This is a genomic window from Microcoleus sp. S13C4, assembly GCF_036700865.1.
Classification (GTDB): domain Bacteria; phylum Cyanobacteriota; class Cyanobacteriia; order Cyanobacteriales; family Microcoleaceae; genus Microcoleus.
The window spans coordinates 57,672-115,342 of sequence record NZ_JAUBPS010000008.1 but is presented as its reverse complement, the minus strand read 5'-3'; the positions used below and the strand labels follow the sequence as shown (position 1 = coordinate 115,342).

45 protein-coding genes and 3 pseudogenes (1 of these 48 only partly in view) are annotated in these 57,671 nt (G+C 46.7%); 19 read left to right on the top strand and 29 right to left on the bottom strand.

Translation table 11 applies throughout. From position 1 onward, the window contains the following. Positions 1-451: the end of a threonine synthase gene (thrC, locus tag QT996_RS06090; protein ID WP_333045258.1), read on the top strand. The gene continues 848 nt to the left of window position 1, outside the view; the window shows 451 of its 1,299 coding nt (coding positions 849-1,299); its start codon lies off the left edge, out of view; it ends in the stop codon at positions 449-451. 135 nt (positions 452-586) lie between these two features. Further along, a complete protein-coding gene (locus tag QT996_RS06085) occupies positions 587-862 on the top strand; it encodes a MoaD/ThiS family protein (protein ID WP_006632924.1) in 276 nt (91 codons plus the stop codon). Positions 863-1,088: 226 nt separating this feature from the next. Here the strand turns inward: QT996_RS06085 and QT996_RS06080 are convergent, their stop codons facing one another. From QT996_RS06080 to QT996_RS06070, 3 genes are all read right to left on the bottom strand, one after another. Continuing rightward, complete coding sequence (locus QT996_RS06080) at positions 1,089-2,969, bottom strand: ribonuclease J (RefSeq protein ID WP_333045257.1); 1,881 nt, start codon at positions 2,967-2,969, stop codon at positions 1,089-1,091. A gap of 297 nt (positions 2,970-3,266) precedes the next feature. Continuing rightward, positions 3,267-4,160 (bottom strand): 4-hydroxy-tetrahydrodipicolinate synthase, encoded by an 894-nt coding sequence (gene dapA / locus QT996_RS06075; protein ID WP_333045256.1) that lies wholly within the window; start codon positions 4,158-4,160, stop codon positions 3,267-3,269. A gap of 107 nt (positions 4,161-4,267) precedes the next feature. Next, a complete protein-coding gene (locus QT996_RS06070) occupies positions 4,268-5,311 on the bottom strand; it encodes an aspartate-semialdehyde dehydrogenase (protein ID WP_333045255.1) in 1,044 nt (347 codons plus the stop codon). A 584-nt stretch (positions 5,312-5,895) separates the two neighbouring features. Here QT996_RS06070 and tig point away from each other — a divergent pair. The 3 genes from tig (at position 5,896) to clpX (ending at position 9,701) form a co-directional block, all read left to right on the top strand. Then, positions 5,896-7,311, top strand: coding sequence for a trigger factor (gene tig, locus QT996_RS06065; protein WP_333045254.1), 1,416 nt, complete (start codon positions 5,896-5,898; stop codon positions 7,309-7,311). Positions 7,312-7,658: 347 nt separating this feature from the next. Then, complete coding sequence (gene clpP, locus QT996_RS06060) at positions 7,659-8,348, top strand: ATP-dependent Clp endopeptidase proteolytic subunit ClpP (RefSeq protein WP_333045253.1); 690 nt, start codon at positions 7,659-7,661, stop codon at positions 8,346-8,348. A 9-nt stretch (positions 8,349-8,357) separates the two neighbouring features. Next, complete coding sequence (gene clpX, locus QT996_RS06055; protein WP_333045252.1) at positions 8,358-9,701, top strand: ATP-dependent protease ATP-binding subunit ClpX; 1,344 nt, start codon at positions 8,358-8,360, stop codon at positions 9,699-9,701. 172 nt (positions 9,702-9,873) lie between these two features. Here the strand turns inward: clpX and QT996_RS06050 are convergent, their stop codons facing one another. Both QT996_RS06050 and QT996_RS06045 read right to left on the bottom strand, forming a co-directional pair. Further along, positions 9,874-11,931 (bottom strand): DNA polymerase III subunit gamma/tau, encoded by a 2,058-nt coding sequence (locus QT996_RS06050; protein WP_333045251.1) that lies wholly within the window; start codon positions 11,929-11,931, stop codon positions 9,874-9,876. Positions 11,932-11,961: 30 nt separating this feature from the next. After that, a complete protein-coding gene (locus tag QT996_RS06045) occupies positions 11,962-12,126 on the bottom strand; it encodes a hypothetical protein (protein ID WP_333045249.1) in 165 nt (54 codons plus the stop codon). Between the two features lie 342 nt (positions 12,127-12,468). Between QT996_RS06045 and QT996_RS06040 the strand changes: the two genes are divergently transcribed. Beyond that, positions 12,469-13,380 (top strand): hypothetical protein, encoded by a 912-nt coding sequence (locus tag QT996_RS06040; RefSeq protein ID WP_333045248.1) that lies wholly within the window; start codon positions 12,469-12,471, stop codon positions 13,378-13,380. Between the two features lie 17 nt (positions 13,381-13,397). On the opposite strand, the pseudogene QT996_RS06035 reads toward QT996_RS06040, so the two are convergent. The 3 genes and pseudogenes from QT996_RS06035 to QT996_RS06025 all read right to left on the bottom strand — a co-directional run. Beyond that, positions 13,398-13,838, bottom strand: a pseudogene (locus QT996_RS06035) (ATP-binding cassette domain-containing protein); the annotation flags it as partial. Then, positions 13,807-14,202: a hypothetical protein gene (locus QT996_RS06030; RefSeq protein WP_333045247.1), complete on the bottom strand. Its 396-nt coding sequence runs from the start codon at positions 14,200-14,202 to the stop codon at positions 13,807-13,809. The pseudogene QT996_RS06035 and the gene QT996_RS06030, both read right to left, overlap by 32 nt. Positions 14,203-14,274: 72 nt before the next feature. After that, a complete protein-coding gene (locus QT996_RS06025) occupies positions 14,275-15,012 on the bottom strand; it encodes a phycocyanobilin:ferredoxin oxidoreductase (RefSeq protein WP_333045246.1) in 738 nt (245 codons plus the stop codon). A gap of 128 nt (positions 15,013-15,140) precedes the next feature. On the opposite strand from QT996_RS06025, the gene tatA reads away from it, so the two are divergent. Continuing rightward, a complete protein-coding gene (tatA, locus tag QT996_RS06020; RefSeq protein ID WP_333045245.1) occupies positions 15,141-15,332 on the top strand; it encodes a twin-arginine translocase TatA/TatE family subunit in 192 nt (63 codons plus the stop codon). Between the two features lie 61 nt (positions 15,333-15,393). Here the strand turns inward: tatA and panB are convergent, their stop codons facing one another. From panB to QT996_RS06000, 4 genes are all read right to left on the bottom strand, one after another. Further along, positions 15,394-16,170, bottom strand: coding sequence for a 3-methyl-2-oxobutanoate hydroxymethyltransferase (gene panB / locus QT996_RS06015; protein ID WP_333045243.1), 777 nt, complete (start codon positions 16,168-16,170; stop codon positions 15,394-15,396). 286 nt (positions 16,171-16,456) lie between these two features. Then, positions 16,457-18,130 (bottom strand): tetratricopeptide repeat protein, encoded by a 1,674-nt coding sequence (locus QT996_RS06010; protein ID WP_333045242.1) that lies wholly within the window; start codon positions 18,128-18,130, stop codon positions 16,457-16,459. 165 nt (positions 18,131-18,295) lie between these two features. Beyond that, positions 18,296-19,588 carry an ATP-binding protein gene (locus tag QT996_RS06005; RefSeq protein WP_333045241.1) on the bottom strand — a complete coding sequence of 431 codons (1,293 nt, stop codon included), beginning with the start codon at positions 19,586-19,588 and terminating at the stop codon, positions 18,296-18,298. A gap of 230 nt (positions 19,589-19,818) precedes the next feature. Then, on the bottom strand, positions 19,819-21,576 hold the full coding sequence (locus tag QT996_RS06000; RefSeq protein WP_333045239.1) for a serine/threonine-protein kinase: 1,758 nt from the start codon (positions 21,574-21,576) through the stop codon (positions 19,819-19,821). Positions 21,577-22,179: 603 nt separating this feature from the next. Here QT996_RS06000 and QT996_RS05995 point away from each other — a divergent pair. The 3 genes from QT996_RS05995 to QT996_RS05985 all read left to right on the top strand — a co-directional run bounded on the left by QT996_RS05995 (position 22,180) and on the right by QT996_RS05985 (position 24,538). Next, positions 22,180-23,610, top strand: a complete 1,431-nt coding sequence (locus tag QT996_RS05995) for a form I ribulose bisphosphate carboxylase large subunit (RefSeq protein ID WP_333045238.1) — start codon at positions 22,180-22,182, stop codon at positions 23,608-23,610. A gap of 136 nt (positions 23,611-23,746) precedes the next feature. After that, positions 23,747-24,157 (top strand): RuBisCO chaperone RbcX, encoded by a 411-nt coding sequence (gene rcbX / locus QT996_RS05990; RefSeq protein WP_333045236.1) that lies wholly within the window; start codon positions 23,747-23,749, stop codon positions 24,155-24,157. A gap of 45 nt (positions 24,158-24,202) precedes the next feature. Then, positions 24,203-24,538, top strand: coding sequence for a ribulose bisphosphate carboxylase small subunit (locus QT996_RS05985; protein WP_190745620.1), 336 nt, complete (start codon positions 24,203-24,205; stop codon positions 24,536-24,538). A gap of 80 nt (positions 24,539-24,618) precedes the next feature. Here the strand turns inward: QT996_RS05985 and QT996_RS05980 are convergent, their stop codons facing one another. The 3 genes from QT996_RS05980 to QT996_RS05970 form a co-directional block, all read right to left on the bottom strand. After that, on the bottom strand, positions 24,619-25,254 hold the full coding sequence (locus QT996_RS05980; protein WP_333045234.1) for a restriction endonuclease subunit R: 636 nt from the start codon (positions 25,252-25,254) through the stop codon (positions 24,619-24,621). A gap of 333 nt (positions 25,255-25,587) precedes the next feature. After that, positions 25,588-25,827, bottom strand: a complete 240-nt coding sequence (locus QT996_RS05975) for a hypothetical protein (RefSeq protein ID WP_333045233.1) — start codon at positions 25,825-25,827, stop codon at positions 25,588-25,590. 10 nt (positions 25,828-25,837) lie between these two features. Then, on the bottom strand, positions 25,838-27,061 hold the full coding sequence (locus QT996_RS05970; RefSeq protein ID WP_333045232.1) for a hypothetical protein: 1,224 nt from the start codon (positions 27,059-27,061) through the stop codon (positions 25,838-25,840). Positions 27,062-27,276: 215 nt separating this feature from the next. Here QT996_RS05970 and QT996_RS05965 point away from each other — a divergent pair, with 215 nt between their 5' ends. Then, positions 27,277-27,546 (top strand): hypothetical protein, encoded by a 270-nt coding sequence (locus QT996_RS05965; RefSeq protein ID WP_333045231.1) that lies wholly within the window; start codon positions 27,277-27,279, stop codon positions 27,544-27,546. Positions 27,547-27,770: 224 nt separating this feature from the next. Here QT996_RS05965 and QT996_RS05960 read toward each other — a convergent pair whose 3' ends face one another. Beyond that, positions 27,771-28,145 carry a hypothetical protein gene (locus QT996_RS05960; protein WP_333045230.1) on the bottom strand — a complete coding sequence of 125 codons (375 nt, stop codon included), beginning with the start codon at positions 28,143-28,145 and terminating at the stop codon, positions 27,771-27,773. Between the two features lie 369 nt (positions 28,146-28,514). Here QT996_RS05960 and QT996_RS05955 point away from each other — a divergent pair, with 369 nt between their 5' ends. From QT996_RS05955 to QT996_RS05945, 3 genes and pseudogenes are all read left to right on the top strand, one after another. Further along, a complete protein-coding gene (locus QT996_RS05955; protein ID WP_445304540.1) occupies positions 28,515-28,655 on the top strand; it encodes a hypothetical protein in 141 nt (46 codons plus the stop codon). A 136-nt stretch (positions 28,656-28,791) separates the two neighbouring features. After that, positions 28,792-30,030, top strand: a pseudogene (locus tag QT996_RS05950) (ISAs1 family transposase). 19 nt (positions 30,031-30,049) lie between these two features. Further along, a pseudogene (locus tag QT996_RS05945) lies at positions 30,050-30,499 on the top strand (Uma2 family endonuclease); the annotation flags it as partial. A gap of 7 nt (positions 30,500-30,506) precedes the next feature. Here the strand turns inward: QT996_RS05945 and ruvC are convergent. From ruvC to QT996_RS05920, 5 genes are all read right to left on the bottom strand, one after another. Beyond that, the gene (ruvC, locus tag QT996_RS05940) at positions 30,507-31,040 is read right to left on the bottom strand and encodes a crossover junction endodeoxyribonuclease RuvC (RefSeq protein ID WP_172187982.1); all 534 of its coding nucleotides are present in this window, start codon (positions 31,038-31,040) and stop codon (positions 30,507-30,509) included. Between the two features lie 95 nt (positions 31,041-31,135). After that, on the bottom strand, positions 31,136-32,251 hold the full coding sequence (gene bchI, locus QT996_RS05935; RefSeq protein ID WP_333045226.1) for a magnesium chelatase ATPase subunit I: 1,116 nt from the start codon (positions 32,249-32,251) through the stop codon (positions 31,136-31,138). Positions 32,252-32,377: 126 nt separating this feature from the next. Continuing rightward, entirely contained in the window at positions 32,378-32,683 is a 306-nt protein-coding gene (locus QT996_RS05930; RefSeq protein WP_333045225.1) for a DUF4926 domain-containing protein, read from the bottom strand. Between the two features lie 8 nt (positions 32,684-32,691). Continuing rightward, entirely contained in the window at positions 32,692-33,033 is a 342-nt protein-coding gene (locus QT996_RS05925) for a DUF6883 domain-containing protein (protein ID WP_333045224.1), read from the bottom strand. 116 nt (positions 33,034-33,149) lie between these two features. Continuing rightward, positions 33,150-35,672 carry an EAL domain-containing protein gene (locus QT996_RS05920; RefSeq protein WP_333045223.1) on the bottom strand — a complete coding sequence of 841 codons (2,523 nt, stop codon included), beginning with the start codon at positions 35,670-35,672 and terminating at the stop codon, positions 33,150-33,152. Between the two features lie 302 nt (positions 35,673-35,974). Here QT996_RS05920 and dapB point away from each other — a divergent pair, with 302 nt between their 5' ends. Further along, complete coding sequence (gene dapB, locus QT996_RS05915; protein ID WP_333045270.1) at positions 35,975-36,802, top strand: 4-hydroxy-tetrahydrodipicolinate reductase; 828 nt, start codon at positions 35,975-35,977, stop codon at positions 36,800-36,802. Here dapB and QT996_RS05910 read toward each other — a convergent pair. After that, positions 36,778-37,059: a hypothetical protein gene (locus QT996_RS05910; protein WP_333045222.1), complete on the bottom strand. Its 282-nt coding sequence runs from the start codon at positions 37,057-37,059 to the stop codon at positions 36,778-36,780. The genes dapB and QT996_RS05910 overlap by 25 nt on opposite strands. On the opposite strand from QT996_RS05910, the gene QT996_RS05905 reads away from it, so the two are divergent. After that, positions 37,040-37,642 (top strand): phosphate ABC transporter permease, encoded by a 603-nt coding sequence (locus tag QT996_RS05905; protein ID WP_333045221.1) that lies wholly within the window; start codon positions 37,040-37,042, stop codon positions 37,640-37,642. The genes QT996_RS05910 and QT996_RS05905 overlap by 20 nt on opposite strands. 94 nt (positions 37,643-37,736) lie before the next feature. Here QT996_RS05905 and QT996_RS05900 read toward each other — a convergent pair whose 3' ends face one another. Next, entirely contained in the window at positions 37,737-40,841 is a 3,105-nt protein-coding gene (locus QT996_RS05900) for an efflux RND transporter permease subunit (RefSeq protein ID WP_333045219.1), read from the bottom strand. Here QT996_RS05900 and QT996_RS05895 point away from each other — a divergent pair. Next, positions 40,816-40,968, top strand: a complete 153-nt coding sequence (locus tag QT996_RS05895) for a hypothetical protein (RefSeq protein ID WP_333045218.1) — start codon at positions 40,816-40,818, stop codon at positions 40,966-40,968. The genes QT996_RS05900 and QT996_RS05895 overlap by 26 nt on opposite strands. Positions 40,969-41,250: 282 nt before the next feature. Here QT996_RS05895 and QT996_RS05890 read toward each other — a convergent pair whose 3' ends face one another. The 3 genes from QT996_RS05890 to QT996_RS05880 form a co-directional block, all read right to left on the bottom strand. Continuing rightward, positions 41,251-44,388 (bottom strand): efflux RND transporter permease subunit, encoded by a 3,138-nt coding sequence (locus tag QT996_RS05890; RefSeq protein WP_333045217.1) that lies wholly within the window; start codon positions 44,386-44,388, stop codon positions 41,251-41,253. A gap of 232 nt (positions 44,389-44,620) precedes the next feature. After that, positions 44,621-46,606 carry an efflux RND transporter periplasmic adaptor subunit gene (locus QT996_RS05885; protein ID WP_333045215.1) on the bottom strand — a complete coding sequence of 662 codons (1,986 nt, stop codon included), beginning with the start codon at positions 46,604-46,606 and terminating at the stop codon, positions 44,621-44,623. 299 nt (positions 46,607-46,905) lie between these two features. Then, complete coding sequence (locus QT996_RS05880; protein ID WP_333045214.1) at positions 46,906-47,355, bottom strand: hypothetical protein; 450 nt, start codon at positions 47,353-47,355, stop codon at positions 46,906-46,908. 421 nt (positions 47,356-47,776) lie between these two features. Between QT996_RS05880 and QT996_RS05875 the strand changes: the two genes are divergently transcribed. Continuing rightward, positions 47,777-48,973, top strand: a complete 1,197-nt coding sequence (locus QT996_RS05875; protein WP_333045212.1) for a sensor histidine kinase — start codon at positions 47,777-47,779, stop codon at positions 48,971-48,973. A gap of 18 nt (positions 48,974-48,991) precedes the next feature. Further along, positions 48,992-49,630: a response regulator transcription factor gene (locus QT996_RS05870; protein WP_333045211.1), complete on the top strand. Its 639-nt coding sequence runs from the start codon at positions 48,992-48,994 to the stop codon at positions 49,628-49,630. Positions 49,631-49,748: 118 nt separating this feature from the next. Here the strand turns inward: QT996_RS05870 and QT996_RS05865 are convergent, their stop codons facing one another. From QT996_RS05865 to QT996_RS05855, 3 genes are all read right to left on the bottom strand, one after another. Then, entirely contained in the window at positions 49,749-50,372 is a 624-nt protein-coding gene (locus QT996_RS05865) for a precorrin-8X methylmutase (RefSeq protein WP_172191877.1), read from the bottom strand. 108 nt (positions 50,373-50,480) lie between these two features. Next, a complete protein-coding gene (locus QT996_RS05860) occupies positions 50,481-51,287 on the bottom strand; it encodes a TPM domain-containing protein (protein ID WP_333045209.1) in 807 nt (268 codons plus the stop codon). 245 nt (positions 51,288-51,532) lie between these two features. Further along, positions 51,533-57,004, bottom strand: a complete 5,472-nt coding sequence (locus QT996_RS05855) for a WD40 domain-containing protein (protein ID WP_333045208.1) — start codon at positions 57,002-57,004, stop codon at positions 51,533-51,535. Positions 57,005-57,671 lie beyond the last annotated feature (667 nt).

The following is a 57,671-nucleotide window of genomic DNA, read 5'->3' as shown; positions in this document are numbered from 1 at the left end:
TTCCCCCATCGCCCAAGCATTCCGCGAAGACCGCGATTTCGTCAAACCGGTGAAACCGAATACAATTGCTAAGTCGATCGCGATCGGCAATCCAGCCGATGGTATGTACGCCTTGGAAATCGCCCGCAAAACCAACGGCAACATTGAATCCGTCAGCGACACCGAAATCATCGAAGGCATGAAACTGCTAGCAGAAACAGAAGGCATCTTCACTGAAACCGCAGGCGGCACAACAATCGCAGTATTGAAGAAACTCGTAGAAGCAGGTAAAATCAATCCCGATGAAACCACCGTCGTTTACATCACCGGCAACGGTTTGAAAACGCAAGAAGCCGTTCAAGGCTACATCGGCGAACCCATCACCCTCGAACCGAAACTAGAAGCGTTCGAGCGCGCCCTAGAACGCGCCCGCACGCTCGAACGCTTAGAATGGCAACAAGTTTCGGTTTAACAGCTATTAGTCAGTAGGCGGTAGTCATTAGTCATTGGTTGTTAAGCTGTTGACTGATGATTACTGACTGATCACTGATGACTAATGACTGAGGACTAATAACTAATAAATGACTACTGACTAAGGACTAAAAAAATGACCGTCAAAGTTTTAATTCCCACTCCCCTGCAAAAATTTACCAACAATCAAGCCACTATCGAATGCGCCGGCGATAACATTTCCGAACTAATTGAATCGCTGGAAACAAATTGTCCCGGCATCAAAAAAAGCCTGTGCGACGAAAAGGGAGAACCCCGCAGATTTCTCAACTTCTACGTCAACAGCGAAGACATCCGCTTTTTGGATGGCTCAAAAACAGCCCTCCAAGATGGTGATGAAGTTAGCATTGTTCCAGCAGTTGCTGGTGGCTGATTTTGCAACCGCAGATGGTGGCAGATAAACGCAAAGGAACGCAGATAGAATTAATTACTATCTGCGTTCCTTTGCGTTTATCTGCGGTTAAAAAGTATTCCCTCACTTAGTGAGGAAATCTATTTATGAAATCAAATCTAGGCTTGTAGTTGCGTTTGGGTATCCAAGCGCAACTACAAACCTAAAACTCATTTCTTTGTTCGCAGTGCGTTAGGGAAGTATCGCACTAGGAAGCTGCCCTTGCAGCAGTCCGGGGACGGCGCCGTCCTGTCACCTGATTGGCAGGAGATGGCAAGGATGGCGATGGCAAGGATGGCGATGCCGATGATGGCGAGGATAATAGCTTAGGTGCTTCCAGGGAACCTGGAGATACTGCTGCTTTTTCTGATCGCACTGCTTCTTCAGGAATTTGCATCAGGAATACCAGCATTGGATTGCTTTGCAGTTCGCGGCGCATTACCCGCTGAATTGCTTTTTCTATTTGGGTTTGCACTCCTACCCAGTCAATGTCAACTTGTGAGTCTGAAGTGGCGGGTTTGACAAATTCTGACCAGCGATCGCTCAAAACTGTTTCAATGGTTTGAGTGATTAATTGGATCACCTCCGCGCGATCGGCTGAGGTCACTACACCTTTCAAGTGAACTTCTGGTTTGGCAACTAATTTGCCTTCCCAATTCAAAGCCGCCGCTACAGTTACAACGCCATCTCCGGCCAACTGCTGACGTTCCTTGAGGACGTTCGCTTTGACAACACCCGATCGAGAAGCATCTACCAATTCAATTCCTGAAGGCACTTTACCGCTCACTCGCATCGAATTTTCAGTTAATTCTACGACATCGCCGTTGTCAATAACCACCATATTGCTAGCGGGAATGCCCATGCTTTGAGCCGTCTTGGAGTGCTGGATCAGCATCCGGTGTTCCCCGTGCACTGGCAAGAAGAACTTAGGACGAGTCATGTTAATCATTAACTTTTGGTCTTCTTGACAACCGTGACCCGAAACGTGAATGCCTTTGTCGCGGCCGTAAACCACGTGTGCTCCCAGCATCATCAGTTTATCGATCGTGTTTACCACTGCGATCGTATTTCCCGGAATCGGATTAGCTGAGAAAATGACTGTATCGCCCTTTCTGATTTTCAGTTCGTGATGTTCGCCGTTCGCAATGCGAGTCATCGCCGCCATCGGTTCGCCTTGGGAACCTGTAGTTAAAATCAGCACCTTGTCTTCAGCCAAATTGCGGATTTCTTTCAGCGGTTTGAAAATACTATCTTCGCATTTGATGTAGCCGAGATTGCGGCAGTGAGCGATGACGTTAAGCATCGACCGGCCAACCACTCCGACATACCGATTGTTTTTCTTAGCCAAGTCCAAAACAATTTGCAATCGGTGTACCGACGAAGCAAAAGTCGTCAGCAGCACTCTTCCCGGTGCTTGAGCGATAATTCTGTCTAAATTCGGCGCCACAGAACTTTCCGAAGCGGTAAAACCGGGAACTTCCGAGTTAGTAGAATCGCTGATCAAGCACAGCACGCCTTTCTCGCCGTACTCCGCTAGCTTTTGCAAATCAAAATGCTCGCCGTCTACAGGAGTGTGGTCAATTTTAAAGTCTCCGGTGTGGATCACAATTCCCACAGGAGTGTGAATTGCCACCGTAAAACTGTCGGCCATCGAGTGAGTGTTGCGAATGTATTCGACTAAGAAATTCTTGCCAATTCTGACAGTATCCCTGGGTCGAACCGTTCTCAATTCAGTGCGGTGAGACACTCCGGCTTCTTCGAGTTTTCCGGCTAGCAAAGCCATCGCCAAACGCGGGCCGTAGATGACCGGAATTTCAAATTGTTTGAGGTGGTAAGGAATTCCCCCGATGTGGTCTTCGTGACCGTGAGTCACGATCATACCTTTAATTTTGTGGCTGTTTTCCCGCAGGTAAGTCATGTCTGGGAGGACAATATTTACCCCGTGCATTCCATCTGTCGGGAACGCTAAACCGGCATCTAAAAGAATGATTTCGTCGCCGTACTCGAACACACAAGTGTTTTTACCGATTTCGTGCAGCCCGCCGAGGGGAATAACTTTTAGAGCAGATGCAGTTGTATTTTTGATCATGCGTATCCTTTGTTAGTTATTTTTGTTATGGGTCTGTGGTCTTTGGTCTGTGGTCTGTCGTCTTTCGTCTACTGTTCGTTGGTAGGGCGATCTTTTTCCAAATATTTATGGAAAAATCCCTGGCGGGTTTTACTATCCCGTACAGTCAGTTGTCTTGGGCCTTCATTCTTCTATCTTCAGTCTTTAATCCTTGACTGTTAGCTATTTACTAACACTTAATTACTAATGACTGATGACTCAGAACTAATGACTGATAACAACCAATATTCAGTTGTCTGAAAACTCGTTCTCGCCTCTCTAGATAGCTGATACTGCTGCTAGCTGACTCAGTACGTCCTTTAACTTTTGAGTTACCTCAACGGGCGGATCGCACAGGGGCGGACGGGTGGAGCCTACATCCCAGCCTTGAAGTTTGAGAGCTGTCTTGACGAGAATGGGATTTGTGGTGAGAAAAAGAGCTTTAAACAGGTCAAAAAGTTGCAAGTGAATCTGGGTAGCGACTTGAACTTGACCGGCCTCGAAAGCTTTGATCATCTGTTGCAGTTGCTCTCCTACCAGATGGCTGGCTACGCTAACTACACCAGATCCTCCTACCGCCAACATTGGCAAAGTTAGGGAATCATCTCCAGAATAGATGGCAAATTCAGGGGATGTCAAGCAGCGAATTTGACTTGCTTGATCCAAGTTGCCACTTGCTTCTTTTACGGCCACAATGTTGGGGATTTCTGCCAATCGAGCCACCGTCTCCGGCAACATATTCTGACCAGTGCGACCGGGGATGTTATATAACATTATAGGCAATTCTGGAGCAGATTGCGCGATCGCCCGAAAATGATTATATAAACCTTCTTGCGGGGGTTTGTTGTAATAAGGAACCACCTGCAAACAGCCGTCTAACCCGAGTTTAGCTGCTTTTTGGGTAGCTGCGACTGCTTCTGAAGTAGAATTCGATCCGGCTCCTGCGATTACCAACGCCTTACCGACCACCGCCTTTTGTACCACCTGAAATAATTCGTACTCTTCATCCCAGGTCATAGTGGGAGACTCGCCAGTAGTGCCACACACTACCAAGCTATCTGTACCGCGATCGGCTAAATGAACTGCCAATTGTTCTGCTACCGCATAGTTAACGCTGCCGTCTTCCTTAAACGGCGTAATCATTGCAGTCAGAACCCGTCCAAACTTTACCACACTTTCTCCGATTTTAGACTGTTGATTTTTGATTTTAAATTTTTGATTTCAGATGAAAGGTTTATCTAAAATCCCCAATTTCACTTTACCAGTTGCCCGAATTTCCGCTAATTAGAAGCCACCGCCGCTTGGGTTCGCAACAAATTTTTTTCCACCAGCAACTCAGCTATCTGCACCGCATTTAAAGCCGCCCCTTTGCGAATTTGATCGCCCGACAGCCACATCTCCAACCCGCAGGGGTGAGAAATATCTTGGCGAATCCTGCCAACTAACACCTCATCCTTACCGCTGGCTTCTGCAGGCATCGGGAAATAATTAGCTTGCCAGTCTTCTACCAGCTTAACCCCGCTTGCCTGCTTTAAGATTTCCCTTGCCTCGATCGCGCTAAAAGGCTCTGCAAACTCTAGATTAATCGCTTCCGAATGAGCGCGGAGTACGGGAACCCGCACGCAAGTTGCCGTAATTTTAATCTCGTCCGTACCAAATATCTTCCGAGTTTCGTTTACCATTTTCATCTCTTCTTCACAATACCCCAAATCATTAATCGGGGTGTTGTGCGGAAACAAATTAAATGCTAAGGGGTAGGGAAATATATCTGTTTGGGGTGTTTCCCCCGCCAAAATTGCTCTTGCTTGAGCTTTCATTTCCTCCATTGCCCTTGCCCCCGCCCCGCTGGCAGACTGGTAAGTCGCTACCACGATGCGCTGTATAGGCCTAACTTTGTGAAGTGGCCAAACGGCAACTGCCATCAAAATAGTCGTGCAGTTGGGATTAGCAATTATACCTCGGTGAGCTGCGGCCGCTTGGGGATTGACTTCGGGAACCACTAGCGGTACGTTCGCATCCATGCGGAAAGCGCTAGAATTGTCAATGACCACTGCTCCGGCTGCCACCGCTTGCGCAGCCCATAACTTAGAAGTAGAGCCGCCTGCCGAAGCGAGCACCAAATCTACATTATCAAACGATCGCGCCGACACTGCTTCGACCGGCAGCATCTCACCGCCAAAAGGCAAAGTTGTGCCTGCTGAACGTTCCGAAGCCAGCAGCTTCAAGTTAGAAATCGGAAAACTCCTGCTGTGCAAGAGTTCTAGCAACTCGGCACCGACTGCGCCGGTAGCTCCTAAAATGGCAACTCGATAGGATTGAGACAAATTAGTTTCCTCCACAAATTAAAGTCTAAAAGATCGAAATCAAAAATTTAAATAACTGCAATTCTCAATATCAAACTTAATTAATGTTATGCCATATCAGGAGCATGAGAGGATAGCAATGGTGCAGTTAACCTAAAAGGGCGATCAAACTTCCCAATTGATCCGTGCGATCGTACCCCATGCCAGTTTAGCATCTTTTGCCGTTAGCGAAGCCCTCGAAGAGGATCGCCCGCGCCCAATCCGCATCCGGTTAAGTTTTGCGATATATCTGCATTTTCGCAGGCGCATCCATTGACTTTGACTGGCCGCAGAGGCCGGCAAGATTGACATCACAGGGCGATATGTGCTATGGTGCATCGGCAATTAGTGGACTTAACCTCCACATTCCTAGCAGCAAAAGCTAGTATCCTCAAACCAAAACTATTTGGCAAGAGCCAAAAAAGTAGCCGGCAATGACTTACAGTCTCATCCGGTAAAGGTGTTGTAGTTGTGCCGTTACGACTCAAAACGTACAAAATTAAAATGCAGGCAAAGTCAGATTTGTATGTATTTTATTACACTATTGTTAAATATCAAAAAAGCCGATGAAAGTAACCCAGGAAAAACTTCCAGCTAGCCAAATTGGTCTGGAAATCGAAGTACCGTCAGAAAAGTCAAAACAAGCTTACGAGCAAGTAATTAAACAATTTGCTCGCGAGGTTAATATTCCTGGGTTCCGCAAAGGCAAAGTTCCCCGTCAAGTTTTGCTACAGCGCCTAGGCCAGACTCGTTTGAAGGCGACGGCTTTGGAAAATTTGATTAATGATTCCCTGCAAAAAGCCCTCGAACAAGAAAAAATTGCTGCAATTGGCAGTTTTGAACTTCGCACCGAGTTTGAAGAATTACTAGCTAAGTTCGATCCAGAACAGCCTCTGATTTTTTCAGCGAAGGTTGACGTACAACCCGAAGTGAAACTGGGTCAGTACACAGGTTTGCAGCTTCAAGCAGAAGAAGCTAAGTATGATGAGGCTCAGGTAGATGAGGTACTGGCAAAATATCGATCGGACAAAGCTACTTTAATCCCCGTAGAAGGCCGGCCGGCTCAGTTGGGAGACACGGCTTTGGTTGATTTCTCTGGTAGATTTGCCGAAGCAGCAGAAGGCGAAACTCCTGCAGAAATTCCTGGCGGTCAAGCAGAAGACTTTCAAGTAGAATTATCGGAAAATCAGTTTGTATCGGGCTTTATCCAAGGCATGATCGGGATGAATCCGGGAGAAACTAGAGAAGTTTCCGTGCAGTTCCCAGATGAGTATAGCAGTGAAGAACTAGCAGGAAAACCGGCAGTATTTACGATTACTCTCAAAGAACTTAAGGAAAAAGAATTGCCGGAGTTGGACGACGACTTCGCGCAAGAAGTCAGCGAGTTTGAAACTTTAGCAGAACTGCGCGAATCGCTGGAAACTCGGTTTAAAGCCGACAAAGAAAACCAGACATCAGCTAATAAGGAAAAAGCTATATCAGCAGCCCTCGTGCAGCTAATAGAAGTGGAAATTCCCGAAACAATGGTCGATCGCGAAATCGATTATTTGTTGAATCAACAAGCCGTCCAATTGAAAAATTACGGCATAGATATCAACCAACTCTTTACCGAAGAAAATATGGGCCCGATGCGCGAACGCTCGCGCCCGGAAGCAGTCGAGCGCCTCAAGCAGAATTTAGCTCTGGCAGAAGTAGCCAAGCTGGAATCCTTATCTGTTGAACCAGCAGAAGTAGCAGCAGAAGTAGCAAAAATCAGAAAGCAGTTTCCTAAAGGAGATTTTGACCCCCAAAGGTTGCAGGAATTTGTAGCAGAAGACTTGCTCAAACAAAAAACCTTGAAATGGTTGGAAGAAAAAGGGACAATCGAACTCCTACCTGAAGGCTCTCTGACTCCAGCAGCAGAAGAATCAGAAGAATCGGACGCTGAAGATTCAGCAGAAGCAGCCACGAGCGTTGAAGTGGAAGTTGTAGGCGAAGAATAGAACTTAATGTGTTCAAATGCCCTAATTGGGGGCATGAAATCAACCGTGATTTTAACGGCGCACCTGATCCTTAACTACAAGCTCTGGGTGCGCCTGATCCTTACTAAAAGCTCGGGGTGTCCACTAGAAGCAGCGATGATTTACAAGTGAGTATTTTAACTCATTCACCCCGCGAGCCTTACGAGTCACTCCAGCGTTGCGCCGAACACAGAAAGCAATCTCAAAACTCAAAACTCCGCATTCCCCCGATATCCGTTCAGAAGAGGCATAATAGTTAAAAGCTGGCGGCTTAATTTAAAGCTTTCATCAGCAGCAGCAAATTGTCTAGAATCCTTGACTGGTGTCTTATGGTTGTATCTCAATCTTCCAATTACCTAATTACTAGCTATAACGATTTTGATGTCAGTTCCAGCCCCAGCAATGTAGTGCCGATGGTACTAGAACAGTCGGGAATGGGCGAGCGGGCTTTTGACATTTACTCGCGCTTGCTGCGGGAGCGAATTGTGTTTTTAGGAACTCCCGTAACCGACGAAGTTGCTGACTCAATAGTGGCTCAGCTATTGTATCTAGATGCCGAAGACCCAGAAAAAGATGTCCAAATGTACATTAATTCCCCCGGCGGCTCGGTAACGGCCGGCATGGCAATTTATGACACAATGCAGCAAATCCGCCCGGATGTGGTGACGATTTGTTACGGTTTGGCAGCGAGTATGGGCGCATTTCTACTGACAGCAGGAGCCCACGGTAAGCGGATGTCTCTTCCGAGTTCCCGAATTATGATTCACCAGCCGCTTGGAGGCGCTCAAGGTCAAGCAGTGGATATTGAGATTCAAGCCAAAGAAATCCTTTATCATAAGCGTAAGCTGAATCAACTGCTAGCGCACCACACAGGTCAACCGATCGACAAATTAGAGGCTGATACAGAGCGCGACTTTTTTATGTCAGCCGAGGAAGCCAAAAATTACGGTTTGGTCGATCGAGTTATCGAAAAGGAAAACCTTCCGACGGCGGGAGAGAATGTCACTGCACTGAATTAAGAGGCTGTTATGTCTAAGTACGACTCCCATCTAAAATGTTCGTTTTGTGGCAAGTCTCAAGAGCAAGTACGCAAGTTGATCGCAGGCCCAGGGGTGTATATCTGCGACGAATGCGTTGACTTGTGCAATGAAATTTTAGATGAGGAGTTGTTTGACTCCAGTGCAGTGCCGGCAGCGGCGGTGGCTCCGAAGCAGGAAACGACGCAAAAGCGCCGCGCTACCTCGGGCAAAAGTATGTCGATGAGCCAAATTCCGAAGCCGAGGGAAATTAAAAATTACCTCGACGAGAACGCGATCGGCCAAGATGAGGCGAAAAAGGTGTTGTCGGTGGCAGTTTACAACCATTACAAGCGCCTGAGCTTTATCCATGCAAAAAATAGCGGCAAGCACCCACCGGAAGAAGTAGAACTGCAAAAATCGAATATTTTGTTAATCGGGCCGACTGGTTGCGGCAAAACTCTGCTGGCTCAGACTTTGGCCGATATGCTAGACGTGCCGTTTGCGGTGGCTGACGCGACGACGCTCACGGAAGCGGGCTATGTCGGGGAAGATGTGGAAAATATTTTGCTGCGGCTGCTGCAAGTGGCAGATATGGACGTGGAAGAGGCGCAGCGCGGAATTATTTATATTGATGAAATTGACAAAATTGCTCGCAAGAGCGAAAATCCTTCGATTACGCGGGATGTGTCGGGTGAAGGCGTGCAACAGGCGCTGCTGAAAATGCTTGAAGGGACGATCGCCAATGTACCTCCTCAAGGCGGCCGCAAGCATCCCTATCAAGACTGCATCCAAATTGATACCAGCAATATCATGTTTATTTGCGGCGGCGCTTTTGTCGGTCTAGAGAAAGTGATAGAGCAGAGAACGGGTAAAAAGTCAATGGGTTTTATTCAGCCCGGAGAAGCTCAGCCGAAGGAAAAGCGGGCTGCTGATGTACTCAAGCAACTGGAACCGGATGATTTGGTGAAGTTTGGGATGATTCCTGAGTTTATTGGGCGGGTGCCGGTGGCGGCGGTGTTAGAGCCGCTGGATGAGGAAACGCTGATGGCGATTTTGACTGAGCCGCGCAATGCTTTGGTTAAGCAGTATCAAAAGCTGCTGAAGATGGATAATGTGCAGTTGGACTTTAAGCCGGATGCGATTCGGGCGATCGCCCAGGAAGCATACCGCCGCAAAACTGGAGCGCGCGCGCTGCGGGGAATTGTCGAAGAATTGATGTTGGATGTGATGTACGAGTTGCCGTCACGCAAGGATGTCGCCCGGTGTACGATTACTAAGGAAATGGTCGAGAAGCGATCGACCGCCGAGTTGTTGGTACTTCCGTCTTCCCTACCCAAGCCAGAGTCAGCTTAAAAGTTTCACATTGTCAATAAGTTTCCGGTAGCCTCGGAATTAATATTACCCACAATCAGGACACAGCAGTGGCGTTTCCCTACAATTAATCGGGGTAGGGAAACGGCACTGCCGTGTCCTCCGTTTATATCATGTCGGTGTTACCGGATTTGGTATTATTCCCAATTCCCATTTACCAATCTATAAAATCATCCTCACCTAACTCAGAAGATAACTCGGACAAATCCGGTTCAGATTCCAATCTAAAAGTTTCCGACTCCCAAATCTCCAAGTCATCCGACAAATCGACTACTTCTCCGTCAAACATATCAGCCAATTGCCTAGCCGTATTCGCGACATATTGAGCGTCATCACGCACCGCTATAGCCTGAGCGTTAAAGTTATTCTGAGAGTCTGTAGAACCGTTTGTGGGCGATCGCGATTCGGAAATTGCCGGCACATTAACGGCGGTATTTTCAGCCGCTAGCGGGTGTTTTTGTTCTTCTCTACCCTTGCCCAAAAAATCATCTGTAATCTCAGAAGCCGCCGAGTTCTGCACCTGTTGGCCCGCATCATCCGCAGGATGAGAATTCCTGGGATTTTCGCCAACACGTCCGTTAGAAGTAGGCACATCCTTGGCGCGAGAACTATTACTTTCAGCGGGATTTGTCAAGCCCACTTTTACTGTTACTCGACGGTTAAAAATTTGCAAAAAAGCTTCTTCAATATTAGCTACTTTGTCTTTAACCATATTGAGCAACGGCTGGGAACTAATCTTAACATGAGCTGTATTATTGCTAAAAATTACTAGCTGTCCATGTTGGCGAAGCAGCGATTGAGTTCCATGCGGTCGCACCCGCTCAAGTACCTGTTCCCACACTCGATTTAAATCGATTTCATCGGCTGAATTAGTCGGTGAATAATTTGTTGGATTCGTTTCAGCAGTTGGTACAGGTGCAGGAATCGCAGCAGGAGGTGTGCTTTCTATTCGATTAGCTACAGGCTGCGAAGTCGGTGGAGGATTTTGCGAATTGGCAGCGGGAGGCGCTTCGATATTAGATGTCTGGCTCCCCCCCTTAGCAAGGGGGGGTTGGGGGGGGTGAATTTGTGATGGAGCAATATTTTTAGCTGGTTCGGCTGTTGCTTGTGGCTGAGTTTTAATTGCTGAGGGCAGCAATCCCAACAGCGTTACTTCCAGCCACAAACGCGGCTGAGTAGTGTTTTTAATTTGCACTTCGTGGGTTTGCAAATGTTTCTGACCTGCTAAAATTAACTCGGCCTCCCAAGTGCGGGCAAAATCCCCCAGTTTTTCCCAAGTTGCAGATGTTAAAGCTACTAAATCTGACCGTTTCGGGGCAGCTTTGGCTATTAGCAAATCTCGGTAAAAGCTCGCGAGACTTTGCAGCACGATTAGCGGTTCTCGACCGCGATCCATGAGGTGGCGGGTCATGTCTATTAGTGCTGTAGCGTTATCTGTATCAATAGCTTGCAGCAACTCCATTAAGTCATTTTCGGGGACTGCCCCGACTAAATCCCAAACTTTTTCGACTGTTACTTCACCCGGGAATAAGCTTAGTTGGTCGAGCAAACTTTCGGCATCTCGCAGACCACCTTGGGCGATTTGAGCGACCATTTGTACTGCATCGCTGGCAATATTGATATTTTCTAATTGAGCAATTTTGTGCAAATGAGCAATCATTGCATCGAGGGGGATGCGGCGGAAGTCGAACTTTTGGCAACGAGAAATAATAGTTGGTAATACTCTTTGTGGGTCGGTTGTGGCGAGGACGAATACAACGCGATCGGGCGGTTCTTCTAATGTTTTTAATAAGGCATTAAATGCCTGGGTACTGAGCATATGAACTTCGTCTATTACATATACTTTATAGCGGCACTGTACGGGGGAAAATTGAGCTCGTTCGATCAAATCCCGAATGTTATCTACTCCCGTGTTGCTGGCGGCGTCAATTTCGATGACATCTAGCGTCGAACCTCGGGCAATTTCTTGGCAAACGTTGCATTTGCCACAGGGTGTCGGGGTAGGGGCAACCGTAGAAATACAGTTGAGGGATTTGGCGAAAATTCTGGCACTGGAGGTTTTACCGGTGCCTCTGGGGCCGGTGAATAGATATGCTGGTGCTATGCGCTCTTGTAGGATGGCGCTGGTGAGGGTTTGGGCGATCGCCTCTTGACCGACTAATTCGGCAAAAGTCTGAGGGCGATATTTGTGGTGCAGGGGTTCGTAGGTCACGATCGAATATTGGTGGTATTAGCTGTAATCTTAGCTAAGGAGACGTTGTTCGATCGCAAAGAGAGCTTGACTCTCACACCAAGCCGCCCGGTGGGCTGGCAGGGCGGGAGTGACCCAACAGTAGGAATTATCACTCTCCCAACGTCCGCCCCTCGATCGTCGGGGCGATCGGCTGTTCTCCTTGATTTTTTCCACTGCTGGCTCCCAGAGTTACTATTAATTTATGTGTATTTCTTTTTATTTTGCTAGAAACGGAGACCGCCGAACCAACATTTTTTAGCTATATTGGTATAATCTATTACAGACAATTCACCATTTCTATTGGCCAGTTCCAGCGCGCGATTTTCCGATATTTCGGAAACCTGCTTGCAGTTAAAGATAAAGTATTAATTAGAGGGTGCGTGTTCCAGTTGCAGAAATCCAGTTGTACCAAGATGATGGTGGAATGATGTCAATGTTGGTTGATCCAGTTGCACTACCAGCTCTACTCTGGAGTCCTGTATAAATATAGCGTCAAATTTTACCCTTTAAAAGCCCATGTCAACCCAAATAATCCTTGTAGAACCAAGGTTGGCAGTAGCCTCTCCCAAACCTAAAAAGGCTAAACCCGGAGATCCGTCCTCAGACCAACTCTTAATAGGAGGGGCGGGATTACTGTTGTTATTGCTTATCGGTTTAGCGGTGTTTACCAAGCTAAAACTCGACGATTTGAATAAAAAGCTCAAATTTGAGGAGTTTAGAAATCGAGAACTCCAGAAAAAATACAAAATGGCTCTGGAAACCATGTCAAAGATGGAAAAGAATCCCGACCTTATCCACTCGCGAGACTTTAATTTAGACTACCTGAGAATGCGGATGGCGGAAGAAGTCTTTCACTTTGCCATTGTGAACCAGATCAAGGTAAAAGTTAAAGAAAAAATTAGTATTGCCCTGCGTCCCACCCAGGGTGCAGTGGGAGATAAAAACGGGAATGCTGGCAGCGGCAGGCAAGTGGATTCGATGTTTGATATCGAATACGAAACTGGCGATCCGGCGGTAAAAATAGAAAAACGTGTGCTGTTTCGGATTCAAATTAAGCTGATGAAACTGCCGACTCAGGCAACATCAGCAACAATTAATCAAATTATTGACTGTTTGGAAACTTATCTGAGTCCTTCAGACGACCACGACAGTTGGCAGCCGACAATTCAAGGTCGCATCGTTCATATTGAGTGGGATCAAAAAGCCAAGCCGACGCCGATGTTGGTGCTGGAACAGTCGAATGAAGGGGTGAATGTTACCTTTAGGACTACGAGAACGCCTGCCGGCAGACCTGCAAATGTCAATGATAGCCAATTGGTAGGATCTAAGGGTCAAAAAAGTAGCAAAAGTAGTTCTAAAACTCCTGCCAAAGGTGGGACAAAAAGTCCTGCTAAGGTAGGAGGAAAGCGTCCCGTTTCTCGGAAATAAGTGTAGGTGGATTAATATTATTTTCCCGAAATAACGCCAGTTGCCACCGTTGTTGATGTGTCTTGTGCGAGGTAGCCGTATTCCATGTGAATAATGCGATCGGCTATGTCTAAAATGCGGTTGTCGTGGGTTGCAAGCAAAATAGTGCAGTGCTGTTCTTTTGCCAAACCTCGCATAATTTCTACCACCTCTCGACCTGATTTACTGTCTAGTGCTGCTGTGGGTTCGTCTGCTAATACTAATTTCGGCTGGCTGACTAATGCCCGGGCGATCGCAACTCTTTGTTTCTGTCCGCCCGAAAGACTGTCGGGGTAATAATCTATTCTTTCTCCCAAGCCTACAGCTTCCAGCATTTCCTCTATTTTATCATTAGTTTCTTGGGGAGAAAGATGACTGTGCAGTTCTAAAGACATTTGCACATTTTGCCTAGCACTCAAGCATTTGAGCAAATTGTGAGCGAGGATTGCTTGGAGCCGATCGCGTATCGAGAACTGCTACGATCTGTCCTTGAATAACTCGATCGCCCTCTTCCACCTGCAACAGTTCAATTCTTGCTCCCTCCGACGCAGAAGGGGCCGACAATTTGATAACTTCCCCCTGGGGAGTCAACCTATTCAAAGCTGTAACGCTGCTGCGGGTGGAGGCGGGAGTTGCAGCAGCCGTTGCAGCCGCCGCCTTTAACTCTTCGGCTTTTCTAAGTTGAGATACTTGCCAAAAACCGACTCCTGTGGTGACGACAGTGGCAGCGATCGCTAAACCGATGATTCCTCGTCCTGGGGGTTTTAAAAATGATTTATCCTTAACCCGTGATTCCTTTACCATGACTTATAAAGATAGGTGATTTCCTGATTAAGTTTTTTCCACCTACTCTGAAGTAGTGTAAAGTGATTTCCGCTATTTAGGAATATCAAAAAGTACCTCGGTCATGTAATGTTCGGCCCAATCTTTACCGAAAGCTTTTTCGAGTATGCGACGGGTTTTGTCGTTTTGCTGCTGCTGGGTGCAGTAGTAAATTTGAGCGTCGAGAATTGTCGATTCTTGGGCGGCAGAGACTGGTTGGGAAGCGACAGCCTGTTTGCAGTGAATTTCAACGTAGGATTCAACTATGTCCAGAAATCTGCTTTCTTCTTCGATCGACTCTGGTCGCACAAACAGGCAAAATTCTGAGAAAATATCCCCCCATTCGGGAATTTGGCGGGGACAAGAAAATTGCTTGATTGGCAAAATTTCCAGTTGGGTTCGGTAGGTTTCCGACAAAGTTCGATCGGGATTGAGGGGAGAAAGGTCTGCGATCGCGGCGCTAACTTGGCCTTTGCCTGCTACGATATCCGTACCGAACATGGGCAAAGCGTAATTCGGTCTGGGAAACATCACGCAGTGCAGGATATCCAGCATTGGCCCGACTTTAGCGAGTTCGAGGTGGATTTTGCGGAACTGGGGCGTTTGATAGCAGCGGTTTTCAATGATCAGTTTTTCTCCTTCCAAGCGGCCTTCTACGTATCCCAACTCAGCGGGCAGGTGGTAGGGTTCGAGGTCGAGATAACGGTGCCATACTGCTTCCATCCGATCGGCTAAATCGCGGATGAGATGGTGCTGTTGGTCGCGTAGGGAAGACTTGGATATTTCTAACATTCTTATTTATCGGGGGATAGCTTAATAAAACTTGATTCTACTGTTGCAGGATGCAGGAAAAAAGGTAGATACTTTAACAATATCAGTAGATTGACTTACGATCGAGCAAGTTTTACAGGAGTTTTTGTATGTTTGGTCTGGGATTGCCCGAAATGGGCATTATTGCGGTGGTGGCCATACTAATTTTCGGCCCCAAGAAGATTCCTGAGTTGGGAAATGCTTTGGGGAAAACGCTGCGGAGTTTTAAGGATGGCATCGGTCAATCTGAGGATGAAGCTGTTGAGAAGGATAAAGAGGAAGAGGGCCAGCCGAAAGTGTAAATTAGGTTTGTAGTGAGGATTTTAGTCCTCATTTTTAAGGGTTCAAGCCCTCACTACGAACCTATTCGGGAAATTTGCCTTCTCTAACTTCAAGGGAATAATCATTCACAGCTTGGGTAATTGTTTCTCGCAAATTGGCGTAAGCTTTGGCAAAAGGCGGCTGTTTTTCGGAAAGTCCCAACAAATCGGAAGTAACTAAAACTTGACCGTCGCAGTGCGGCCCGGCGCCGATACCAATGGTGGGAATAGTTAATTTTTGGGTAATTTGAGCGGCTAAGTCTGCGGGAATGTGTTCTAAGACGATCGCAAACGCACCGGCTTCTTGAAGTGCGATCGACTCTTGCAAAATCCTCTCTCCCGCTTCGACTGTTTTTCCTTGTTTTTTGTAGCCGAGTTGGTGTACCGACTGCGGAGTTAAACCGACGTGCCCCATCACCGGAATTCCGGCGGATGTTAGCTGCGAAACTGTGGCGGCCATTGCTGGATATCCACCTTCCAATTTTACAGCTTGAGCGCCGGTTTCTTTCAAAGCTCTCCCGGCCGAGTGCATGGCTTGCTGGGGACTTTCTTGGTAAGTCAAAAACGGCAAATCCACCACAATTAATCCTTGTTTAACTCCGCGACGCACAGCTTTAGCGTGGTGCAGCATTTCATCGAGGGTTATGGGTAGGGTTGTGTCGTAGCCTAAGACTGTCATGGCGAGGGAATCGCCGACTAGGATGATATCTACGCCTGCTAGATCGATGAGTTGGGCGATCGCATAATCATAAGCTGTCAGGGCAACAATTGACCGCCCTTGTTGTTTCCACTGAATTAATTGATGAGTAGTGACTGACATTTTAGTGCCAAAATATAATATTATCTCCTGCTATTACTTATAATATCAAATATAACAAATTATATACAATCCATATTGTAGGGTGTGTGAGGCGCGGCGATTAAGAATTGTCACAAATTGAGCAACTTGATTCAGCGTCTCACGCACCAGCAAAAACTCAATGCACGCCTGCAATGATGCGCCTCAGCACTATGTATAAGCTGCGAGCGAGCGACTAAATAATCTACAATCTAGGCTGCATATTGTACATTTTAACAATATTTGTAACTGAGAGCGATATTTTTATTTATTCCTGAAGTTCTGCTAATAAATGTTCCCCGAAAGGATGTTTTTGCAATTGCTCAAATGTCAAATGTCCTTTACTGATTCCTTCCCGCCACAGCTCAACATAGTTTTCCCAAACTGTGAGAACATTAGGATGATTTTCTGGCAATTTGCTGCGAAGAATTTCCACAGCTTGCAAACACAGCGGTTCTGCTTCCGAGTACCTGCCTTGGGAATAATAAAGTTTGGCTAAATTGTTGAGATCCCTGGCTAAACTGGGATGGTCTTCTGGGAGCGCTCGCCTGTCTATTTCCACTGCTTGCAAAAACAGCGGTTCCGCTTCCGAGTACCTGCCTTGGGATTGATAAAGTTTAGCTAAATTGTTGAGGTTAATGGCTAAACTGGGATGGTCTTCTGGGAGCGAGCGCATGACTATTTCTAATCCTTGTAAATACAGCGGTTCCGCTTCCGAGTACCGGGCTTGGGATTGATAAAGTCCGGCTAAATTGTTGAGGTCAGTAGCTAAATCCGGATGGTCTTCGGGGAGCGAGCGCCTGTCTATTTCTAATGCTTGTAAATACAGCGGTTCCGCTTCCGAGTACCGGGCTTGGGATTGATAAAGTCCGGCTAAATTGTTGAGGTAAATGGCTAAACTGGGATGGTCTTCAGGAAGCGATCGCCTACCTATTTCCACAGCTTGCAAATACAGCGGTTCCGCTTCCGAGTACCTTCCTTGGGAATAATAAAGTTCGGCTAAATTGTTGAGGTCAGTGGCTAAACAGGGATCATCTTCTGGGAGCGCTCGCCTGCCTATTTCCACAGCTTGCAAAAACAGCGGTTCCGCTTCCGAGTACCTTCCTTGGGATTTATAAAGTGCGGCGAGATAACTCAAACTACTGGATAATTCCAGTTCCACATCTAACTCTTGTTGAAGGGCGATCGCCTTTTTAAAACAGTCGATCGCCAATTCATACTCTTGCTGAAAATTTTCGCACTCTCCCGACTCGATCCTTCTGTAATAAATCCTCCCCATACTCGCATAAAGACTTGCCAAACTCGGGTCTTCGAGTCCTTTTTTCTGTTCGGTTCGCGCGATTAAATCCTGCAAATCTTCCAGCGGAATCAAACTCGGCGGTTCCCGATCGTCCTCTTCAACTAGGGATCGAAACGGTTCAAATTCAGTTTTGGGAACAGCCGCAGTTTTTTTCGTATCAAAGCGAAACACACCTTTTCGCCAACTCCAAAAATCAGGAGACTCATTACTAATCAGAATTTCAATTTGTCGCGTCACCCACAAGACAATCGAAAACGGAAACTCCCGCAAGGCTTCCCGCGTCCATTGCAAATAGCCAAAAAACACTTCTTGTTCCGATCGACTTTCGCCAAATTGTTTAAAAAACCGCAGTTTCTCCACACCCGTCACAGTGATCACGGCTTTTCCCCGCTGCTGCAAATATGCTTCTTGTTCGACTAAATTGGCGATCGCCGATCGTAAACTCGGTTCACCCCTCGCCAATTCTACGCGATAGTGGCGGATATCCGGTTCGAGTTCTGCTTCATAATCCGAAATCAGGCGATCGCGACAGTCGCTATCATCGCAAACTGCGATTAGCAAGTTGAGAATATCTTTACCCGCTTCAATTGACACGAGTAAATCATCATAATTATCTTGGTTTTGACTGTTGAGATTCGACATATAGTCACATCGTTACAGCATGGGCAGGGGCGGGTTTACAAGATAGTTAGTTTTCCCCAGAGATGGCTGGTCAAACCCGCCCCTACGAGAACGAAAATTATACAATAACAAATTTATTAGCTAGCGGTTTCAACCGCCGAGTTTATTTGTTGAGTATAAAAGAAATTATTCACGCGAAAAATCATCTCGCTGCTTTAACAATTCTAGCACGATCGGGTGAATGTCGTACCACAAAACAGCATTGCGATATTCCAAAACATATAACCCATGCAGCAAGTCCAAAAAGCCTTGTGCTTTCGGGTCAGCAGGTTTAAAATCTCTGTAAGTTGCTATCAACATCTCATAATCAGTTGTTCCTAAACGGGTATCAAAATCGATCCGCAATTTATTAATCGCTTCCTCAAACACCTCGGCATTAATTGTAATCGCAGCTTCTGGATTCCGTCGCACCAACCGCAAACAAATGCGGCAGCATTCGTTCGCAATTCTAATCAATTCTCGCAATACTCCACCGCTGTATGCAACAAGGCGATCGAGTGTTTCCGGTTCGATCAATTCGCTTCCCAAGCGTTTAGCTAAAATCTCTTTCAATCTCGCCGCCGGTTCCGCCATTGCAACAGCATCAGCATTCCGGCTTTCCCCGCGTTTAAACAGCTTTGTGACTGGCATGAACACGATTTGATCGTTAGTTTCCGTTTCCACGGTAGCGGCCAAAGAGACATCTCGCAGCGCGGAAATAGGAGTTGTTAAAATCATCCTAAAATTCGGCAAAAACAGCGCTTTGATATGTTCTTGATAAACTTGGCGAACGACACCTAAATCCAACTTGTCCAGGTCATCAATGACTACAATTACGTCTTTTTTCGCGCCTTCTCGAACTACGGCAGCAATCTCGTTAATTGTCGCCACCAAATCAGAAACTTTGCGAATAAATTCTTGTTTTATTTCTTCACGAATCGTTGCATCAGCTTTTAACTTGCCTGTAATCATCTTAAACAAGTTAAAACCGACCGATCCGCTGGCGCCCAATTCGTCAATTTTTGTTTTAGTTTTAGTGGCAAACCAGTTATAAAATGATTCTTTAATTGATTGTTTGATGGGAATTTCCTGTTTTTCTGCTGCATCCATCAACTGAACTGCGATCGCAAACAAGATATTGATATGATTGACATCCGACATTTCAATCAAGTCGGAAATCGAGAAAAAGACTGTAAAATAACGATCGTCCATCTGGCGGCAAAATTCCGCCAACAGTGTAGACTTGCCGCAACCGCGATGCCCGCTAAAAATAATTTTACCCCTACCGGAAGGGTCATCTTCGACTAATTGCTCTAATTGTTCGAGGACTTCCGTCCCGTATTCTACTCGGAAGTTCTCGACTTCTTTCGGAGTTATCAGCGGCGATAACTCCATATTTGCATAGGCTGTCCGAAAGGATTCTAATAATATTTTTGACATGGCGCTCTGAGGCTATTATTTAATGTTCTTCATGATTATAAGCTGTCTAGCATCTAAATTGTAGATTGTTTGGCCACCTCTCCGACCCGCCCCACAATAGTTTTCAAAGCCGGAGATCGCGCCTAGATCCCCTTAACAAGGAGGGGACAAGATTACCCAAAGTGAATATTTTTAAGGGAGATTTAGGGGGATATGAATCTGAGGTGAAATGTTTAATGTTTAATTAATTCTTACTTCCAACCCAACCACCGCAACAAAGGCACAACTAAATAATGGCTGACTCCCAAACAAAGCCCGATCGCACTTCCCAACAAACCAAAAAACACAATTGAGCCCCAAACTTGCAGCCAGCCGAAGGTAACGTTAGATAGTGACAAAATCCCAAAGAAACTCCCCGGAAAAATGTTCCAAGCATTCAGCAACAGAAACATTCCCGTAGAAAAAACAGCGACTACCAAAGCGTGAACTAATTGATGGCTCCGCAAACCCATTCCCACCGTCAGAGAGGCGATCGCAAAAGCTCCCAAAATAACCCCCTGCACACCGCTAGAAGCTGTTGCTTCCATCCAGCACAAACCCGCCAACAAATAACCCTGAGCTCCCATCAATCCAGACAGCCAATACTGTTTTTGCTGGCGAAAACTCCCCGCATCCGTCAAACCGATCGCAGTTCCGAACCCCGCCAACCCAAACAGCAGCACTTCGGGCCCCACAGCGAAAGTAATGTTAGGCATTAATTGGTGCAAACCTTCATTCAGAAAACTGGCAATTTCCGGGCCAAGAGGCGAAGCATAGCCCAAAACCAAACCGCCGATCGCCCCCGCAGTTCCTCCAACGCCACCGAGTACCATTTCCCAGCCCGTATCCAGAGAAGCTACTACGATTTGGGCGATCGCGCCGAACACAACACCAGTCAGGCTGACAGTTTTTTGCGCCCCCACCACCACTACTTGCCGGCAGAATTCTAAAATAGCTTGACCGATTGGGGCGATCGCGATTTTGCCCTTACTCCTAGCATAAATCTCCTGCAAACGCGCCCGAACATCGCCAGCCGTCGCCGGACGTTCCCGCACGTTCGATCGCACCATATCGTCCAACAAATTCGCCAAAGCCGGACTCACAGATACAATGTGACGCCACCGCAACTCTCCCGTCATCGGATCTTCAATTTCCGCCGGATACTTCCCCGTCAGCAAATGAATACAAGTCCGCCCCAGGGCATAAAAATCCGTTGCCGGCACCACACCGCCTCCAACAATTTGTTCCGGCGGACTGTACCCGGGCGAAATCAACCGCGTCGAACTCCGAGAATCTTTCCCCACGGATTCGACACCGCCCATCTGTTTAACTCCCCCAAAGTCGATCGTCACCAATTGCAGTCCGCCCAAACCCTTGTTAAGCAAAACTTGGGGCGATTCCGGGTCTCGCAGCATCAAATTTGAGGGTTTAATGTCGCGGTGAATAATCTGACACCTGTGCAACTCCTCTAAAATTTCCACAGCTTGACTCAGCCAACTAAACACCCATTCCTGCGGACATCCTTGAGGGTGCTCGTTGAGAACCTCTTCTAAAGTTTTGCCGTGAATCTTTTCCATTACCAAACAAGGCAGCCGCTTCGCAGCAGGATTTCCCTCGCCGCCTGCAAAATTTTGCGTTTGGACGTGAAAATAACCGTCAGGCTCGACTCTAGGGACGCCCGGGTGCCGCAGAAGTGCCAAAACCCAAGCTTCTTGCTCGAAGAGTTTCAGCGCTTTCGGGGAAGTTTCCAGCAACACTTTCAGGACGCGCTCGGTTTCAGTTTCTGTGTCCCAAACTGTGAAAATCGCTGCAAAACCCCCGGAACCGAGGCTTTCTAGAGGCACGTAGCGATTTTTTAGTCGCAGGGGAGCCCCGCAACTATGACAAAAATTGTTGCCCCAAGTCTGAGGGTAGGGCCTTGGGCAATCTGGATTGATGCAGTGAACGGCTTTTGAAGGGGGGTGAGGCACAACCAGAGTAAAAATGGGGCTAAATATCCATAGTAGACTTACGCGCAGCTAACGCAGAAACCCGGTTTTCAGCGAGGTTAAATGGCTGTAACGACGGATTTGGTTTGAGAGCACAAGTCCTGTCCATATTATGTGCTATGCTGTCGATTTTTGAGTTGGCGCTCTGGAAGTCACGGGATTTTAGATTTTGGATTTGGGATTTTAGATTGCATACTGGATCACAGTTGAGATCGATCTTAACTCCCAACCACAACTTTAGGTATTTCTAACTACTTACCCTAGCCCATTACCCATTACCAATTCTGATTTTTAAGTATTAAATTCTTTACATAAACCGTATTTATCCGCTGTTCGGCTCGCTGCACCATATCTTTCGCTAGCTCAAAATTCCCCCCCGCTCTGCGATCCCCAGCCTTTCCTCCTGCATCCTTCGCCACTGGAATTTCATAAGATATGTTACAAATGTTTTCGGAATGTAAAGGAAAATAAACAATACTTATGATGATTAAAAGAATATTAAAATTGGAGAGTGACACTTTATTGATATATTTTTAACAGCCTGCGATCGGGCAAAAAAATTAAGCGAATACTAGGAAGCGAGATATGGCTTACGCGCAAACCCAAACTCAATCAAAGGCTGGGTATAAAGCCGGAGTTCAAGACTATAAACTAACGTATTACACGCCGGACTACACGCCGAAAGATACAGATATTTTGGCTGCTTTCCGCGTCACACCGCAGCCGGGAGTTCCCCCAGAAGAAGCTGGAGCTGCTGTGGCTGCTGAATCTTCCACAGGTACATGGACGACTGTTTGGACTGACCTCCTGACCGACCTCGACCGCTACAAAGGTCGCTGCTACGACATCGAACCAGTTCCCGGTGAAGACAACCAATACATCTGCTTCATTGCTTATCCTTTGGATTTGTTTGAAGAAGGTTCCGTCACCAACTTGCTGACCTCTTTGGTCGGTAACGTATTCGGTTTCAAAGCTCTGCGTGCTCTGCGGTTGGAAGACTTGCGGATTCCCATTGCTTACCTGAAAACCTTCCAAGGCCCTCCTCACGGTATTACCGTTGAGCGGGACAAATTGAACAAGTACGGCCGTCCTTTGCTGGGCTGTACAATTAAGCCCAAATTGGGTCTGTCTGCTAAGAACTACGGCCGTGCCGTTTACGAAGTTCTGCGCGGCGGTTTGGACTTCACCAAAGACGACGAAAACATCAACTCGCAACCGTTCATGCGTTGGCGCGATCGTTTCTTGTTCGTTCAAGAAGCTATTGAAAAAGCCCAAGCAGAAACCGGCGAAGTCAAGGGTCACTACCTCAACGTAACTGCCCCTACCTGCGAAGAAATGATGGAGCGGGCTGAGTTCGCTAAGGAAATCAAAACCCCCATCATCATGCACGACTACCTGACCGGTGGTTTCACTGCAAACACCACCTTGGCCAAATGGTGCCGCCGCAACGGTATTTTGCTGCACATTCACCGCGCCATGCACGCCGTGATTGACCGTCAGAAAAACCACGGTATCCACTTCCGCGTGCTTGCCAAGTGCTTGCGGATGTCCGGCGGCGACCACCTGCACTCCGGTACAGTTGTGGGCAAACTCGAAGGCGAAAAAGGCATCACGATGGGCTTCGTAGACTTGATGCGCGAAGACCACATCGAAGAAGACCGCAGCCGCGGTATTTACTTCACCCAAGATTGGGCCTCCATGCCCGGTGTCATGCCGGTTGCTTCTGGTGGTATCCACATCTGGCACATGCCGGCTTTGGTGGAAATCTTCGGCGACGACTCCTGCTTGCAGTTCGGCGGCGGCACCTTGGGCCACCCTTGGGGTAACGCACCTGGTGCAACTGCTAACCGCGTTGCTTTGGAAGCTTGCGTCCAAGCTCGTAACGAAGGCCGCAACTTGATGCGCGAAGGCGGCGACGTAATTCGCGAAGCTTGCAAATGGTCTCCTGAACTGGCTGTTGCTTGCGAACTCTGGAAAGAAATCAAGTTTGAGTTCGAGGCAATGGATACCCTTTAAGGATTTTTGGTTTGAGATTTTAGGTTTTAGGTCGCAAACTTGCTGGGAAGTCTTTATCTTTGAAGAAGATTTACAAGTAAGTTTGCATCCAAAATCTAAAATCCAAAATCTAAAATTTGAGGGAGCTGGGGTCAAAATGGATCTCAAACAAGTTGCGAAAGACACCGCTAAGGTGCTGGCAAGTTACCTAACCTATCAATCCGTGCGGATGGTGGTCGCTCAGTTGAGCGAAACCAATCCTCCTTTGGCAATCTGGTTGAATGATTTTTCCACTAAGGGCAAAATCCAAGATGGAGAAGCTTACATTCAACAGTTGCTTTTGGAAAATCAAGATTTAGGATTTCGGATCATGACTGTGCGAGAGTATCTGGCTCACGATGTGACGGAATTTTTGCCAGAAATGGTTTGTACTGGCATTCAACAGGCGAATATGGAACACAGACGCCAGCATTTAGAGCGAACTACGCAACTTAATTGGTCTGTTCCTAGCAGTAATCCTGAAACATCAATAGATTCTGAACCGAATCTGGATAATTTGTCGAGTTAATCGATCGACAAGTGCGATCGAACACACACCTTAGAGATACAAAAAATGAAGACTTTACCTAAAGAGCGTCGTTACGAAACTCTGTCCTATTTGCCCCCGCTGACAGACGCCCAAATTGCCAAACAACTCCAGTACATCCTGGATCAAGGCTACATTCCCGGCGTAGAATTCAACGAAACCTCTGCTGCTGAAATGCGCTACTGGACTTTGTGGAAGTTGCCTTTGTTTGGTGCTCGCAGCGTCCAAGAAATCATGGCTGAAGTTCAAGCTTGCCGTCAAGAAAATCCTAGCTGCTACATCCGCGTCATGGGTTTTGACAACGTGAAGCAATGCCAAGTGCTGAGCTTCATCGTGCACAAGCCTAACACCAGAGGCTACTAAAAAGTATTGGCTGACTAATCTAAATTTTAGGTTAACAGTCATTGCAGATTGGAGGCGGGGAATTTTCCCTGCCTCTTTTTTTATAGTTTGCAAATAGCTTTTAACACTTGCAGCAACAAAATTGAAGAGTCGGACTCCATCAGGTTTAGCAAAGGCATTAACTGATAGGTTGGGTTATTGCCCCCCACAATATTGACGAACTGATAGTGCATTCCGTTTGTTGTCAAGCCCCAGATTGTATCCTGATATTTTAAATTTTGATAAGCATAGGTTAGCAATTGGGATAAACCCATCAATGCGTTGATTGCAGAATTTTTACTTTCAATGGCCAAAACCCAAAAATATGTATCGCTTATGATGGGTTTTATCCTGTTGACAGCTAAAATATCAAATCTTCCTTTAATGATAGTATCTTCATCTTCAATGTTAATTTCGGCGATGTCTTGTTCTAAACTAATTTTAATCGGGCGGCGGTAGAAGCCAGCCAATCGCATTAGGGGAAAGGTAGTCAGAGCTTTTACCAGTCCTTCAGAAACTCGATCAGTTGAAATGTAGTCATCGAAGTCCTCCCTAATTTGTATAATTTCTTGCTGTTCGTGTTCTGTGATATCTTCAAGGGATAACAGAGAGGTAAATGAGTTAGTGTACTGTTTTTGAAAGCCGAACAGACGGTGTACTTCTGCTAACGTTAGGTTTTTGGCATTAATAGTTGTCATAGTTGGATAGTTATTTAAGTTTTAGTTAGAATTCTAACATATAGCAATCATTGCATCATTTGTGAATTTCTTACTCCTGAGCGAGCGGGTTCGGGGAGGGTTGGGGTGGGGTAAAAAATTTACGACTCCTGCAAGGATTGCTATAGAGATTGCGGTAGTCAACTTGCACAAGTACCGGAATGATAAGTAGCACAAGTACCGGAATGATCAGGAGGACACCGCGCCTGGTCATTTCCCTACTCCATAATCATCAATCTTCCTTTTCTGATGTAACCATCGCGCGATTAATTGTAGGGAAAGGGCCAGGCGCGGTGTCCAGAGTTTGGGTAATCTCTAATCTATCCTTTTCCTTTCCATCACCATCCCATCAACTATTTCATAACCCCAATAAAACTGTCGATTGGCCAACTGCTGGGCCATGTCATATTCGCCTAAATCGCAGAGTTCAACTAATGTTTGATATCCTTCCTCTTTTTCTCGCTGCAACCTTTGCTGCTGGAGTTTTTCTCTTTCGATTTGTGAAGGATTCGGTCGCTCGACCCCCTGGGGATTGATATCGCTAATTGGTTGCATAGTTGTCTTATTAAAAAGGGATAGATTCTACTATTTCACCGTCAACTATTTCGTAACCCCAGTCTGGGTTAGCAGCGATTTGTTTTTCAACTATACTTCGACCGAGAGGGGTTTTGTAAGCTTTTTGCAAAGAAGAAATACTGGGAATTTCCCCCGGCGTTGGCGATTCTTTTTCTTCAATTTTTGGCGGTTCGGGAATCGGGTCGGATGTGGATTGATTCAGGGCAAATTGCGGCGCGATCGCCCCTAACTTCCGCATTACGCTATCCTTGGTGATTTGAGGTTTTTCGTTGAACGAAGAGGGCAAATACGGGGTGTCAACGCCTTGGTTTTTGGCTTTCAGTGCATCATCAGCAAGGCGATCGCACTTTCGCAAAAATCCCTCCCACAAATCTTTGCCCAAAACCGGGTTTCTCAAATCAGCACGGGCTTTAGATACTGCTGCTTCCAGCGGTTCGCCTTTGTGCACGTAATACTGAATTCGCTCTTCTTCAAAGGCAGGATAAGGCACTTCCGGCTCGATTTCCCAATCTCGCTTAACTTTCTGACTTTCTCCTAAAGGAATTCCGGCGATAAATTCATCCCAAAAAGTCGAGGTTAAGCCTTTTGTCATGCTGTCAATAATTTTAAATGCCCATCCAGAAGGATTGCCAAATCCTAAGTTGCGCTCTTGAGCATATGCTTCTAAAGCTCGCTGAAAGTTGTGCAGTTGTTCTTGAGAATTCCAAGGGCCGCTAAATCGGTAATTCGGGGTGACAGCAACGGCTATTTGCTGGCGAGGTTGCCCGAAATATTTGTCGGTTTTAACTGCCTGATTTGGGGGTGATGTTTCGCAGAAGATTTCTACAGGGGGAGTGTGAGTTTCGTGGCTTATCTGTGTTATGATATCTGGCGGATTCGGTGTCCAAAAGTTATTGAATTTTTCCTCGAAAGCGTCAATGTCCGCCCAGAGTTGTATGGTGTCCGTGTTGGGATTTGTTAATTTTTCTTTCAGGAGCGATCGCACTTTTAGCAGGCGTCTCGCGAGTTCTTGTTCTTCGTGATTCAAACCAGTGGCTTTTTCTATTTCGCTGCTGTTAGTTTTCACCCATTCGCCGGAGTTGGACTGTTGTGATTGCCATTGCAATAATTGGCAAAGAAAAATGCTGGCCGCGACTCCGCCGGTAATTGTGGCGAGTTTGGGATAGTAGATGGCGGGATTTCCTAGATTTCCTAAAAATATTCCTATTTTCATTTTGTATATTCCTAAGTCCCGTAATAGTAGGGTGCGCCGAAGAGCATCTTACCTCGACTAAACTAGCATTGAGAAACTTAAGATTTTCTTTAAGCTTCTGTCTATTCCCGACTGAATGGAGTTCCTAGAGTAAAAACGGGGATCGCTTATTCGATCGCCTGATTGACATGGCTGAGTTAAACGTAATAATAAATTATTTACTGTATCCTCCCAAAATGAATCCAGAACGCCAAGAGGCTTATTTGAACTTGATCGAGCGAGTGCTTACGTGTCCCAACGGTCAAGAACCGGAGGTTTTGAGTTCGTATTCCGATTTAATTGATGCGGGATTTGTGCAAATGCTCATCCAGATATCGGCTTCAATGGCCCGCGAAGGTGACGAAGATACTGCCAATTTTTTAGGGCAACTTGCTCGTTTGCTGGGGAAATCTTTGCGTTTGTCGCCGGATTTGAGGCCGGCTGGGTACAGTAGTGCAAAGGGGTAGAGAAGAGTAAGAGTTGCGATCGCCTCGGTATATCCTGTTTTATAGCAAATCCGCGCTAAAAATTTCTAACAGGGGGCGATTGAAATCGCTCAAGAGTCCAACTTTCGTCCAAGCGCTGGCGCGCAGCCACGCGCCTTCGCGGACTGACAATAAAGGAGATTTTTTAACCCAGATTTAGTAGGATGTTTTATAAAATGGCGGCGAGCTTAACTGTATCGATGGCTTCACAGTTTATATTCAAGAGGCTCGCAAAAATTATCCACCCCCGTTTTAAATACATAAATAATCACCGATGTCACCAAAATCTCCGGACAAATTTTTGCGGCAACTAAATCTCTAAAAGCTGCATTCAATTGTCCGTTTGTCAACTCTTCTTTAACCTCGGATTTGCAGATAGCAACGCGGCATCTTTTAGCTAATCCATCTAACCAATTTTCTGAGATATTCGGTTCTTGTCCTGCTTGAATTGCTAGAGATATCGCTGCATCTTCGATGTTACCTTCGCAATCTTCGATTGCGTCTAGGGCTTTTAGGGCTTCGGGATATTCGGCTAATTGCGAGCGAAATTGGGCAATTTGTTGGGAGGTAATAATCACCATATTATTTTCTGTGTACTCTGGTAGCGGGATTAGTTTAGCAATTAAAGTGGATATTATAGCATTTTTTTGAGTGAGGGTGGAATTGGGCGATCACACTTAATGACATTTTTCACTAATCTTTGGGACTTGTAATAGTTCGCCTGGGGTTTAAACCTGTGTCAAAGCTTAAGGGATATTGCATAGAAATGATGTTAAATGCGAGCAATATCTAGCCTTTTGGTCCTAATCCGCCTGGGGTTTAAACCCATTTCAAAGTTTAACTATTTTTGCAGAGGACTGATGTTAAATTAGATTATTTTCATCGTTCATTGACAAAAAGCAGCGCTAAAATAGGTTGGCATGACTCATATTTATAGGTAGTTAGGAAAAATGACAACTGTTATTTTAAACTTAGATACTGTCGAACTAACAGACGAACAGTTTTACCGTTTATGCCAGATGAATCGAGATTGGCAATTTGAACGGACACCTAAAGGAGAAATCATTATTATGTCACCCGTAGCAGGGTAAGCGCATCTAATTTTGTATTTAAAAATACAGATTATTGCACCCACTTGTAGATTGATAGAGACAATTTGAGTATCAAAGATGTTATGTAGTATGCTTGTAAGAAAAAAGTGTCTATCTTACTTAACAGGTCAGTCTTATGGCATCAGGTTTCAAATCTCGAAAACACAGGATTAAAAGCTCAAAAAGATTGAGTATAGCTCAGGCGACTGCACTGACAGAAAAAATGGCATTAGTATTTGGTGATATCAAAGACCCTCGTGTAGAAAGAACGCGTGTCCATACATTAACAGATATTTTGAGCGTTGGAATATTGGCAGTAATTGCAGGAGGTAATGGATGGGAAGACATGGAAAATTATGGATTAAGTAAATGTGAATGGTTGGAGCAGTTTTTAGCTTTACCAGGAGGTATCCCAAGTGCAGATACATTTCGACGAGTCTTTGAACGCATTAATCCCAAAGTATTTGAGCAATGCTTTCGACGTTGGATAGAATCGATAGTTGAGGTAGTAGGGGCGCAGGTAATTCCCATTGATGGTAAGACTATCAAAGGCTCATACGATAGAGAGCAGGGGAAATCAGCTTTACATCTAGTGAGCGCTTGGTAAAGTCAATATCGTCTTGTTTTAGGACAAGTAAAGGTAGCAGATAAATCTAATGAAATTACTGCAATTCCTGCGTTATTAGAGTTATTAGATATGGCGGGATGTATTATTACGATTGATGCAATGGGTACGCAAACAGCCATTGCATCCCAAATTTTTTATGCTAAAGCTGATTACGTTTTAGCCCTTAAAGCTAATCATCCTACACTTCACGGACAAGTAAAAGATTGGTTTGAGCAACAATTGTCTCAAGGGTTTGAAGGTATTATCTATAGTTATGACCAACGAGTAGAGCGAGGCCACCATCGGACTGAAAAACGCTCCTGTTGGTGTGTTCCTATTTCTCAATTACCCACTTTACATAACCAAAAAGATTGGGTGGGTCTTCAATGTGTTGTCATGGTAGTCCGGGTCAGACATCTTTGGAATAAAACTACCCATGAAGTTCAGTTTTATTTAACGAGTTTGGAATGTAATGCTCATAAAGTGGGGCAAGCTATCCGTCTACATTGGGGTATTGAAAATGGTCTGCATTGGACTTTAGATGTCACCTGGAATGAAGATGCTTGTCGCGTCCGTACTGGTCATGGGCCACAAAACCTAGCCTTGCTGCGACGAATTGCTCTTAATGCTTTAAATCTGGAGCAATCTTGCAAACGTAGTAATCGCCAAAAATCCCATCGCGCCGCTATGGATAATAACTATATGCTGACTATTCTCGCTGCTTGTTTATTCCCCCATGATGATGCCTCTCAACCCGCTTGTCAATAGCCTTTGAGATGCGCTTACCCTGTCACCCGTAGGCGGAGTCAGCGGCAATCGAGAAGCCGATTTAATTACAGAGTTGGGCTTGTGGAACCGTCAAACGCTGTTAGGGAGAGTATTTAGTTCTTCAACAATTTTTCGGTTGCCTAATAATGGAGACAGATCCCCTGATGCCGCTTGGGTTAGCTTAGAAAGATGGTCTGCTTTAACAGAAGAACAACAAGAGAAATTTCCGCCAATCTGTCCTGATTTTGTCATAGAATTGCGATCGCGCACAGACCCGCTGCGGCCGCTTCAGGAGAAAATGCAGGAGTATCTAAACAGTGGCTTGCGGTTGGGTTGGCTCATTAATCCTCAAGACGAACAAGTAGAAATTTATCGCCCTTCTCGCGAAATAGAGATTGTACAATTTCCTGTGACTTTATCGGGAGAAGATGTCTTGCCCGGATTTGTTCTTAATTTGCCGATGATTTGATATTGTATCAAATTTTTCCTGTTTCCAACTGTATTTTCTTCGGACAAATATCATCATCGTACCAACCAGTCAAAGCCACCGCCAAAGCATCCGCCGCATCATCCGGTTTCGGAATATAACCCAACTCTAACTCCCGCGCCACCGCCTCTTGCACTTCAGATTTATCCGCATTACCGCGGCCGGTCAAAGCTTGCTTAATTTGAGCCGGCGTAAACTCAAATAGTGGCACTCCACACTGCGCTAATACTAGCGTCAAAACGCCCCGCGCTTGCGCTACAAGTATGGTATTTCCCATCTTGTAAAAAAACAGTTTTTCGGCAATTGCTAGATCAGGTTTAATCTGTTCAATTACCTCGTGCAAATCGTCGTAAATTGTTTTCAACCGCTGTCCCATTTCCTGTTTTGGCGTTGTTTGTATGACGCCGCAATCAATCAGGGAAACGCTGTTTTTATCTTGTTTGCCGGGGACAATTTGACAGGAAATTGCCCCGTAGCCAAGATTTGCTAAGCCAGGATCTAATCCTAAAATTCGTTTTTCCATTGCCAGAATTAGTAATTGGAAATGGGGAATTAGGTATGAAAATTTGGGAAGGTTTCATCACCACCAATTACCCATTTCCAATTACCAATTACCCATTACCCCTCAGTTGTTTCTAGGCCGAATACCCGATCGAACACTTTAGTCACTTTATACCCCGAATCTATTGATTCTAGCGGGTCTTTCCGCAATCGGTGCCGCAAACACAGAGTCATCACCCGGCGAATATCGTCCACAGTCACCTCCGTGCGGCATTCCAAAGCCGTGAAAGCTTTCGCAGCCCGATTCGTCACCAAATCGCCCCGCAGCCCGTCTACGTCCAATTCCGCGCAAACTTGGGAGATTTTTACCCGCAACTCTCGATCGATAGTTACCGATTTCAACCTTTCCTGAGCTTCCACCAACTTCTGCTGCATATCATCTTGTTCGTGCTGATATTTCGCGAGAAACTCCGGCGGATTTTGGTCAAAACTCGATCGCTGTTCGACAATTTCCACTCTTAAATTCGGGTCTTTTACAGTCCGAATTTCTGCGTGCATCCCGAATCTGTCGAGCAACTGCGGCCGTAATTCTCCTTCTTCTGGATTACCGGAACCGATTAGAATAAACTTAGCCGGGTGGCGGATCGAAATGCCTTCTCTTTCAACAGTATTCCAACCGCTGGCGGCCGAGTCGAGCAAAACATCGACTAAATGATCGTCGAGCAAATTGACTTCATCAACGTACAGAATGCCGCGGTTAGCTTTAGCTAAAAGCCCTGGTTCAAAAGCTTTAACTCCTTCTGACAAAGCTTTCTCGATGTCGATCGTACCGCAAACTCGGTCTTCGGTAGCGCCCAGAGGCAAGTCTACCATTTGAACTTTCTTGCGCGCAATTTTAATGTCAGTTTGAGATAAAGTGCGATCGCGCACCTCATCACTCATCAAATCTGGATCGCTGGGATGACTGTTGAAAGGATCGTCAGCCACCACCTCAATTTCCGGCAGCAAATCAGTGAGGGCGCGGATTGTGGTAGATTTACCAGTACCTCGATCGCCCATAATCATCACCCCGCCAATTTTGGGATCGATGACATTCAACAGCAGCGCCAGTTTCATCTCCTCCTGGCCAACAATCGCAGTGAAGGGAAAAACAGCGCGGCGCGCTGGGGTAGCGGTAACGGTTGGTAGAGCGCCCGCATTTAGGGTATTGCTGACTTCGGCAGTAGGACTCACAGGATAACTCAAAATATAATAATTGCTTGTTTATTGTGACATACAAGCGGACAACAGTCGATCTGCAGCCTTGAAATCCAAGTACAGAGTTTCTCTGATTCCTCTCAAAACGTCGCCAAAAACAGACTATTTCTGAGACACAGAACGCGCAAACTCTAAAATTTGTTGCTGACGTTCATCAGACAAACGTTCAACCATCGCAGCTAATAGCTCAGATACAGACAACCAACGCCTTTCTTTCGACTTCCAAACAACTAAAAACTGCTCGGTAGACAGAGTACACAAAGCTATCGTTTCGCCAGAGCTATCGCTAAATTCTACCTCGTAATTTTCATCATCATAACAATCTACAATTGCCCCTCTAACATTCTGGTGCAAATTATATTCAGGCAATGTTACTAACAATTCGACTACATCAAATAATTCGGGCACGATCGTGCTTACCTCCGAACGAATAGCGTTACCAGTCTCGCCCCATTACTACCCGGTTCTACGATCCAACCTGTACGGACAATCCCCTGCTGTCCCTGTGCGCCCACAATTTCCAAGTCTACAGTATGGCGCTGTCCGTGTTTGTCATTTAGTCCTAAAACTGCTTCAGAATCAAGAGTTTTAGCTGAAATCTGTGCTAACAGCAATTCATAGTTTTCTTGGCTAAATCCTAAACGACGCTGAAATATTACAGCTTTATCGCTACCGACTGGATTATCTAAATTAAGAGCATACTCTGTTAATTTTCGAGGATCGATAACGAGATGGCTGACAAATTCTTTCAGCTTCATGTTTGTTTACATAACACTAATTTTAGCATCCAACAGATTAAAGAGCTGTTTTGGGAACCCGATCGACTTTCAATTTTAGCTCTAACGTACAATAACTAATAACTAATAACCCACAACTACCACTGCGGCTCGGAAGCCATCAAAGCAGTCGCAGCCTCGCTCGGTAACGGCTTAGCAAAAAAATAACCCTGACCGTATTCACAGCCGATCGACCTCAACCTAGCTAATTGTGCCGCCGTCTCCACACCCTCAGCAATCACATCCATACCCAAAGCATGAGCCAGCGCCACAATCGTCCGCACGATCGCCACATTCTCCCCCTCGCTTTCGAGCTCCATTCGCCCCACAAACGACTTATCAACCTTCAAAGTATCCGTAGGAAACCGACTCAAATAACTCAAGGACGAATAACCCGTGCCAAAATCATCAATTCCCAAATTCACATTTAACGCTTTCATCTGCTTCAAAACCCCGATCGCCGACTCCACATCCTCCATCACCACACTCTCAGTAATCTCCAACTTCAAACTCTCGGCACTCAAACCAGTTGTTTGCAAAATCATCTGAATGCGATCGACCAAATCCGGTTGAGCAAACTGCTTCCCAGATAAATTTACACTCATAATCAAAGGTCGATCGAAATCAAACATTTCCTCCCACAGCCGCAACTGCCGGCAAGCCTCCTCCAGCACCCACTCGCCCAGCGGCACAATTGCCCCCGTTTCCTCAGCCACCGGAATAAACTTTATCGGCGAAATCAAACCGCGCAGCGGGTGTTGCCAGCGTACCAAAGCCTCAAACCCAATAATCCTCCCGCTTGCCAAAGATACAAACGGCTGGTAGTGCAGCAAAAACTCCCCACGCTTTACGGCCATCCGCAAATCTGTCTCCAACTGCAACCTCTCCACCGCCAAAGCGTGCATCGAAGCATTAAACACCTGATACCTTCCCGTTCCCAAAGCCTTCGCCCGGTACATCGCCGTGTGGGCGTCCCGCAGCAAGTGTTCCGGCTGTTCCCTCACAGTAGCAGCGGGTTCGCCCCCGATGGCAATCCCGATGCTTGCCGTCACAAATACCTCCTGCCCCTTCAACTCAAAAGGCACAATTAAAGCTTGGTGAATGCGATCGGCCAAATCCACCGCACTGCCAACATCAACATTCCTCACCAAAATCGCAAAATCGTCACCCCCCACCCGCGCCACAGTATCCGCGCGACCAATACTTGCCCTCAACCGCTGCACCACCGACATCAGCAGTTCGTCCCCCGCCAAATGACCCAAAGAATCATTAATCACCTTAAACCTGTCTAAATCCAAAAACAGCACCGCAAACAGATAGCTGCGGCGGCCCCTAGTATTGGCGATCGCCCGCCCCAGACAATCCACGAACAAATCCCGGTTGGGCAAACCCGTCAGAGAATCGTGAAAAGCATCGTAAAGCTTCCTGTAAGCGCTGACGCCACCACCCGTCAACACCAAACCTAAAGCCGGCGACACCAGCGGCACCCACCCACCCCCAGTAAAAATCCCAAAACTAATTCCCAACAGACCCATCAACGCCACACCCCCAACTAATCCCGCCCTCGCAGGGTGCTGAATCCGCCAAGCCACAAACCCGCCAACCATCGCCCAAGCACTGTTCCACAAAATTTCCGCCCATTCTGGCCACACCCAAAACAGCGATCGCCCATCCAAAACCGCACTCAATATTTGGCTGAGCATTTGCGCGTGCACCAGCACCCCCGGCATTTTCGGACTTTGCTTTTTAACCGGGCTGTAGGGCGTCAAAAACAAATCTCTGGTACTCGGTGCCGTCGTCCCGATCAACACAATCTTGTCCCTTATCCAACTCGGGTCAACTTCTCCGTTCAACACCTGCCTGATACTGACTTGTCGCGCCACCTGCTTGCAAGAACGGTATTTGAGCAGAATTTGGTAGCCTCTGGCGTCAATATTTGCATAGCCACCGCTGTCAGAAGTTAAAGGCACAAATTCTGCTTTGCCCCAGTTGATTTGCTTGGGATTAATAGGGCTATTTTTTGGCAGCAGTCTGTCTTTGAGATACAACAAAGCCACTTGCATAGAAAACGAGAAAGCAGTATTCTTCTCTGCTTGGGAGACGAAAAGTAAATTGCGGCGCACAACGCCGTCAGCATCGAGCACGAAGTCGTTAAAACCAACCCGATTGGGCGGTATCCCCGGAGGTGCCGGCACTCCTGGACTTTCTGAATCGCTCAATTTGGCGATCGCCACCACATTCGCTGCTTTCAGCCCGGCCAGCAATTCTTGGTGTCCCGGTGGTTGAGGCAAATCCCGGTACAAATCCAAACCGATGACTTTTGGCTGATACTTTTGCAGTTTTGTCAAGGTTTGAGCGATCGCCTTGTCGGAAATCGGAAATCTCCCCAAAGCTTGAATATCGGCCTCAGAAATTGCCACTACCAGCAGCCGCGGATCGGGGCCGGAATCTGGCTGCAAGCGCACTAACGAGTCAAAACTCGCCAATTCCAAGCTCTGCAGGCCTCCCAACTGCCGAACTCCTATATTTAGCAGCATTACAGTCGCGCCCGCAAGCATTGCAGGCAAAATCCTGACCCGTCGGTTTTGAGAACTCAGGTCGAAGCCAGTTGCGACAGACATTACAGAGCGAAGATTCCGAGAGAAGTTGGCAATCACAGAAAAAATATGTCGGTGCAAATTAGCTTTGCACAAGTCTGTTCTTACAGAATTGGGCTTAATATGAGATTGAATATAATTTTTTCAGAACTTGTGCCGCAACCGAGTTTCTTTAAGCTAATAACTCGATTTGGCAAAGTATTTCTCGGATGGGAAGCGGGTTTTTGAAGATTGGCCGACAAATTCTGTCTTTAATTCCTTGTTTCCCCAAATTCCCACAAGCGTTAAAATTTAGTCGATCGAACTTTCAGGATATTTTTGAGATTATGGCGAATCAACTTCCGATTCCGGTGATTGTTAACGGTGCCGCAGGCAAAATGGGCCGCGAAGTAATTAAGGCGATCGCCCATGCGAGTGACATGACCTTATTTGGGGCTGTAGACCGCTCTCCTGAGTGCCTCAACGCCGATGCCGGGGAATTAGCCGGATGCGGCCCGTTAGAAGTTCCCATCACTGACGACTTGCAAGGAATGCTGGTATTAGCAGCTCAGGAAAAGCAGTTAGGCGTGATGGTAGATTTTACGCACCCGAAGTCTGTTTATGAAAACGTGCGATCTGCCATAGCTTACGGCATTCGCCCAGTAGTCGGCACTACCGGATTGAGCAGCAAGCAAATTGAAAACTTAGCTGAATTCGCTGATAAAGCCAGCACTGGCTGTTTGATTATACCCAATTTCTCGATCGGCATGGTTTTGCTCCAACAAGCCGCCGTCACGGCATCTCAGTATTTTGAACACGTAGAAATTATCGAGCTGCACCACAATCAAAAAGCCGACGCTCCCAGCGGCACGGCGATTCAAACTGCCCAAATGTTAGCAGAAATGGGAAAAACTTTCAATCTGCCAGAAGTTGAGGAAACCGAAAAATTAGCCGGAGCTCGGGGTTCAGTCGCCGATGAAGGGATTCGGATTCACAGCATCCGTTTACCCGGTTTAATTGCCCACCAAGAGGTAATTTTTGGTGGGGCTGGTCAAGTTTATACTTTACGACATGATACGAGCGATCGCGCTTGTTATATGCCAGGAGTGTTGCTGTCTATACGCAAAGTCCTTGAACTGCGATCGCTCGTTTACGGCTTAGAAAAGATATTGTAGGTAATTGGTAATTGGTAATTGGTAATTGGTAATTGGTAATTTGTTACTACGGCCAACTGCCAACTGCCAACTGCTAACTGCCAACTGCCAACTGCTAACTGCCAACTGCCAACTGCCAACTGACTAATTATGCTAATTCCCTTAACCCGCGAAACCTTTAAAGAACTAATTCCCGCCGTCGCCACGGGAGCGCAATACAAATATATCTGGGGCAAACCGCCTGATTTTTTGAGGCGAATGTTAATCTCTGCCGTCACCGTAGTTTTCGTCCTGGTAGTCTACAACTTCGTCGGTTCCGATGTCGGGCCGCTAGTTTTAATCACCGGATTGATAGCTGGTTTGTACTGGCTGTGGGGGCCGATTTTGTGGGCGAGTTTGCGGAATGCAGAATGCCGCAAATATCAATACTGCGGTTTTTGGCAAGGACGAGTTTTGGATATTTACATCACAGATGAAGTCACAAGTCAAGAAGAAACTGTCAATCAAAAAGGACAACTCGTAATTGTTGACAACCTAGAACCGCGAATTAATTTAGAAGTTGGCGACAAAACCGGATTTACCACTACACTTCGAGCTCCCTTGCGGAAAGATCACCAAGGAATTGCCCCCGGCCAAGCTGCTTTAATGTTAATCATGTCAAATCAAGAAGATTTGGGCCGGATTGCCAAAGTTTCAGATATTTACATTCCCAGCCGCGACGTGTGGGTGAGCGACTATCCTTATCTGCGTAGGGATTTGTTTGTCGAGATGAGCGAACAAATTAAAAAAGGCAGGAAAAAAGACCGCGATCGCACTAATCAAAGCAGAGATGTAAAAAGGCGATCGCCCGCTGATTATTAATTAATAAAACAGAGTCCCTAATCCACGTTAAAGATTGTACTCGGCGGTTAAAAACGTCCCGTCTAATAAAGAAGTTTTCAAGGCGGATTTGGTATTAATTTCGGCTCGAAGGTCGAGTTTTCGGACGCCAGAAAAATTCAGACAGCTTCATTTTTGGTTGACCTAGCCGTTTGCGCCACCCTTCCATATAAGTGTAAAATACCGGAGTAAGATACAGGGTTAAAACTTGCGAAAACAACAATCCACCGACGATCGCAATTCCCAACGGACGGCGCGATTCGGAACCGCTACCAACTCCCAGGGCGATCGGCAAAGTTCCAATTAAAGCCGCCATCGTCGTCATCATAATCGGACGGAAGCGGACGATGCAGGCTTCGTAAATGGCATCAAACGCGCTTCTGCCTTCTTTGCGCTGTTTCTCGATCGCAAAATCTACCAGCATAATACCGTTTTTCTTGACAATTCCCACCAGCAGAATAATCCCGATAAACGAATAGAGATTGAGTTCAACCTGAAAGATTACCAGCGTTAACAGCGCACCAAATCCGGCTGACGGCAAACCTGACAAAATTGTCAGCGGGTGAATGAAATCCTCGTACAAAATGCCGAGAATTAAATAAATCACCACAATAGAAACCACCAACAACCAACCTAAATCGTTAAAAGATTGGTTGAATACCTGTGCTGCACCTTGGAAACTTGTTGTCACTGACGGCGGCAAAACATCCTTTGCAACTTTCTCGATAGCTGCGGTTGCTTGATTCAGTGATGTGCCTGGAAGAGTGTCAAAGGAGATTGTAGCAGAGGGCAATCCCGTTAGGTGATTGACGGTTAGCGGCCCGACTGTTTGGGTGACATTTGCGATCGCACTTAGCGATATCATTTGTCCGGTGTTCGATCGCACGTAAAGCATCGACAAAGCACTCGGATCGCGCTGAAACTCAGGCTTTAGTTCTAACACAACCGTAAATTGATTGTTCGGAGTATAAATCGTCGAAACCTGTCCTGAAGCGTAAGCTGCGCTGAGGGTTTTTTGCACTTGTTGAGCACTAACGCCGACGGTTGCGGCTTTGTCGCGATCGACTTTAACTTGAAGCTGAGGCGTGCTCAGTTGCAAATCGCTATCCACACCGCGCAATCCCGGTAGCGTTTTGACTTTAGCTAACAATTCCGGCACCGCTTGACGCAGCGCTTGCAAGTCTAAACTTTGCACCGTAAACTGATATTGTGAATTTGTTTGTTGACCGCCGATCGGAATCGCAGCAGGAGAGCGTAAAAAAGCTTGAATGCCGGGAATTCCGCGCAATTTAGGAGTGAGTTGTTGGATGATTTCGTCGGCACTGAGGCGGCGCTGCGATCGCGGTTTGAGCCTAATGGTAATGCGTCCGTTGTTCGCAGATGCGTTCGGACCGCTCGCACCTACGGTTGAGTTTAACGCTGCGATGTTGGGATTTTTCCGAATGATATCAACGATTTGTTGTTGGTGAAGCAGCATATCTTCAAAGGAGATATCTTGCGCTCCTTTTGTGTTAGCCATCAGTTGTCCGGTGTCTTCAGTCGGAATAAAGCCTTTCGGAACCAGAACGAACAGATAAGCCGTAAACACCAGCAGAATTACAGAACCAATCAGCGTCATGAAACGGTATTTCAAAACAGGCTTTAGCGTCCATTCATATCCTTGTAGCAACAGCTCGAATCCCCGCTCTGAAAGGTGGTAGAAGCGGTTTTTTTGGTGTTGGTGGGACGATTTGAGAAATCGACTGCACAACATCGGCGTCAGGCTCAGAGAAACAAATCCCGATACCAAAATTGCCACAGAAATTGTTACAGCAAATTCGTGGAACAACCGACCGATTAACCCGCCCATAAACATGATGGGAATAAATACGGCGACCAATGAAAGCGTCATTGAAACAATGGTAAAACCAATTTCTTTTGACCCTTTTAATGCTGCTTCTAGCGGTGCTTCTCCCATTTCTTGGTGGCGAACAATATTTTCGAGAACCACGATCGCATCATCCACCACAAACCCCACTGAAAGCGTCAGCGCCATCAGAGACAAGTTATCTAACGAGTATCCCAACTGATACATCACCGCAAACGTACCGATAATCGCCACAGGCAAAGCTAAACTCGGAATTAACGTCGCTGTGAGGTTCCGCAAAAATAGAAAAATTACTAAGACAACCAGACACACCGACAAAACTAAGGAGAACTTCACATCATCTACAGAAGCCCGAATTGATTGAGAGCGATCGTACATAATTCCCATTTCGATCGATTGGGGAATTTGTTGTTTGAGTGCGGGTAACATTTGCACGATCGAATCGACGATTTCGACAGTATTTCCATCGGGTTGAGGCTGCACTGCCAGCAAGATGGCAGGTTGATTTGTCACATTTTTATCGGTGTACAAATTCAAGACTTTGTTATTCTGCACGTCGTCAATCACGTTTCCTAAATCTTGCAGCCTCACTGCTGCGCCATTTTTGTAAGCAACGATCAGCGAGCGATATTCTGCTGCACGGTTCAATTGACCGTTTACCTGAATTAAATAGCTTTTGTTATCGCCAGAAAGGCTTCCGGTTGGCAAGTTTACATTTCCTTGCGTAACTGCGGTTCTAACTTGATCTAATCCGATTCCCCTGGAGGTCAATTCTCGCGGATCGAGTTGAATCCGCACTGCATATTGTTTCTGCCCGTAAACCTGCACTTGCGCCACACCGTCGATCGCTGAGATGGGTTGTGCGATGGTCACTTCTGCGGCTTCATCCACTTCTGCAATTGGCAGGGTTTTTGAGTACAAATAAAGGTATAGAACCGGCGCAACTGAAGGGTTAACTTTGCGGTAGGTTGGCGGTTTGGGCATTCCCGAAGGCAATGAACCTGCGGCGGCGGCGATCGCAGCTTGTACATCTTTAGCAGCAGAATTCACACTGCGGCTAAAGTCGAATTGTAGGGAAATGTTCGCGCTACCGGTGGAACTGGTGGAGTTAAACGAATTGAGGCCAGCTATTTCAGTGAACTGTCTTTCTAGCGGCGCGGCGACTGAGGATGACATTGTTTCGGGGGTTGCACCGGGTAAGCTAGCAGAGACACTTACAAAGGGATATTCTACGTGAGGCAAGGCGCTAATTGGTAGCAGAAAATAACTCATTAAACCGAAGATTAGGATGCCGATTGTGACCAGTGCGGTCATTACGGGGCGGCGGATAAAGATTTCTGAAAGGTTCATAATTATGAAGGAAGAAGGAAGAAGGAAGAAGGAAGAGGGAAGAAGGAAGAGGGAAGAAGTTGTAGGGTGTGTCGCCCTAGAAAATACTTAACCAAATATCGATAACCTTATGGCGACGCACCTTATACCAGGTTTACTATCCTAAAAATATCTGCGTTTATCTGTGTTTATCTGCTTGACATCTGCGGTTTATGTATCACTCAAAGACTTATGCAATCTTGTCTCTTTAGTTGGGGATCGATCGCAGGCGACGCACCCTACGATTACTCACGATGAGACAGGTGCGTCGCCCGCTAGATTGTCGATATTTAGTTGGGTATTTATCGCAGGCGACGCACCCTACGAATATTTTATAAAGGTTATTTTACCATCCTCATTTAAATGAAAAAACTTGCCGAAAATTCACCTCATTGAGCTTTTTCCGCCACGATTCCATGTAGATGTAAAATACGGGCGTGAGATACAGTGTCAAAACTTGTGAAAACAAAAGTCCGCCGACAACGGCAATTCCTAACGGGCGGCGAGATTCCGAACCCGCACCAACTCCTAGGGCGATCGGCAATGTTCCCATTAAGGCCGCCATTGTGGTCATCATAATCGGCCGAAAGCGCACTAAGCAGGCTTGATAGATTGCTTCCGCTGGTTTTTTGCCGTCGTTGCGCTGGGCTTCGATCGCAAAATCCACCATCATAATGCCGTTTTTCTTAACAATCCCTACCAGCAAGATGATGCCGATGAATGAATAAACGTTGAGTTCAACGCCAAACAACATCAGCGTTAATAATGCGCCAAATCCCGCCGAAGGCAATCCCGACAGAATTGTAATCGGATGGATGAAATCTTCGTACAAAATACCGAGAATTAAATAGATTACCAAAATTGCCACGGCCAACAGAAACCCTAAACTCGGCAGCGAACTTTGAAATACTTGGCTCGCGCCCTTATAATTGGTAGAAATGCTGTCAGGAATTACCGATTTCACGATTTTGTCGATCGCACTATTTGCCGATCCCAGCGCCACCCCAGGAGCGAGGTTGTAGGAAATTGTCGCAGCATTCATCCGCCCGACGTGGTTGACAATTAACGGTGCAATTCCCGGAGAGATTTTGGCAAACGTTGCTAGCGGTACTTGTGTTTGACCGCCAGAAGCATCACTCGAATTACTGCCCGCTGTAGCGATGTAAAGCTGCATCAAAGCATTGGGATATTTTTGATACTTTGGTTCTAGTTCCAAAATAACTTGATACTCGTTGCTCGCACCGTAAATCGTGGAAACTTGGTAAGCGCCATAGGCATTTCTCAGGGTATTTTCAATTTGACTGGCAGTAATTCCTAATGCTGAGGCTTTGTCGCGATCGATATCAACTTTGATTTGAGAAGTCATCTGCAAATCGCTGTTAACATCCTGAATTTCTGGCATTGCTTTCATTTTGTCAACCAGTTGCGGAACGTACTTCCGCAGCGGAATTACATCAGAACTTTGCAGCGCGAGTTGATACAATCCAGTGCTTTGTTGAGTGCCCAGCGGGATTGCCGGAGGATTTTGCAAGAAGACTTGAATGCCGGGAATCTCTGCTAGTTGCGATCGCAAATTCTGCACAATTTCATCGGCTCCCATCTGCCGCTGCGATCGCGCTTTCAGCCGAATAAACAAGCTTCCCGAATTTCCGGCAACTGCCGCCCCGCCGCCATTTGCACTCGCTCCTGCCCCGATATTCGAGTTGACTGCTTCCACATTCGGATCTTCCCGAATCGCGCTAACAACGGCTTGCTGGTGGCGAACTAATTCATCAAAAGAGGCATCTTGTGCAGCTTGAGTAATGCCCGTGATTTGTCCGGTATCTTGACTGGGAATAAAGCCTTTGGGAACCACCACGAACAGTCCAACTGTGACAAACACCATTGCGAAGGACAAAATCATCGTGGTGCGGTGATATTTTAAAACTTTCTTGAGGCTCCAATCGTATAAACTTAAAAAGCGATCGAATACATACTCTGAAGCTCGATAAAGCCGGCTTTGATTGGCGTGATTTACGGGACGCAAAAAACGGCTGCACAACATCGGTGTCAGGCTCAAAGATACAAAGCCTGAAACCAAAATTGAAACAGCAATCGTCACTGCAAATTCATGAAACAAGCGCCCCAATAACTCGCTCATAAATAACATCGGAATAAACACTGCCACCAAGGAAAGCGTCATCGATAAAATCGTAAAGCCGATTTCCCTAGATCCGTTTAGCGCCGCTTCTCGCGGGCTTTCTCCTTCTTCTATGTGGCGGACGATGTTTTCGAGCATGACGATCGCATCATCAACTACAAAGCCGACAGATAGCGTCAGTGCCATCATCGACAAGTTATCTAGCGAGTAGTTGAATAAGTGCATCACCCCAAAGGTTGCGATCAGCGAAACTGGTAGCGCTAAACTGGGAATGACTGTTGCAGACAGATTGCGTAAAAATAAGAAGATTACTAAGATGACTAGGGCGATCGTCAAAACGAGGGTAAACCGAACATCATCCACCGACTCGCGAATCGATTGAGACGCATCGTACATCACCCCAAGATCGATCGAACTCGGAATCTGAGTTTTTAAGTTGGGCAGTAATTTTTGAATCGTCTCTACAACTTCTACAGTATTCGTGCCCGGCTGTCTTTGAATCGTGAGGATAATTGCGCGATCGTTGTTATACCAACTAGCAAGTTGAGTATTTTCTACGCTGTCAACCACTCGCCCTAATTGTTCGAGATAAATAGGCTGTCCATTTTTATACGTCACAATTAAACGGCGGAAGGCTGCTGCATCCTGAAGCTGTCCGTTTGTTTGCACAGTAAAGTTTTTATGGCTACCGGAAAGGCTTCCTGTGGGTAAGTTGACGTTTCCTTGTTCGATCGCAGTTTGCACTTGATCGATGCCAATTTGCCGTGTTGCTAACTGTTGCGGATCGAGTTGAATTCTAGCAGCATATTTTTGAGAACCGTAAATCTGCACTTGCGCCACACCGGCGATTGTCGAAAGCTTTTGCGCTAGATAGGTTTGTGCGTATTTATCAACCTCAGAAAGCGGAAGCGTTGGTGAAGTGAGATAAAGGTAAAGAATTGGCCCGTCGGCGGGATTGACTTTGCTGTAAGTCGGCGGATTTGGCAAATCGTTGGGCATTTGGCCCGAGGCCGAGGAAATTGCCGATTCCACATCTTGCGCCGCATCGTCAATACTGTGGCTGAGATTGAACTGAAGCGTAATTTGAGTTTTGCCGCTGGTACTCGTTGAGGTTAGCGTATCGAGTCCAGCAATGCTAGAAAATTGCTTTTCTAGCGGGCGCGCCACCGATGCAGCCATCGTTTCCGGGCTAGCGCCGGGCCGGGAAGCGCTGACTTGAATTGTGGGATAATCGACGTTTGGCAAATCGCTAATCGGCAGTAAGCGATAACTCATCCAACCAAAAATCAGAATTGCCGCCATCACCAAGGTGGTCATAATTGGACGGCGAATAAACGGTTCTGAGAGATTCATTAGTTATATCAATTCCGGTTTTACCGGAATGACGGTTGACGGTTGACTGTTGACGGTTGACTGTTGACGGTTGACTGTTGACTGTCAGTCGCAAAACTGAATGATGGTTGACTATTTAACCTTCGACTTCGCGATCGGGCAATAACGAAACGAAGTGAAGCAATTGCAGGGGTTTGAGATTACTTCTGTCTGCAAAACAACTTTCGATAATCCAAATATAAAATCGATCGCCCTAGGGATTCTTGCGCGATTTCCATGACTTATTTCCCGATGAATTAGAGTCGCCGCCAGATTTTATACCTGTTTCTTTGGCTCCAGATGTGTCTGAATTATTATTGCCTTTAGTATTATCTGAATTATCTTTAGCATCCGCTGCGGTTTTAATGCGAATCTTGCTACCATCAACCAGATTTGCTTGTCCGTCGGTGACAACTTCATCACCCGCATCCAGACCTTTTTGGATGACAGTTAAGCCGTTGATTGTATTGCTGACAACTACAGGCACATTTTCCACTGTATCGTCTTCTTGGGCGACAAACACGAATTGTCCGTTCGGCCCTGTCTGTACTGCTTGTGAGGGAACAACAATCGCATTAGGTTGTTGACTTAATGTTAGAGTGGTGTTAACAAATTGACCGGGGAAAAGTTTGCCATCTGCGTTATTAAAGTCCCCAATCAGTTGAATTGACCCAGTGGCATTGTCAACCGTATTGTTCACAAATGACAAGGTTCCCGATATCGGACGATTGTTTCCGGCAAAGGTGACATCAACTTTAAGTTTGCCGTTATCCGCGTATTTTTGGATTTGTGGGAGGTTCGATTCAGGAACCGAAAAGGCAACTTGAATAGGATTAATTGTGGAGATTGTCACCAAGGGTTTGTCGGTGCTTGGTTGCACCACATTGCCGACTGTCACCAGAATATTTCCGGCACGCCCGTCGATCGGCGCATAGACCTTGGTATAGGATGATTGCACCTGAGCATTTTTCAAGGCACCGCCGTCTGCACTCAACCCTGCTTGAGAACCCTCGATCGCAGCCCGATCGCCCTCCACGACAGCCCGAGCATTCTCAATCCCCACTAAATCGCTTTTCACCGCCGTCTGAGCATTCTCAATCCCCACGAGATCGCTTTTGACCGCCGTCTCAGCATTGGCGATCGCCACTTCATCACCTCTGACGACTGCCTCAGCATTGGCGATCCCGATGCGATCGCTCTTCACCGCCGTCTCAGCATTGGCGATCGCTTGCTTGTCCAGATCGACCGTTGCCGCAGCGGCTCGGCTGCTGGTAGCGTATTGTTGGGCTTGATCTTGACTGATTACTCCTTGTTTGTAAAGCTCTGCATACCGCTGACTTTGGGCTGCAGCATATTGTGCTTGAGCTTGATCTTTGGCCAAGGTGGCGATCGCTTGCTTAACTGCTCCTTGGTCTTTTTCCAGGGTCATTCTGGCTTGTTCGACGACTCCTTTGTCTTTAGCAAGAGTCATTCTGGCTTGCTGGACAATTCCTTGGTCTTTTTCCAGGGTCGCTTTGGCTTGCTCGACAATTCCTCGGTCTTTGTCAAGGGTTGCTCTGGCTTGTTCGACAACTCCTTGATCTTTAGAAAGGTTGGCTGTGGCTTGTTGCACCTGTGCTTGGCTTTTTGCTACGATTCCTTGAGCTTGCTGGATCGAGGCAGTTTGAGAGCGATCGTCGATCGAAAACAGCAGTTGTCCTTTCTTAACTTCTTGCCCTTTCTTGAAATAAACTCCTGTAATCCGCCCGCTAGCTTGTGGTGTCACCGAGACAGTAGAACTCGATTGCACGTTGCCGATCGCTTGCAACTGTATCGGAACCGTTTTTTTCGTTACTGTTGCCACTGTCACCGGAGTTATTTGCAGTCTGCCGCTGCGGCTCGGTTTTTCCGCTTTAGGAGCGGTCGATCGCTGCCAAACCAAAAATCCCAACCCACCTACCAGCAGCAAACCCAGCAAAAACAGCGCAATCCGCCCTTTCGCTAGCACCTTTTCCGTCTTCGGTGGTTTTGCTAGAACCTTTTCCGTCGGTTCGCTCCCCGGCAATGTTGGAGCTTCCTGAGAAACTTCAGGGAGAGCGTCTTTCGGAGTTTCACTAACAATTTCTACGTTGTGCGTCGGTTGCTCGTTCAGCTTCAGATTTTCGTCAGAAACTTTAGGGCGAGTTCCATTCCGACTTTCACTAATAATTTCCTCGATCATCACAAACCTCCTTTGTAACTAACATCTTGCACTCTTCTAAAAAACAGGCTTTCCGGTCTATTCTACAGGAGATGAATTTTCTTGTGGAACAGGCATCTTTCCTGTTCATAAAAGGCTTATTGACAATGGTGCAAAAGGTGAGCAACATCTCAGTTGTAACTAACATCTTGTATCATTTATCATTCTCAAGAACAGGCATCTTGCCTGTTCTACAACAGATCACTTTTCTTGTGGAGTAAGCCGGAGAACCCCCGCAAGTCCTGTATCAGTTTCGCCCTGCAAGTTGCCCAATCAGAACGTTATTGCGAGCTTGTTTGAGACTGCTTTTGCCCCCGAGGATAAGCAGCCTTGAGAATTTGTTTAATTTTTGTCTTTTGTTCGGCGGTGAGATTTAGCTCGGACAAAGCTTTCCGCATTCTTTCACCTCCCTTGACTTTAGTTTCTAACTGTTGTGCCTGCTCTGGCGTCAACACCGCTTCGACTTGTTTGCGAAGTTCCTCGCGTTTCTGTGCGCGTTCTGCATCCGTTGCTTTCGGTTGCCCTGAACTTGGAGTTGCAGTCGCCGCGACAGGTTGAGCCGCTTGGGAGGAAACTGAATCCGCCTTCGCTTGGTCGGAACTTACTGGATTGGCCGCCGTCGTGTCAGGTTGGGTAGCTTCAGAGGCATTGGATTGCGTACAAGCAGACAAACCGCCTACCAAAAGTGCACCGACTAGGACAAGTGCTGGTGCGATCGTTGTTCTTTTCATGATTCACTGCGCCTAATTAACCTTCACCACCAAATCTTATAGGCTAAAATCAGCCAGCGCATGACCCAAGACTCCTAAATTGACCAGTCAAAAAGCACTTTGCGGTTGTGACTTTTTTCCTAGTCCCAAATGCCAAAATCAGCCGAAAAGGCTCTAGCGCGATCCTTGGCAAATTCGCTAAGCTGCTACACATAACTTGTCTGTTCTGGCAAAAGGGGAGCGCGGGAGAGCGCAAGAGTGGGAGAATTGCTCAATGACCAATTCCCTCAACATTCATGCGTTAAATCCCGATCGCGTGCTTCGTTGCCGAACTTCCTTCTGAACATAAGGGGGTAACGTGTTTTTTGACTCCAAGATACCTTTTACAATTAGGTCAGCGACCTTGCTTGAATCGCTCCAGCTTTTGATGGGGAAAAGTTCTATGATTCGCTTGACCTATCCGTCCTTTCGTTTATTGCTTTATTTGGAGTGGCTGCTGCTGGCGACGGCAGCCTTGATGGAAGTGCTGCATCCGTTTCAGTCGCTCTGGTCGCTGCTGTTACGGGTTGGCGCGATCGCACTTTTCGGCGCGATCGGGTTGCGTTTGCCAACCGTTCGGTTAGGTAGAAAAGTTTTATTTACAGCCCTAGAATTTGGCTTGATTTTGTTGCCAATTGTCGAGGAAGGGTTATCGAGCCGATCGAGCTTTTTGCTTTTTCTCGTGCTGCTAATGCGTAGTTGTATGATTTTCTGCCAGCCGGGGCAAGTGATTGTCTTGGGTTTAGCCCTGCTTTCCTATAGTTCGCTGTTGTTATCAAAACCAATTTTACCTGAGAAAATTCGGGCAACTGTTTGGGAATGGCGATTTAGCAATGTGTTATTATTTGGCTTGACATTAGTGTTCGCTTTATTATTAATTAATGCGTTGATTGCAGAACGCCAAAGCCGAGAGCAATTAGAAATCGCTCACGATAAATTAGCCATAACTCACGAACAACTCCGCCATTATGCACTGCGAATTGAAGACCAGGCAACTTTGCAGGAACGCAATCGGATTGCTCGTGAAATCCATGACGGGCTCGGACACACACTCGCGGCTCAAACCATTCAGCTTAATAATGCCCTATTGTTCTGGAAATCCGAGGATGAGAAAGCGCTGGAGTTTCTGAAACAGGCGAAACAACTCGGATCGGAAGCTTTGTTAGAAATTCGCAAATCTGTTTCGGTGTTGCGATCGAATCCTTTGCAAGGATTGTCACTCGAAAGTGCGATCAACAAACTTCTCCAAGACTTTCAGCGCATGACTGCGATCGAAGTTTCCAACTCGATTCGCTTACCAGTTCTGCTATCTCAGGAAATCAATACAACACTTTACAGAATTGTGCAAGAATCGCTCACAAATATTCACAAACACGCTGATGGAACGATGGTGACAGTTGGGTTGCAGCAACACGCAGGACATATTTATTTGTCGATTTCTGACAACGGCAAAGGCTTCGATCCAGCGCAAAATACGACTGGATTTGGACTCCAAGGAATGCGAGAACGAGTGGCGGCGCTAAGCGGTCTATTTGCGATTTACAGCGAGCCTGGCAACGGTTGTCGGATTTCGGTTTCTTTGCCCTCTCAAAACATATAGCAGAAGGAAGATTGTTATATGATTCGGATTTTGCTAGTGGACGATCGGCATATTATTCGCCGGGGAATCAAGAGTATGCTGGAATGCTATTCTGATATGCAGGTAATTGGTGAAGCTGAAAACGGACAGGAGGCGATCGCCCAAATCCCCATTCTACACCCCGACATTGTGCTGATGGATATTCGGATGCCCGTGATGGATGGCGTAGCAGCAACCGGGGCGATATCCAAATCTTATCCCGATACAAAAGTGCTGGTTTTAACCACATTTGATGATGATGAATATGTCAGCCAAGCAATGCGGCTGGGTGCAAAAGGCTACCTGCTCAAAGATACCGAACCCGACGAACTTGCGTTAGCGATTCGCGCTGTTTATAAAGGACACACGCAACTCGGTCCCGGATTGTTTGAGAAAGCCCTGATGACTCCTGCTGTAACTAATTCAACGGTTGTTTCTCCGCCAGAATTAGAGCAACTCACGCCCAGAGAATTAGAAGTGTTGCGTTTAATAGCTTCGGGCGCGAACAATCGAGAGATTGCTCAAACCTTATTTTTGTCGGAAAATACAGTAAAGAACTATGTAACGAATATTTTAAGCCGCTTGAATTTGCGCGATCGAACTCAAGCCGCGCTATTAGCTCATTCACTCTTCAATTAGGGACTTGTTGAGACTTGAAAGTGGCAATCAAAGGCTTGCTCAGAGACAGATGCAGCCATTTTTTTTGACACCTCGATTTTAAAGAACCACCCATCCGCGCAAATAGCAAACTAAATTATCAACTATTGCCCTCTTGGCCGTAAGCCTGCCAAGCCAGATCCACCAACCCGTTAACAATAGCCACAGCCACCACCGCAGAGCCCTTGCGCCCCTCAATCCGAATGTGAGGAACCATCGAATCGTGCAGCCGCGACTTAGCCACGTCAACCCCCACAAACCCAGAAGGCGTCCCAATCACCAAAGCCGGTCGAATTTCCTCAGATTCAATCAAATCTACGATCGCCGACAAAGCAGTTTGAGCCTGGCCCACCACAAAAATCCCTTCAGGATAGCGTCTTGCCAAAGTTTCAATCCCCCAAGCCGCCCGCGTCCTTTCCTTTTGGGGGCGCGTCAAAGCCTCCATCGAACAGTAAACCGGATTCGCAAACGTACTTTGGATTAGGGGCGTAATGCCCACCTGCACCATCGGCACATCTACCACGATCGTAGTCCGAGCAGCCAAAGCCGCCGCCCCAGCCTGCAAAGCCTGATCGGAAAAACTAATTAAAGACTTGTACTCAAAATCAGCAGTCGCATAAATCACGCGGCGGACTATTTCGTACTCCGCCGCGGAAAAACCGTGGTCGCCAATTTCGTTATCGATTAATCCCAGACTCTGGGCATCGCTTACGTGCCATTCCATTTGTTGGATAGCTGTCGCCTGTGAGTTGTCAGGTATCAGCTTACCAGCTTTTAGTCATTCGTTGACTGTTGAGTAAAATCTGCTTTCGTGTCAACTGCCAACTGACAACTAAGTTTCCGACGACGAAGAAGATTTGCCCAACACCGGAGTCAGGAATGCCACCAAAACTCCGATCGCAAAACCGGCCACATTCCGAACCACAGGCAACCAGTCAGAAGTCCGAGTCACCACCGGCCCCAGTCCGAAAGCAAAAAACAGAATGCCCCACAGCGGCGAAAAAATCAGCGCCCACTGCCAAGCCACAACCTGTCCCGGCTTCCGAGGCTGAGCCGCAAACCCGCAGATGACGCCGCCAAGCACCGACGTAATTAACGTCAGAACCCACTGTTCCCTCGGCAAACCGGGAACCACGCGGCATCCGCCCTGACGCAAACAGCCTTGTATCGACTCCAAAGATTCAATAATCGCTCGATCTTCCCCATTGTCCCGCACAAAAAATTGATTACCATAGCGGGTTTGCAGTTCCACCCAAAAAGTGCGCGGCAGCAGCGGATACAGCGAGTCGCCCACATTAAAATTGAGCAAATTTCCCCCTCGGGGGTCAGCAACTAGCAACACACTCTTGTTATCTAGCCCCCAATAACTTTTGACCGCCAAACCGGGCGTGCGATCGTACTGAGTCAGGACTCGCAGTTTCCAGCCGGTTTCGGCTTCAAAAGCCTTTAAATTTTTTGCCAAACCCTCTTCTTCAATATCCGTGAGGGCTTTAGCTAAATCAATGATCGGCGTCTGAGTTGACGGCAACAAATCGGGATTGTTGAAAGCGTGGGCTACTGGTGCGATCGTCCACACGGACAAAGCCAGAAAAAATGCGGCAACAGAGGCTAGAAATTTTCGCGGGAAAAGCTGTGACATAGGAACTTATAATCCGGGTCTTAATTGTGAATGCTAGCTGGCGGTCTTAACCAAAGGATAAGAGAAAACTCATATTTCTTTACAATTATTTACTTTACAGGAAGCGGAGGGGAAGCGGAAGGGTTCGGGCAAGGAAAGTTGGGAATCCCTCTTCCCTCTTCCCTCTTCCCTCTTCCCTCTTCCCTCTTCCCTCTTCCCTCTTCCCTCTTCCCTCTTCCCTCTTCCTTCTTCCTTCTTCCTTCAGACTACAATTGAGATTTTGCCCCAACCCCCTCACAGAGACGCCGATCGCGATCGCTCACATTAGGATTAGTTCTCAGATAATCTCCCACCCAGTCACAGCCCCTCACCAGCAAATCGTCAAGATCCAAATTCCACAAAATCACCCGATTATCCCGGCCAGCAGAAGCCAGAACCTTCCCATCCGGGCTAAAACTCACGCTCATCACGCTATCCTTGTGACCCGTCAAAGTTTTCAGCAAAGTCCCGCTGCGACTCCAAAGCTTCACCTTATGATCGTAACTACCCGAAGCAACTAACAAACCATCCGGGCTAAAACCCACGCTAGTCACGCTGTCGCTAGAACCCTTCAGCAGCGTCGCCACCAAAGTCCCATCTACCTTCCACAATTTCACCGCATTGTCGTAACCAGCCGAAGCCAGCATTTTGCCATCAGGGCTAAAAGCAACCCCCAACACAAAACTGTTGTGAGCTCCTTCAAAAGTTCTTAGCAAACGACCGTCCCGATTCCAGAGTTTGAGAGTACCATCATCGCTTGCAGAAGCCAGCATCGAGCCGTCGGGACTGAAAGTCACCCCAGTCACCCAGCCTCTGTGTCCCGTCAAAGTCTTAATCAGCCTGCCGTTTCTAGTCCAGAGTTTCACAGTCTTATCCTTGCTAGCCGAAGCCAGAATCTCGCCGTCGGGGCTAAAACTCACGCTCATCACGCTGTCGGCGTGACCGTCGAGAGTGAACAGCACAGAAGGCGAACACGGGAATAGCGGAGCCGAAGGACAAGGGAGAATATTATTCATGCCATCTTCTGTCAAACTCCACACCTTCACCGTTTTGTCGTAACTCCCAGAAGCAAGTAGCTGGCCGTCGGGGCTGAAACTGACGCTGGCGACTCTCTGAGTGTGTCCTTCCAAGGTTTCCAGCAAAACTCCCGTGCGACTCCAGAGTTTGATAGTTTTGTCCGTAGAAGCAGAAGCCAGCCTTTGGCCGTCGGGGCTAAAAGTAACGCCTTGCACCCGGTTTTGGTGTCCGTCGAGGGTTTTGAGCGGCACGTCATCGAGTCGCCACAGCCTGATAGTTTTGTCAAAACTTGCCGAAGCCAAGGTTTTGCCTTCCGGGCTAAAACTCACCTGAGTAACTCGATCGGCGTGTCCCTCAAAAGTTCTCAGTAAGCGACTCTCTGGTTTAATGTTGCTAGCATCGGTTGGGCGTTTGTCGCCAACACCGGCCAGACTCCAGAGTTTGACAGTCCCGTCTGCACTTCCAGAAGCAAGTGTTTGACCGTCGGGGGAGAAACTGACACCAAATACCCACTTGCTGTGTCCCCGCAAAGTTGTTAGCAGTTCACCTTTTTTTGCTTGTGTTGAATTTTCTGTTGCTGGGTGTTTTAGTGCAGCGATGCTCCAGATTTTCACCGTTTTATCTTCACCCGCACTGGCGATCATTTCACCATCGGGGGAGAAACTGACGGTGTAAATTTTTGATGGTTGTCTGTTTTCGCTGTGCCATAAATTAGCGATTAACCTACCGTCAGAACTCCACAGTTTCACAGTACCGTCATCGCTCGCCACAGCAATTATTTTGCCGTCGTGGCTGAAGCTTAGCCAATTTACGGGAGCAAATTGTTCGATCGTTCGCAACAGCGTGCCGTCGGTTTTCCAAAGTTTGATAGTTTTGTCTGTAGATCCACTGGCGATCGTTTGACCGTCAGAACTAAAAGCAACGCTGGTAACGCTATTAGTATGCCCTTTGAAAGTTGCCAGCAAACTGCCGTCTGTTTGCCAAATTTTGACAGTTTTATCTAAACTTGCCGAGGCTATGGTTTTGTTGTCGGGACTGAACGCCACACAGGAGACGCTGTTAGTATGACCTTTGAAAGTTGCCAACAAACTGCCGTCGCGCCGCCAAAGTTTGACTGTTTTATCTACACTGGAAGAAGCTATTGTTTCGCCGTCGGGACTGAAACTAAGACCCCAAACTACATCGCCGTGTCCTTCCAAGCGGTTGCGTTCTTTGACTCCATAAACTGCCTGCTGGAGGGCAGCAGAAATCAGAATTTCGGTGTCTTTGAGAGTATACATTTGTTGGGAGCGTTCGATCTGTTTCCACTTTTTACCAGCTCTCAAACTTTCCATCATGGCGTCAAATTTGTTGTTTGAGAAATAAAGTGCTTCAGAAGCTGCTGTCAGGGTACTGATTTCGGCTCGCTGAGTTTGAGCGACAGCTAGCTGTTTTTGACCCACAGCCCGCCACCAAAAGTTTACGGCGGCGATGGTGGAACTGGTTAGCAACATGACGCCGATCACTGCTACTCCCAGCAGTTGTTTGAGAAAAGTATTGGCTCGGTAGAGCTGTGCTTGACTCATTTTTTTGTCGGCTTCTGCTTTGTGCAGTCTGGCTTCTAAGCCGAATCTTTGCCGGATCGGTCGCACTAAATAGTCGTGTACCAATTGATAGCGGTCTTCGGGCGCTTCCCGTAGCAGAAATAGCAAACCGTGACCAACTAAAATGTCTAAAATTAAGTCGAGGTTGTCGGTTTTATTTTGTCGGTTTTCAGGGTCTTTTGCGAACTGTCGCTGTAGGGAAATTCGGTTTCTGCCGATCGCCGATAATTCGGTTTCCCGGGCATCGGCTGGCTGCGGACCTGTAACTAACGAGAGTTCGTGTTTGGTTTTTATCAAACGAACACCTCTTTCATCTGTCAGGGAAAACAAGATTTTCCAAGCTGCATCTTCGTTAACCAGGCCACAGTCAGAGATGACTCCTTCGAGGGATCTTTTCACTAATTCCGCTTTGGGATTGTCACCCAATTGCTGGTATTGTGCTAGACTGGTAATACCTTCTTCTTGCAGTTGCGCTCCTACTACCTGCAATTCAATTGGTCGCACTTCTTGCAGTTCGTCTGCTAAATCTTCTACGAAGGCATCGATCAGTGCCGGCTCTAAATAAAATTCCGCCCGTTCTGTTAAGTGTCCGATGACAGCCCGCGCGTCTTTCATAGAAAAACTCCGCAGTTGGTAGCGGATACTTTTGTCGAGAATATTATTGTTAATAGCGTCAAGATTTGGGAAGCGATCGCAATCTAGTAAGTAGTGCAAATAATCTTCGCGCAAGCACAGAATTATCTTGACATAAGGCAAATTCAAAAATAAACGCAAAAAATTATAAAAAAGTTGTCTTTGTGCCACTGAAGTCGAAACAAAGAAAAACTCTTCAAATTGATCGAAAATCAGCACAGTTAACAAATTATTTGTGGCATTTTCACGCAACTGCTCTATAATAAAAGAAGAGACTTCCGAGCTGCGAGAAGGAATAACCGAGCAACTTTTTTTGTGGATTTCCTGTACTCCTTTGGAGATTAATTTACTTTCCTCTTCGGCTTGTTTGTCGTACAGTGCGCTGTTCAAAGCATTTTCTAACTCCACCAGCCAGTCGGTGTAAACTTTGACTACTACGGGCAATGTATCGCGCGCGCCCGGAGTAATATTTTTCAAAGCTGGTACTAAGCCGGCATTGACTAGAGAACTTTTCCCGACTCCACTGGGCCCATGAATAATAGTTAATTTATGGTCGTCCCTGCTAATTCTTTCTAGCAAGCTATTGATATCTGTTTGGCGCGAGTAAGCTGTCATGGACGCTGCGATGGCAGCTTGGTTTTGAGCTGAGGGACCCGAAGGATTGACGGCTTGTCGCTGCTGCTGCAATTGGCTGGCTCCGATAAAAGCTCTAAATCCGTATTGATATTCGATCGACCGCTGGGTTTTTTTAATCCGAAACGCTTTCAGATACTCTCCCTGCTCGAAATAAACCGCTTGCAGTTCCGTCAAAATATCGATGTAAAGTCGGGGGTCGTACTTCGGCTCGCTTTGAGATTGAGCCAACTCCAAAGAATGAACCGCTGCTTCCCACTGGCCTAGCTGCCGCAAACTTCTGGCTAAAAGTAAAAGATACCAACTCCTGTCGGATTTAGGATGTTGGATTTTAGATTTGGGTTCGTTACTTAACTCGTTAGGGCCCACAAATTCTGGATAATTTCCCTCAAACCCCAATCTCAAATCTTCAATCAGCAATCTCAAATCATTAGGCGTTTGATCCAAAATCGCCAAAGCCAACTCGGCTAGCTGGCGGGCTTGACTCCACCTCGACTGTTGCAGGGCAACTTCAGCCAAAAAGCCGTAATCTTGAGCTAGTTGGCTGGGGGTACCGTAAGTGAAGTGCAACTGCAAAGAATTTTCCGCTAATGCTTGCAACTCTCCCCACGCTTTCAGGCGCTGCAGCACTTCTCCGAGGTGGGCTGTCACCTCAGCTACCAACTCGGGGCGTGAGGCAAGGGAGAAAGCGTTTCTAGATTGTTCCAGGCTAATCCAAGCTTGTTCCCAGTGCTGGCGGTTGGCTACCGGATTTCTCGCTGCTTGCAAGCGGTGACACAGGGCTATGTGAAATAGCACTATCCCTTCTCTCTCTAAAAATAGGATGTTGGGGACAGGATTCGACAATGAGCAGGAGAGGGTTTCTGGGTTTTCGGAATTTTCCCAGTTTGCGAGTTCCCAATTGCCAGTTTGATGCTGCCAAAATACTAAGCTTTCTTGGTAGTGAATTAAGGCAGTTTCGGTTTGGTCGCTGACATAGTAATCTCGACCGAGAACGAATTGCAGGCTGGCTTTGAGGGCGGGTTCTAATTCTTGACCGCGATTTTGTAAATCTCTTAAAGCTAATTCTAATTCTCGGCGTGGCAAAGAGCCGATCGCCAAATCGAAGGTATTGCCCGGACTCAATGGCGAATAGGAGTGGACATCTGATTGTCGTCGGTTTTGGGGCCCTGAGTTAAAAGTTAGAAAGCGTTCTCCAGGGCTGATTTCGCGCTCCAGGCCGCGTTTTTCGCACGGGGTTTCGCAGGTCTCACAATTAGCGATGGTGCTGACGTTGCTGGCGAGTTCTTGATTGAGTTCGCCTATTTTAAATATAGTATCGGCCCGCTTAGCGAGGAAATTAATTAATTCGTCAACGCCCATTTCAAATTTAATTGTGGCGGCGGCCCAACTTTTGAAATCCGGGGCCAGACGAATCATTTTGGTCACGATGTCATCTGTTACCCACAAAATCACTGGGCAGGAAAAATTTTTGCGAAATTCGTCTCGCACTTGATTGGTAGAAGCCATCAATTCGTCGATCGCTACTACTGTTTCTAAACCAAATACCATCAAAGCCGAGGCAGAAACCACAGGCGAGTACCCCTCCTGGAAAGTGCTTGCCTGCAGCGTAGTGTAAAGGGTTTTGACTGAAGCTGGGAGGACGAGATCTTGAATGGCAACTGGGGACACTTCTCGCAGCCGCTGCGCTATTTGCTGGCGCAACTGCTCGTAGTTGCAGCGCACCAAAATTAGCGAGAATTGGTGTTGAGACATTGTGATTGACCGGACCAGAGTTTTGAGCGATCGCTCGTTGTAGTTAGCCGTTTCTTGTACCTTAATTAGATCTGTCATGCGTGCACCTCTTTTGCATAAATCAATTACCTAACTCTCGCCAATCGTGACTGAAAGCGTATCTACTTAGACATAGCCGTCTCGGTCTGACGCCTTATCTCTGTATAAATACGTAGTTTTCCGTACTTGTCTTATCAATACTTACATAGTTATTAGAGCCAATGTAAAGATATCATACCTCTCAATCTCAGAGAATGCTAGACTTTCCAATAAAAATTTAAGGTCATCTTAGATTTTTTGATTCAGCTATATATAAAGGACTACAGATCATAAATAGCCAACCGCTAAGTTCATGAGCATACCGACGACTAGCTATTAGTAAACAACTCCGATATATCTGTAGCAGGCATTTAACACAACAGAAAAAAAATGTCCTTCGGGATGGGATTAGTTGAAATTAAGAGCAACAGGTAAAAACAGAAATAGGGGGTCTGGCATTGCAGATATGAGAGTTGAGAGTGGGCAAAGTCCTTAGTGGCGGCAAAGTTTTACACGACAATAACATTTACCGCCTATAGCCAGCATTCAACAGAAATCAGCCAGTGGCCAAAACCGCTGACTGATTTCTGTATTGGATGGTAAGATTGGGGAGTTGTGAGCGATAAATTTTCAGTTAAATACTTTCTAAGTCCCTCGTGGTTAAGGGTTCTTAGAGTCACGAAACCAT

Bases quoted from the DNA above. Each gene is read 5' to 3' on its own strand.
- QT996_RS06085 (WP_006632924.1), top strand. From the start codon at position 587: ATGACCGTCAAAGTTTTAATTCCCACTCCCCTGCAAAAATTTACCAAC.
- QT996_RS06080 (WP_333045257.1), bottom strand. From the start codon at position 2,969: ATGATCAAAAATACAACTGCATCTGCTCTAAAAGTTATTCCCCTCGGC.
- tig (WP_333045254.1), top strand. From the start codon at position 5,896: ATGAAAGTAACCCAGGAAAAACTTCCAGCTAGCCAAATTGGTCTGGAA.
- clpP (WP_333045253.1), top strand. From the start codon at position 7,659: ATGGTTGTATCTCAATCTTCCAATTACCTAATTACTAGCTATAACGAT.
- clpX (WP_333045252.1), top strand. From the start codon at position 8,358: ATGTCTAAGTACGACTCCCATCTAAAATGTTCGTTTTGTGGCAAGTCT.
- QT996_RS06040 (WP_333045248.1), top strand. From the start codon at position 12,469: ATGTCAACCCAAATAATCCTTGTAGAACCAAGGTTGGCAGTAGCCTCT.
- QT996_RS06030 (WP_333045247.1), bottom strand. From the start codon at position 14,202: ATGGTAAAGGAATCACGGGTTAAGGATAAATCATTTTTAAAACCCCCA.
- QT996_RS06025 (WP_333045246.1), bottom strand. From the start codon at position 15,012: ATGTTAGAAATATCCAAGTCTTCCCTACGCGACCAACAGCACCATCTC.
- tatA (WP_333045245.1), top strand. From the start codon at position 15,141: ATGTTTGGTCTGGGATTGCCCGAAATGGGCATTATTGCGGTGGTGGCC.
- panB (WP_333045243.1), bottom strand. From the start codon at position 16,170: ATGTCAGTCACTACTCATCAATTAATTCAGTGGAAACAACAAGGGCGG.
- QT996_RS06010 (WP_333045242.1), bottom strand. From the start codon at position 18,130: ATGTCGAATCTCAACAGTCAAAACCAAGATAATTATGATGATTTACTC.
- QT996_RS06005 (WP_333045241.1), bottom strand. From the start codon at position 19,588: ATGTCAAAAATATTATTAGAATCCTTTCGGACAGCCTATGCAAATATG.
- QT996_RS05995 (WP_333045238.1), top strand. From the start codon at position 22,180: ATGGCTTACGCGCAAACCCAAACTCAATCAAAGGCTGGGTATAAAGCC.
- rcbX (WP_333045236.1), top strand. From the start codon at position 23,747: ATGGATCTCAAACAAGTTGCGAAAGACACCGCTAAGGTGCTGGCAAGT.
- QT996_RS05985 (WP_190745620.1), top strand. From the start codon at position 24,203: ATGAAGACTTTACCTAAAGAGCGTCGTTACGAAACTCTGTCCTATTTG.
- QT996_RS05980 (WP_333045234.1), bottom strand. From the start codon at position 25,254: ATGACAACTATTAATGCCAAAAACCTAACGTTAGCAGAAGTACACCGT.
- QT996_RS05975 (WP_333045233.1), bottom strand. From the start codon at position 25,827: ATGCAACCAATTAGCGATATCAATCCCCAGGGGGTCGAGCGACCGAAT.
- QT996_RS05970 (WP_333045232.1), bottom strand. From the start codon at position 27,061: ATGAAAATAGGAATATTTTTAGGAAATCTAGGAAATCCCGCCATCTAC.
- QT996_RS05965 (WP_333045231.1), top strand. From the start codon at position 27,277: ATGAATCCAGAACGCCAAGAGGCTTATTTGAACTTGATCGAGCGAGTG.
- QT996_RS05960 (WP_333045230.1), bottom strand. From the start codon at position 28,145: ATGGTGATTATTACCTCCCAACAAATTGCCCAATTTCGCTCGCAATTA.
- QT996_RS05955 (WP_445304540.1), top strand. From the start codon at position 28,515: ATGACAACTGTTATTTTAAACTTAGATACTGTCGAACTAACAGACGAA.
- ruvC (WP_172187982.1), bottom strand. From the start codon at position 31,040: ATGGAAAAACGAATTTTAGGATTAGATCCTGGCTTAGCAAATCTTGGC.
- QT996_RS05925 (WP_333045224.1), bottom strand. From the start codon at position 33,033: ATGAAGCTGAAAGAATTTGTCAGCCATCTCGTTATCGATCCTCGAAAA.
- QT996_RS05920 (WP_333045223.1), bottom strand. From the start codon at position 35,672: ATGTCTGTCGCAACTGGCTTCGACCTGAGTTCTCAAAACCGACGGGTC.
- dapB (WP_333045270.1), top strand. From the start codon at position 35,975: ATGGCGAATCAACTTCCGATTCCGGTGATTGTTAACGGTGCCGCAGGC.
- QT996_RS05905 (WP_333045221.1), top strand. From the start codon at position 37,040: ATGTTAATCTCTGCCGTCACCGTAGTTTTCGTCCTGGTAGTCTACAAC.
- QT996_RS05895 (WP_333045218.1), top strand. From the start codon at position 40,816: ATGCCGATTGTGACCAGTGCGGTCATTACGGGGCGGCGGATAAAGATT.
- QT996_RS05900 (WP_333045219.1), bottom strand. From the start codon at position 40,841: ATGACCGCACTGGTCACAATCGGCATCCTAATCTTCGGTTTAATGAGT.
- QT996_RS05890 (WP_333045217.1), bottom strand. From the start codon at position 44,388: ATGAATCTCTCAGAACCGTTTATTCGCCGTCCAATTATGACCACCTTG.
- QT996_RS05885 (WP_333045215.1), bottom strand. From the start codon at position 46,606: ATGATCGAGGAAATTATTAGTGAAAGTCGGAATGGAACTCGCCCTAAA.
- QT996_RS05880 (WP_333045214.1), bottom strand. From the start codon at position 47,355: ATGAAAAGAACAACGATCGCACCAGCACTTGTCCTAGTCGGTGCACTT.
- QT996_RS05875 (WP_333045212.1), top strand. From the start codon at position 47,777: ATGATTCGCTTGACCTATCCGTCCTTTCGTTTATTGCTTTATTTGGAG.
- QT996_RS05870 (WP_333045211.1), top strand. From the start codon at position 48,992: ATGATTCGGATTTTGCTAGTGGACGATCGGCATATTATTCGCCGGGGA.
- QT996_RS05865 (WP_172191877.1), bottom strand. From the start codon at position 50,372: ATGGAATGGCACGTAAGCGATGCCCAGAGTCTGGGATTAATCGATAAC.
- QT996_RS05860 (WP_333045209.1), bottom strand. From the start codon at position 51,287: ATGTCACAGCTTTTCCCGCGAAAATTTCTAGCCTCTGTTGCCGCATTT.
- QT996_RS05855 (WP_333045208.1), bottom strand. From the start codon at position 57,004: ATGACAGATCTAATTAAGGTACAAGAAACGGCTAACTACAACGAGCGA.